Raw genomic sequence first — 46,556 nt, forward strand, 5'->3', positions numbered from 1 at the left:
CCGGCGGTGTCGATCATGCGGTTGGAGAAGCCCCATTCGTTGTCGTACCAGCTGACGACACGGCCCAGCTTGCCTTCCAGCACCGAAGTTTCGAGGCTGTCGACGGTCGAGCTGGCGGGGTAATGGTTGAAGTCCGACGACACCAGCGGCTCGTCCGTATAGGCCAGAACGCCCTTCATCGCGCCTTCCGAAGCCGTCTTCAGCGCCTCGTTGATGGCGTCCTTGGTGATGTCCTTGCCCGGCACGAACACCAGGTCGACCAGCGACACGTTCGGCGTGGGCACGCGCACCGACGATCCGTCCAGTTTGCCGTTGAGTTCGGGCAGCACCAGACCGACGGCGCGAGCCGCGCCGGTGGTGGTCGGGATCATGTTGGTCGCACCCGCGCGGGCACGGCGCATGTCGCTGTGCATCTGGTCCAGCATGCGCTGGTCGTTGGTATAGCTGTGGATCGTGGTCATGAAGCCGCGCTCGATCCCGAACGCGTCGTTCAGCACCTTGGCGACCGGCGCAAGGCAGTTGGTCGTGCAGCTGGCGTTGGACACGACGATGTCGTCGGCGCCCAGCTGATCCTGGTTCACGCCGAACACGATGGTCTTGTCCACGCCCGATGCGGGAGCGGAAATCAGCACGCGCTTGGCGCCTGCCTTCAGATGCGGCTCAGACGCTTCCTTCGACTGGAAGAAGCCGGTGCATTCCAGCACCAGTTCCACGCCCATCGCGGCATGCGGCAGATTGGCGGGATCGCGCTCTGCGGTGACGGCGATCTTCTTGCCGTTGACGGTGATGCTGTCCTCGCCCGCCTCGACCGTGCCGGGGAAACGGCCATGGGTGGAGTCATAGCTGAACAGCAGCGCATTGGCCTTCACGCTTGCCAGATCGTTGATGGCGACCAGTTCGAGGTCGTGGTCGTCGCGTTCCAGGAGGGCCCGTGCCACAAGCCGCCCGATGCGTCCGAAACCGTTGATCGCAACCTTGGTCGCCATAGAAATATGCTCCTGTTATTCAGCCATTATTATCGTGACGGACCGGGTCAGTTCCCGGCCAGCCTTTTCTTGATCCGGGCGGTCACCGCTTCTGCCGTGAAGCCGAAGCGTTCGAAGAGATCCTCCGCAGCGCCCGAAGCGCCGAAACGGTCGAGCCCGATGTTGAGCCCGCGCGCCATCGTGTAGCGTTCCCAGCCCTGCGTGACACCCGCCTCGATGGATACCCGCAATATCTCCGAGGGATTAACCTCGGGCAGCAGGTCCTCCTTATAGGCATCGTCCTGCTGCTCGAACAGGTCGAGGCACGGCATCGAAAGGACATCGGCGCCAATACCGTCGGCCTCCAGCTTGGCCGCCGCTTCCATTGCGAGATGCACTTCGCTGCCCGACGCCATCAGGATGACCTTGCGCTCCGCTTCGGCCGACTTCAGGCGATAGCCGCCGCGCGCCGACTTGTTGGTCAGGCGCGTCCAGCTCTCGTCGCCCTCCCCGCGAAGCTGCGGCAGGTTCTGGCGCGTCAGGGCCAGCACCGAGGGCGTGTCCGACGTTTCCAGCGCCAGCGCCCAGCATTCCGCCGTCTCGATGATGTCGGCAGGGCGGAACACGTTGAGGTTGGGGATCAGGCGCAGGCTCATCACCTGCTCGACCGGCTGGTGCGTCGGTCCGTCCTCGCCAAGACCGATCGAATCGTGGGTCAGCACGAAGATCGAGCGGATCTGCTGCAGCGCGGCCAAACGGATCGCGTTGCGGCAATAGTCGCTGAAAATCAGGAACGTGCCGCCATAGGGAACGACACCGCCATGCAGCGCCATGCCGTTCATCGCGCAGGCCATGCCGAATTCGCGGATGCCGTAATAGACATAGCGCCCGGCGTAATTGTCGGCGGTCAGCGGATCGGTGAACTTGGTCTTGGTGTTGTTCGAACCGGTCAGATCGGCCGAACCGCCGATCAGGCTGGGCAGCTTTTCGGTCAGCGGGCCTAGAGCCATCTCGCTCGCCTTGCGGCTGGCGACGGTCTTGGGTTCCTTGGCAAGGTCGGTGATGAACGTCTCGATCGCCGCGCTGGCAAGATCGCCGACAGGCATCATGTGCTGTTCCCACTCGCCCCGGTTGGGCGCGCTTTCCAGCCGCTTGTTCCATTCGGCATGGGCGGCCTTGCCGCGCTCACCCGTCTTGCGCCAGTCGGCAAGAATGTCGTCGGGCACGGTGAACGGCTCGGCAGTCCAGCCCAGCTCCTTGCGGGCAGCGGCCACTTCGTCCGCCCCCAGCGCCGCGCCGTGCACCGCGCTGGTGCCCTGCTTGTTGGGCGCACCCTTGCCGATGACGGTCTTGCACGCGATCAGCGAGGGACGCGGATCGGCCAGCGCCTCGTCGATCGCTTTGCGGATCGAATCCGCGTCATGCCCGTCGCAGCGCACGGTGTGCCACTTCGCCGCCTGATAGCGGCTGAGCACGTCCTCGCTAGACGACAGGCCGACGGCGCCGTCGATGGTGATGTTGTTGTCGTCCCAGAACACGATCATCCGGCCAAGACCCAGATGCCCGGCAAGGCCGATCGCCTCGTGGTTGACGCCTTCCATCAGGCAGCCGTCGCCCGCGATCACCCAGGTGCGGTGATCGACCAGATCGTCGCCAAATTTCGCATTCAGATGCCGCTCGGCAATTGCCATGCCGACCGCCATCGCAAGGCCCTGGCCCAGCGGACCGGTGGTGGCTTCGATGCCGGGGATCAGGAAGTTCTCCGGGTGTCCCGCGCAAGGGCTGCCCAGCTGGCGGAACCGGCTGATCTCGTCCATCGTCGGATTGGCATAGCCCGACAGGTGCAGCAGCGAATAGATCAGCATCGAGCCATGCCCCGCCGACAGCACGAAACGGTCGCGGTCCATCCAGTCCGGCGCGGAGGGATCGAATTTCAGATATTCGCTCCACAGCACGGTCGCCACATCGGCCATGCCCATCGGCATGCCGGGATGCCCGGAATTGGCGGCCTGCACGGCGTCCATGCTAAGAGCGCGGATGGCATTGGCCATGGAACCGAGGCTGCTTACGGCAATAGTGGTATTGGTGCTCATATGGGTTTCCCGGGCCTTCCCGAACATGGAGCTGAAACACACGTCCTTCGGACGATTCGGCTAGCGCCGCGTGCAATGGGACGCAGGCTCGGTCCCGTCAAGGCCGCCCACCCGTCGGCCCCGCCCGTCGCCCCCATCCACCGCCACCGCGAACCGGCCCGGCGCAAATGTTTTGATCGCTGGGCCCGACCGGACGTTACGCGCGTTCGGCAACCAACTTTACCGCCCCCTTTCGATGATTTAATCTGGGCTCTTATGATGATCACTCACCCTTTCCGGCGCGCCGCCTGCGTAGCCGCCGACCCTATTATGGGCCCCCGCTCGACGGGCATTCGCGCCGATGGTTGAGGATGTTTCGCGCACGCCCGCCACGCCGGAAAAGCTGACGGTTGAAGGCGGGGCCTCCGCCGACACGCTCGATCAGGCCTTTGCCCGGCTCGAAGGCGCCGTGTCGCGGCTGGAACGCGCTGCGACGCTAAGGCCCGCGGGCGACGGCGATGCGGTGATTTTGCGCCGGGAGAATGACGCGCTTCGCGGCAAGGTCGGCGACGCCTTGCGGCAATTGGACAGCGTGCTGGCCGAACTGACGTCCGAGGGCGAGGGCTCGTAGGATGGCCGACAGCAATCTGATGCTGGAAATCGCCGGCCGCCGCTTCGCCGTATCCTGCCGCAAGGGCGAGGAAGCGCATATCACGACGCTTGGCCGCATGATCGACGGCAAGGCGCGCGCCGCCGGCGCGGTCGAGATGTCGGAACCGCGCATGCTGCTGTTCGCGGCGCTGATGCTGGCGGACGAGCTTGATGCGATGCGCCACGCCGCCGATCGCCCGCGTCCGGCCATGGACGACAAGATGCGCGACATGATCACCAATCGCGTCGATTCCCTGACGCAGCGCATCGAAAATATCGCAAGACACCTTGAGGGCGGCGACCACCACGCCTAGATCACACGCGACGGGTTCTGCCCGGCACGAGCCGACAGAACATCCCTGAGGCTATAAATAATCCAAAGGGGGCTGACCCTGTCCTGGCTCGTGGGCCGGGGCAATCGGTCCCCACCTGATGCTTGAGGCGTCAGAGGATTTCAAACGGCAAACGACCCATGGTGGGCCCGTCACAGTTTTTCCGGATCGGGGTTGGAATTGGAAGCCAAGCGCAATCTTCGCAAGAACCTGCGCAAGGCGCGGCTGGATCATGTCTCATCCCTGCCCGAATCGGTGCGGGGCCTGCTGTTCCGGCGCCCGCCCGCGCCGATCGAGGCACTGGTGCCGGAAGGCGCGGTCGTCGGGCTTTATCATCCCACCATCGGCGAAGCGCCCACGGGCGGCTATGCCCGCTTCTTTGCAGAGGCAGGCCACCGGCTGGCCCTGCCCCGTTTCGCCGATGAGAAATCCATCATGGAATTCGCGCAATGGTCGGATCCATGGGGCGACGGGGATCTTGAGGTCGGACCCTTCGGTGCCTTGCAGCCCGATGACGAGGCGGAAGCGCTGGATCCCGACGTGCTTTTCGTCCCGCTGCTGGGCTTTACCGCCAGCGGCGCGCGGCTGGGGCAAGGCGGCGGCCATTACGACCGCTGGCTGGCCGCGAATCCCGATGCCCTGGCGATCGGCCTTGCGTGGGACGTACAGGAATTGCCCGCCCTTCCGGTTGAGGCGCATGACAGGCCGCTCGCCGCCGTAGTGACCCCGCAGCGGATGTTCGGCCCCTTCGGCCTGGTCGGCGCGCGATGAGCAGGCCCGATTGGAAACCGACATGGCGCAAGCCGGTCGGCATCCTGCTGCTGCTGCTGGGCCTGATGATCTACGCGGGCGTGGTCGTCACTCTAATAGAGCCGATCTCGCGCTGGCCGGTGCTGCTGCAGGTGCCGGTCTGGCTGGTTCTGGGGATCGTCTGGCTGCTACCGCTCAGGCGGTTTCTGATCTGGATGGAAACCGGCCGCTGGGGCTGATCCGGCAGCGTCTTTCCTGACGCGCAAAGACCCTCGGGCCAGTCGCAGTGACCGGCCCGAAGTCTTGTATCTCAATGCTTTGAGAAGTTCCCAAGGTGGCGCGAGTGACGGGGCTCGAACCCGCGACCTCCGGCGTGACAGGCCGGCGCTCTAACCAACTGAGCTACACCCGCGTATGCCTTGTAAGGGGCAGTCCGTGGAAGCGTGCGCCCCTTGGGAGCCGCGCAACTAGGGCAGGCTTTCGGCCCTGTCAACGGCTTTCAAAACAGAAAAATGACGAGATCGTGAAACTTCCCGCTTCGCGTCCTTTTACACTGCCACCGGCGCCGCAATATGCGCCTGCGGAGCATAGGCCTCGACCGCAAAATCCTCGATCCGGTAGTCGAAAATCGAATCCGGCTTGCGAAGAATCGTCAGCCTCGGGTCGCCGGCGGGCGTGCGCGACAATTGCTCCTCAACCAGCTCGGCGTGATTCAGGTAGAGATGCACGTCGCCGCCCATCCATACGAACTCGCCCGGCTCCAGCCCGACCTGATGCGCCAGCATCACCTGCAAAAGCGCCGCCGACCACAGGTTGAACGGCAGGCCCAGCGCAATGTCGCAGCTGCGCTGGAACATCAGCCCGTTGAGCCGCCCGTCGGCGACATGGAACTGATAGGTCTTGTGGCAAGGCGGCAGCGCCATCTGGTCCAGTTCGGCCACGTTCCACCCTTCGAGGATGTGGCGGCGGCTGCCCGGATTATGCGCAAGGCTGTCGACCAGCTGCTCGACCTGATTGATCCCCTCACCCTTTCGATAGAGACCGTCGCCCGCGGGCAGATAGACGGGCCAGTCGACCCATTGCTTGCCATAGACGGGCCCCAGCTCGCCCCATTCGGCAGCGAAGGCCGCGTCCTCGGCGATGCGGGCCGAGAATGCGTCCATGTCGATATCGTCGCCGGTCGCGGCGCGGTATTTGGCCAGCGGCCAGTCCGTCCAGATCCCCACCCTATGCTGAACGAGCGAACGGATATTGGTGTCGCCCGTCAGGAACCACAGCAACTCGCGGGTCGCCGTTTTCCAGAAGACGCGCTTGGTCGTGATCAGCGGCATGGCGCCACCCGACAAGTCGAAGCGCATCGTTTCGCCGAACAGAGAACGCGTGCCGACACCGGTACGATCACGACGCTCGCTGCCCGTTTCCCAGACGCGGCGCATCAGGTCGAGATATTGCTGTTCGTAATGGGGTGCTTCGCGCGCGTGCGCGTCGACAATGTCTGCAGAGCTGGCCATGCGCCATCATAACCCGGCAGCGCACATTGCCCATATGCAGGCGCTGCGCGACGGGTGCTTCCCCGGCAAAACCCTGTGGAAAGCCTGTGCGGCGGCATGTGGACGAAAACTTGCGAAATGCCCGCTTGCCAGCCCCGCCTCGCCCGCCTATAGGCGCGCCTCTGCCTCACCGCCCGCATGTCGGGCGCGTCCGGTCGGGGAGTAGCTCAGCCTGGTAGAGCACTGTCTTCGGGAGGCAGGGGCCGGAGGTTCGAATCCTCTCTCCCCGACCAATTTCTCTTCTGCATGATCATGGCCTTTTGGCCTCACCCCTCCTGCACCGTTGGCGGGCAGTCGACGCGGATTGGCCTTCAGGATCGATGACGCGAAATGCGCTCTTGCAGAAGATTTGGCGCCGGCAAACATGGCCGGAGCGCCCTTAATCCCGTGCCCCCGCTCCAACCGCATGGCTGACCCGCAAGAATAATCCCTGTTACTCACGGCAAAATGGCGTGAAACGACATGAAATGTCCGACCGGGAAAAACGTCCTTGTCCAAACTATTGTTTCTGGGCAGAAATAACGCATCGACCGATGTCGATCATTTGAAGGGAGAAACGGGCGCCGAATTTGCGGCCCAGAGAGCGGAGGATTGATATGTCCCGAAACACTATCGGAAGAATAGTCGCGCTACCGGTCATGCTGTCCCTGGTGGCCACCCCCGCCCTGGCAGAAAAAGCCGATCAACTCACCACCCTGACCGGGCTCGAAGCGGCGGGTGTCGAAAGCGCTCTTCAATCCCGCGGTTTCAAATATATCACCAGCGATACCAATACGATGGGCTACACCTATGCCTATTGGTGGGATACCGACGACAAGAACTGCGTGCGGACGGAAACCTATCGCGGCACGGTCGAAACGATCGTCGATGCAAGCGATTCCGATTGCAACCATTCGGGTGGCGGCGGCGACGCGGCCGCGGCGGTTGGCGTAATTGCAGGCGCCGCCATCCTTGGCGCGCTCTTGTCGCACAAATCGCATCATCACGAAGACGACAAGCATTACAGCGATTCAAAGGACGAGCAGCGTTACGAGGACGGCTATAATGACGGGCTGTACAACGCCCCCTATCATAACAAGCACGATTCGGATGCCTATTCGGCCGGTTACACTGCCGGCGTAGATCAGCGTAATGCGAACCTTCGCCATCACAGCGGCCGTGGCGGCTATGTCGATACCGCCGACTTCAAGGATCTGCGCGGCGCACGCGCGGCCGGGGGAATGGACGAGCTGGAACGCCGCGGCTTCCGGCAGGTCGATAATTTCACCTCGGGCAATACGCGCTATTCGATCCAGTACCGCCCGGCCTCGCGCCAGTGCGTGCAAGTGACGATCGCCGATGGACGCCTTGAATCGCTGGACGACATCCAGACGCATCCGCAATGCCGCTGAGCATCGTTTGCCAATTCTGAGGACCGTGGTTCGGGCAGCCTGAGTGAGCATTCAGGCTGTTCGCACCCGTCCGGACCATGCCTTTCCTGAGATTGGCGGAGCATGTTTCGGCTGCTGCGGCCCTCTCTTGTCCACAAGAGCGATGCGCCTATCCCGTTCGGCCAAAAGGCTAATCTGGCTAAGTTCGGGACACCCCGAATTTGAAAGCGAATATTTAAGGGCGATCCGATAACATCCCCGCAACGTGACGAAGTATCCCCATGCGACCGGCACACTGGCCGGTCGGGTGGTGAGGCTTCCGCTCCAAATTCGGATAAGGGGTCTGTTCACAGTGACGGTTCATTCGCGGGTTCAGGTGGATCCGGCCGTGTTGTCGCCGTTCCGGACGATCCGCGAAATTGCGGAGTCCCATGCAGTCGGCCCCGGCCATGACGCGGTTTCCAGCATGGCCTGCTTCGTGTCGCGCCGCCTGGTCAGCCGCGATCCCGATCTGGGCCGCACCGGTCCCGTCTGTCCCTTCGCGCGCCGCGGCGTGGCAAGCGGCGGTATACGCATTGCCAATTGCACGGCTGGCCCCGATGCCGAGGAATGCATTGCGGGCATCATGGATGAGGTGCGCAGCGAATTCATCGCATGGGGCGAGAGTTCCGGCATAGATCCCATGCTGCGCGCTTTCGTCGTCACCTTCTCCGCCCTCGATGGCGAAGCCGACTGTGCCATGATCGAGCGGGTGCAGAAGCGGCTAAAGCCCGAATTCGTCGATTGCGGCCTGATGATCGGGCAGTTCTATCCCGGCTGCGAGGAGGGCGGTATTCGCAATCCTCAATTCCGCCCGCTCGACGCGCCGGTCATCAGCCTTGCGGTGCGCTACATGGCCTTGGCAGACGCGCCCTTCATGCTTGACGATGCGCGGTATCAGGCGGCATTTTCGGCGCGTTACGGCGTAGCAGGCGAACGCGAAATGCAGATTGCCCGTCAATCGCGATCTGCCGCTGCCGCCTAGGATCGTGAACGCCAGAAGCGCATTGCCGATTCCATCGCTTGAAACGACCCCTCCCGTCGACGGGGATCTTCAGCGGCTCGACACGCTGTTCGTAGAGCAGGCGCGCCGCACGCCCGGCGCGGTCGCCATCATGCGCAAGGGCGAAGCGACGACCTACCGGGCGCTGGGCCAGCTTTCGAACCGCTTTGCCAATACGCTGAAGGCCAATGGCCTGCGCCGCGGAAGCCGGGTCGCGATTGCACTGCCCCGGTCGGGGGATCTGGTCGCCGCCATGATCGGCTGCATGAAGGCGGGCTGCGTCTATATCCCGCTGGACATGGCGCAGCCGACGGGCCGCCTAAATTTCATCCTGCAGGACAGCGGGGTCGAGGCCATCGTCGGCCTCGGCCAGAACGGGCTGGAAACGGAATTTACGGGGCTGACGATCGACGCCGCCGATCTGGTCGCGGACGACACGGCGCACGGCGAGCCGTTCCCCCCCAGCGATCCGGCCTATATTCTCTATACCTCGGGTTCCACGGGACAGCCCAAGGGTGTCCTGCTGGGCCATAATGCAAGCCATTACATCACCGGTTCGATCCGTCATTTCCAGCATGGCGAACTGGCACGGGTCGCGGCGGTCACCTCGGTCTCGTTCGACCCCTCGGTGTTCGAGATTTTCGCGCCGCTGGCCTCAGGGGGGACGATCCTTCTGAAAGACAATGCGCTCGAACCCTTCACCGCTGACGAGCAGCCGACGCTACTCCAAGGCGTGCCGACCGCACTCAGGCAACTGGCAAGGGCTGGCGCCATCCCTGACAGCGTCAAGGTCATCAACAGCGGCGGGGAGACGCTGACCCGCGACATCGCCGACGAGATCTTCGCCTCCTGCGCCGCCGGACGCATCTACAACCATTATGGTCCGACAGAGGCATCGATCTGCACGACCATCGCCGCGGTCGATCGCAATTCGCGCGAGTTGCCGGATATCGGCGTACCGGTTGCCGGGGCCAAATTGCTGATCCGCGACCCCGCGACCGCTCGTCCGGTCGCGGAAGGCGAAACCGGCGAGATCTGGATCGGCGGTCCGGTACTGGCTCATGGCTATGTCGGCGACGGGCGGCTCACTGCCGAACGCTTCGTAGAGGATCCCCTGACCGGACTTCGCGCCTATCGCACCGGAGATCTGGGGAGGATCGGACCGGAAGGCCGACTGGCCTTTCTGGGCCGCATCGACGACCAGGTGAAATTGCGCGGACACCGGATCGAGCTTGCCGAACTCGACGACGCGATCGTTTCGATCGACGGCATCGAGGACGGCGGAACCATCGTATCCAATCCGGCTTCGGACCATGCGCGCCTGATCGTGTTCGCATGCGCGCGCAGTCCCGAGTTCGAGAATGATGCCGCCGTACTCGCGCAGTTGCGTAAACGTCTGCCCGCCAGCATGATCCCGCATCGCCTCATCTGGCTGAGCACAATTCCGCGCCTTGCCAGCGGCAAGATCGACCGCGCCGCGCTCGCAAGGATGGCCGATCGCCTTCAGGACACCCCGCCTCCCCGTCCGGCGCAGCAGGACTTGGCCGACTCCGGCCCCGACGGCGCCATCGCGGACACGATCGGCAGGCTTTTCGGCGAGGCGCTGAAGCGGGAGCCATTCGCGCCCGATGAGGATTTCTTTGCCGCCGGCGGGGATTCGCTGATGTGCGTCGATATCGCGCTTCAGCTCGAGGATGTTCTCGACCGGCCCATCGCGGTCAACCTGCTGGCGCATCATTCCAGTCCGCAGGCACTGGCCCGCGCCATCAGCCATCGGCGCAACGGGGATGTCTTCATCACCCGCGACGGCAATCCGGACGGAGAGAAGCTGTTCTTCGCACCCGGCATTCGCGGGACGGACACCGATTACGACAGTCTCAAACCACTGCTGGCGCATCGCAGCCTCATCATGCTCCATGCGCTGCCGCTGGCGGAAGAGATGATCGCGGAGCCGCGGATCGAAACGCTGGTCACAGCGCTGGCTCCCCTGATCGACAAGGAGCAGCCCGAGGGAACGGTCGCTCTGCTCGGCTATTCGTTTGGCGGTATCATGGCCTATGCGCTCGCCGATGCGCTTGAGCAGATGGGACGCAGGACAAGGGTGATCATCATCGACGCGCAGATCACCCATTGCTCCGCCGGCCCGCGGCAATGGGCGCATTGGGCGGGGCAGGAAATGTGGCCCGCCTTTCGCGAACACGGCATGGACCATGCGGCGCGCAGGCTGGCACGCTCGCTGTGCTTCTGGTTCCCAAGGACTTTCGGCCGCTTTCGCCCGAGATATATTCCCGAGTTCATCAGCAACGAAAATCCGCGCTTCGTCGGCAGCCTCGTGAAGGCGGTTACCCGCTATCGCTTTCGCCGCCGCACCGCCCCGACGCTGCTGATCGTGGCAGAGCGGATGCATCCGACCGACCTGCTGAACAATCCCGATCGGCTATCCGGCTGGCGCGGCCTGCTTCGCGGACCCGGCATCTCGATCCGGCATATGGATGTGACCCATTCCGAGCTGGTGCGAAGGCCGGTGGTGAACAGAGTCGCCGCGCTGCTGGAAGGCTGGCTGACCGAGCCGGTCCAGCCTGCGGAATAGGCAGCCAGAAACTCCGCAACCCTAGCCAGTCGTCGCAAAATGGTTTCATTTGCGACCGTAAATTGCCATAAAGGCTGCAGGGGCGCGGTCTGTCGATGGGATTTCTGCAGGCATGCAGCCTTGGCGCGGCCATGAACGCCGCGTCGTCGCAAAAGGTAATATTCCCGGAGAGTTTTCTTGTATAAATCAGCCCTGCTGATCGGAACGGCGCTTTGCGCCGCATCGCTCGGCGCTTGCACCACGACCGCGACGGACAGTTCGATGGCGACCACCGCACCCACTGCAAACGCCATTCCGGAAGGAACCGGCATTTTCGCCCAGCCGTCCACCCTCCCCTTCCATGCGCCTGATTTCAGCCGCATCCAGGACAGCGACTTCAGGCCCGCGATCGAACAGGGCATGGCCATCGAAAAGGCCGAATGGCAGGCGATCGCCGACAATCCCGCAGCGCCGACATTCGACAACACCATCGTCGAACTGCAGCGCACCGGCCGCATGCTGGACCGCGTGATGCGTGTTTTCTCGGTGATGACCGGCACGGTGACCAACGACACGCTGGACGCGATTGACGAGGAAATGTCGCCCAGGCTGGCCGCGCATAGCGACACGCTCTACCTGAACGACGAGATCTTTGCGCGGGTTAAGGCGGTCTATGACAACCGCGCCGCGATGAGCATGACGCCCGAAGACGCGGTGCTGCTCGAAAAGACCTATGAGAACTTCGTCCACGCGGGTGCCGAACTCTCGCCCGAGGCGAAGACGCAGCTGCGCGACATCAACACGCAATTGTCGACGCTGAGCACGCAGTTCTCGCAAATGCTGACGCAGGCGACCAAGGACGAGGCGCTGGTCGTTTCGGACAAGGCCGCCCTTGCCGGCCTGTCGGATGCGCAGATCGCCGCTGCGGCTTCGACCGCTGCCGATCGTGGGCTGGACGGGCAATATGTCATCGCCCTGCAGAACACGACGCAGCAGCCGATGCTGTCCTCGCTCGACAATCGCGATACGCGCAAGGCTTTGTTCGAAAAGAGCTGGAACCGCACTGTCGGCGGCGGGGCGAACGACACGCGCGAGCTCGTGAAGACCATTGCCACCCTGCGCGCGCAAAAGGCTGCTCTGTTCGGCGAACCCGATTTCGCCAGCTACCAGATGTACGACCGCATGGCGGAAACGCCGGAAAATGCGACCCGCTTCATGGAGGGTCTTGCCGGTCCGACTGCACGCGCCCAGTCGCGCGACGCCGCCGCGATCGACGCGATGATCAAGTCCGGAGGCGGCGATTTCACCGTTCAGCCGTGGGACTGGGACTATTACGCGTCCAAAGTGCGGGCGCAGAAGTTCGATCTGGATGACAACGCCACAAAGCCCTATTTCGAAGTCAATCGCGTGCTGGAAGACGGCGTGTTCTTCGCCGCCAACAAGCTTTACGGGCTGACCTTCAAGAAGCGCGACGATATCCCGGTGTGGCACCCGACCGTGTCGGTCTACACCGTCTATGACAATGACGGTTCGGAACTGGCGCTGTTCTATTTCGACCCGTTCCAGCGCGACAACAAGCGCGGGGGCGCATGGATGTCGGGCTTCGTCGGCCAGTCGCACCTGTTCGATGAAAAGCCGGTGATCTACAATGTGCTGAACATCCCGCCGCCGGCGCAAGGCGAACCGGCGCTGGCGAATTTCGACGAGGTGGAGACGATCTTCCACGAATTCGGCCATGCGCTGCACGGCATGTTCGCGGATCAGCGCTATCCGATGCTGTCGGGCACGGCCACGCCGCGCGACTTCGTCGAGTTCCCCAGCCAGGCGAACGAGAAATGGGCGGTCGAGCCGACGGTACTGGCCAATTACGCGCGCCATTATCAGACTGGCGAACCGATGCCTGCCGAACTTCTGCAAAAGGTGCAGGATTCGCAGACCTTCGACCAGGGCTATTCGCTGGGCGAGACGCTGGCCGCGGCCATGCTGGACATGGACTGGCACACGCGCACCGCCAGCGAGGTTCCCGGCGACGTCAACGCGTTCGAGGCCAAGGCGCTCTCGGAAACCGGTCTTCATACCGAACTGGTGCCGCCGCGCTATCGCAGCAGCTATTTCCGCCACATCTGGGCCAGCGGCTATGCGGCAGGCTATTACGCCTATCTGTGGACCGAGATGCTCTCGGCAAACACCGGCGAATGGTACGACGCGAATGGCGGCATGACCCGGGCGAATGGCGACAGGTTCCGCGAAACCGTGCTCTCGCGCGGCGGGACCATCGACTACAACGATGCGTTCAGGGCCCTGACCGGCCGCGAACCGCAGGTAGAGCCGCTGCTGCGCGCCCGCGGACTGCTCGACACCGCGAAATAGGCTTTTCGCCTGTTCGATACCCCGTCGACCGTACCGGCGATCGACGGGGTTTTCGTGCCCGGCTTCGGTCCATTTGCAAGAAAATCAAGTTTATGCCCGCGCCCCCCTTCCCTCGCGCGGCATAGCTGCATATTCGTCCCCTTATGGCGAGCGAACTGCACCTTACCCCCGTCCTGTCCGATGCTTTGGTCATCCTTGGGGCGGCAGGCATCGTCATTCCGGTCTTTGCGCGGTTCCGCGTCACGCCGATCATCGGTTTCATCCTTGTCGGCATGGCGGTGGGGCCTTTCGGGCTTGGCCGCTTGGTGTTCGATTATCCCTGGCTGCAATATGTCACGATAACCGACCCACAAGGGCTCGATCCCTTTGCCGAGTTCGGGATCATCCTGCTGCTGTTCACCATCGGTCTTGAACTGAGCTTCAACCGATTATGGTCGATGCGGCGGCTGGTGTTCGGGCTGGGCGCGCTGGAACTCACCATATCGGCGGCGCTCATCGCCTTTGCCCTGATGGTGATGGGCCAGTACTGGAGCGGCGCGCTGGGTCTCGGCCTTGCGCTTGCCCTGTCCTCGACCGCGCTGGTGCTGCCGATTTCGGGGACCAAGTCGCCCGTCGGCAAGGCGGCCCTGTCGATGCTGCTGTTCGAGGACATCGCCATCGTCCCCATCATCTTCCTGCTTGGCGCGATGGCGCCCTATGCGGCGTCTGACGGAGGGGACGGACTATGGACCACGATCTGGACTGGCGCGCTGACGATCGCGGTGCTGATGATCGCGGGCCGCTTCATGCTGCCCCGCCTGTTCGCACAGGCAGCCCGTACCAAAAGCCCCGAACTCTTTTTGGCCGCCAGCCTGCTGGTCGTCATCATCGCCAGCCTTGCGACGGCGGCGGTGGGGCTGTCCCCTATCGTCGGTGCGCTGATCGCGGGCCTGCTGATCGCCGAGACCGAATATCATACCGAAGTTGAGGGCATCACCGCCCCGTTCAAGGGTCTTGCGCTCGGCATCTTCCTGATCACCGTGGGCATGGGCGTCGATCTCGGCGTGGTTGCCGAGAATATCGCGCCGATCGCCATCGCGGTGGCAGGGGTTCTGCTGGGCAAGGCGCTCGTCACGGGCATATTGCTTCGCATGATGGGCGCGCGGCGCGGAACTGCCGTCGAAACTGGCATATTGATGTCGGCGCCTTCGGAAACCACCCTGATCGTGATGGCCGCCGCCGCCAGCGCACAGCTCATTCAGCCCCAGACGGCGCAATTCTGGCAGATCGTCACTGCCATCGGCCTGACCATTACGCCGATCCTCGCGCTGATCGGCAAGGCGGTCGCCCGCCGCGTCGACGCCGCGCCACCTGTATCCGTGGACGATGGCACGCAGGAACGCGCGATCATCCTGGGCTATGGCCGCGTGGGGCAGCTGGTTGCCGAGATGATGCAGAAACACGGCCGCCCCTTCCTCGCGATCGACGCCGATCCAGAGCTTGTGCATGTCGCGCGGCGCAAGCAGCACCCGCTGCTCTATGCCGATGCACGCGGCCCGGCGATGGACAGGATCGACCTGTCGGGTGCCAATGCCTTCATCCTGACGATGGACGAGCCGGTGCTGGTTGCCCGGCTGGTCCGCAAATTGCGCGAGAGCTATCCGGGCGTGCCAATCGTGTCCCGCGCCCGCGACACCGCACATGCGGCCGAACTCTACCGCGCCGGCGCGACCGAGGCGGTGCCCGAGACGCTCGAAAGCTCTCTGCAATTGAGCGAGGCCGTGCTGGTCAATGTCGGCGTGCCGATGGGTCCCGTCATCGCCTCGATCCACGAGAAGCGCGACGAATTCCGCGACCAGCTCATGCTGGAAGGCGAATTGAGCAAGAGACCCAAGCTGAAGACCTCACCCGCCGAGGGGTAGGTCTTGCGCCCGTGCCTGGCGCGTTCAGGCGACCGTTTCCGCCATGGCCGCCTTGACCGCAGCGATTGCGTCGGCCGCCTTGCTGCCGTCAGGCCCGCCGCCCTGCGCCATGTCGGCACGGCCGCCGCCGCCCTTGCCGCCCAGTGCCGTCACGCCTTCGCGCAGAAGGGCAACCGCGTCGAAGCGATCGGTCAGATCGTCCGTCACGGCCACAGCGATCGCGGCGCGCCCATCGTTGACCGCGACGATCGCCGCAACGCCGGAGCCCATCCGCTTTTTCGCTTCGTCAAGCAGGCTGCGCAATTCCTTGGGATTCATGCCGTCGAGGACCTGGCCCGAGAATTTCGCACCTCCGACATCTTCGTCCGCTGGGGCCGAGGCCGAACCGCCGCCACTGGCACCTGCAAGGGCCAGCGCCTTGCGCGCCTCGGCCAGTTCGCGGTCCAGCTTTCGGCGTTCGTCAACGAGGGCCTGCACGCGGTCCAGCGCTTCGTCGGGCGACGCCTTGATCGCGCCGGCAATGGCCTTGAGCGCATCCTCGCGCGCCACGAGCCACTGCCGGGCCGCTTCGCCCGTCAACGCCTCGATACGGCGCACGCCAGACGACACCGCGCTTTCGGATACGATGCGGAACACGCCAATGTCGCCCAGCGCATTGACGTGGGTGCCGCCGCAAAGCTCGACCGAATAATTGCGCGCATCCTGTCCTGCGCGCCCCATTGAAAGAACGCGGACCTCCTCGCCGTATTTCTCGCCGAACAGCGCCATCGCGCCTGCCTCGATCGCATCGTCGGGGCTCATCAGGCGGGTGGTGACCGGTTCGTTATGCCGGATCTCGGCGTTCACTTCCGCCTCGATCGCCGCGATATCCTCGGGCGTCAGCGCCTTGGGATGCGAGAAGTCGAAGCGCAGCCGTTCTTCGGCCACCAGCGACCCCTTTTGCGTCACATGACCGCCCAAACGGTGGCGCAGCGCGGCATGCAGCAGGTGGGTGGCCGAGTGATTGGCCCTGATCGCGTCGCGCCGTTCGGCATCGACGGTCAGATGCACGGTTTCCCCTACGGCAATCGTGCCGGCTTCGATCTTGCCGTGATGCGCGTGCAGGCGGCCCAGCGGCTTGCCGGTGTCGGTAACCTCGATCTTCAACCCGTCAGGACGCGTTATCGTGCCCGCGTCACCCGACTGACCGCCGCTTTCGCCATAGAATGGGGTCTGGTTAGTCAGGACGATGACCTCCTGACCAGCGTCGGCACTCTGCGTTTCCGCGCCATCGACGATCAGCGCGACAACGGTGCCCTCGCCCGCGGTCGACGTATAGCCGGTGAATTCCGTGACCCCTTCGCGCTCGGCAATGTCGAACCACACCTCGCTGGAGGCCGCATCGCCCGAGCCCTTCCACGCGGCGCGGGCTGCGGCCTTTTGCTGGTCCATCGCGGCATCGAAACCGGCGCGGTCGACGGTGATCTTGCGCGAACGCAGCGCGTCCTCGGTCAGGTCATAGGGGAAGCCATAGGTGTCATAGAGCTTGAACGCGGTTTCGCCCGGAAGTTCGTCGCCTTCGCCCAGATCGGCGGCGGCATCGTCAAGCAGGCGCAGACCCTTCTCCAGCGTCTGGCGGAAGCGGGTTTCCTCACGTTCCAGCACTTCCTCGACCAGCGCCTGCGCACGGGCGAGTTCGGGATAGGCCTGCCCCATCTCGGCCACCAGCGACGGCACCAGACGGTGCATCAGCGGATCGGCGGCGCCCAGCAAATGCGCATGGCGCATGGCGCGGCGCATGATCCGGCGCAGCACATAGCCCCGCCCCTCGTTCGACGGCAGCACGCCATCGGCCAGCAGGAACCCGGTCGAGCGCAAATGGTCCGCGATGACGCGGTGGCTGGCGCGGGCATCGCCCTCGGCCGCGACGCCGGTGAGGCTTTCCGAGGCCGCGATCAGCGCCTTGAACGTGTCGATGTCGTAATTGTCATGCACACCCTGCATCACGGCGGAGATGCGCTCCAGCCCCATGCCGGTATCGATCGAAGGCTTCGGCAGCGGCTGGCGCGTGCCGTCGGCCTGCTGCTCGAACTGCATGAACACCAGGTTCCAGATCTCGATGAAGCGATCGCCGTCTCCCTCGGGCGATCCCGGAGGGCCGCCCCAGATCTTGTCGCCGTGGTCGTAGAAAATCTCGCTGCACGGACCACACGGACCGGTATCGCCCATCGACCAGAAATTGTCGCTGGTCGCGATCCGGATGATCCGCTCTTCCGGCAGGCCCGCGATCTTGCGCCACAGGTCGAACGCCTCGTCATCGGTATGATAGACGGTGGCGGTCAGCTTTTCGGGTGCGAGACCCCATTCCTTGGTCAGCAAGGTCCAGGCGTTCAGGATCGCCTCCTCCTTGAAATAGTCGCCGAACGAGAAATTGCCCAGCATCTCGAAAAAGGTGTGGTGCCGCGCGGTATAGCCGACATTGTCGAGATCGTTATGCTTGCCGCCCGCACGCACGCATTTCTGCGACGAAGTGGCACGCGGAATTTCGCGTTTTTCCAGGCCCGTGAAGACGTTCTTGAAGGGCACCATGCCCGCGTTCACGAACATCAGCGTGGGATCGTTATAGGGAACGAGAGGCGCGGAATGGACCTTCTCGTGCCCCTTCCCGGCGAAATAGCCCAGGAACGAGGAGCGGATATCATTGGTCGACGTCATGCGGGGCAGTTAGGACAGCTACGCCGCTTCGACAAGAAGCCATCTTGCGCAATGCCCGTTCCGTCGCAGCGGAAACGCCGATAACAGGCGATGGCGCAATGAAAAGGGGCGGGAATCGCTTCCCGCCCCCATCAACATACCTGGTGGCTGACGATCACTCTTCGCCGTCGTCGTCATTGCCCGGATTGGTCATCATCTCTTCGGCGACCTTGTCGGTCTTGCCGCGAATCGCCGCCTCCAGCTTTTCGCGCAGTTCAGGGTTTTCCTTGAGGAAGGTCTTCGCGTTTTCACGCCCCTGACCGATGCGGACACTATCATAGCTGAACCATGCGCCGGACTTTTCGACGAGGCCGGCCTTGACGCCAAGGTCCAGGATCTCGCCGATCTTGGAAACGCCCTCGCCGTACATGATGTCGAACTCGACCTGCTTGAACGGCGGCGCCACCTTGTTCTTCACGACCTTCACGCGTGTGGAATTGCCGACGATATCGTCGCGATCCTTGATTTGGCCGGTACGGCGGATGTCGAGGCGGACCGACGCATAGAACTTCAGCGCATTGCCGCCCGTCGTCGTTTCGGGGTTACCGTACATCACGCCGATCTTCATGCGCAGCTGGTTGATGAAGATCACCATGCACTTCGACTTGTTGATCGAGCCGGTAAGCTTGCGCAGCGACTGGCTCATCAGGCGGGCCTGAAGGCCGACGTGGCTGTCGCCCATCTCGCCCTCGATCTCGGCGCGGGGCACCAGCGCCGCCACCGAATCGACCACCAGCACGTCGATGGCGTTGGAACGCACCAGCGTATCGGTAATTTCGAGCGCCTGCTCACCCGTGTCGGGCTGCGAGACGATCAGCTCGTCGATATCGACGCCCAGCTTCTTGGCATAGACCGGATCGAGCGCGTGTTCGGCGTCAACGAACGCCGCCGTTCCGCCCGCCTTCTGCGCCTCGGCAATGACATGCAGCGCAAGCGTGGTCTTGCCCGAGCTTTCCGGGCCATAGATCTCGATAATGCGGCCCTTGGGCAGGCCGCCGATGCCGAGGGCGATATCCAGCCCCAGCGATCCGGTCGAGATCGCCTCCACATTCATAGCCTCACGACTGCCCAGCTTCATGGCCGAGCCCTTGCCGAATGCCCGGTCGATCTGGGCGAGTGCGGCGTCCAGCGCCTTTTGACGATCCACGTCGGGTACCCCGTTCACGAGTTTCAGATTTGCTGCCATTTCACGGCCCCCTGCTGCCTAGTTCGTTGCCCCCAAAGGTCAACTGCATGGACAGTGATGTATCGCATTTGTTCTCACAGAACAAGTGGGGAACAAAGAAATTTCCTACAACCCATTGTCGCGCGTTTCCGCGGGTTTTGCGGTTGCCGCCTGCTCTCCCAAGATAGCCCCAACTTTCTTTCCTATCTGCGCGACGGAAAAGGGTTTCGGCAGGAAATGCATGCCAGCAAAGTCGATCTCGCGCCGCAGCTGCTCCTCGGCATAGCCGGACATGAAGAGCACCGGCAGGCCGGGCTTCAGCTTGCGGATCTCTCGCGCCATGGCAGGACCGTCGAGCGTGGGCATCACCACGTCCGAGATCACGAGGTCAAACTCGCCCCCATCGCGCACGATCTGCAGGCCTTCCTCGCCGTCACTGGCGGTCTGGACCTTGTAACCCTGCCGCGTCAGCGCGCGTTCCGCGACCGCACGCACGGTGTCCTCGTCCTCCACCAGCAGGATCGTTCCCGTTCCGCCGAAAACGGCGCGCGGTTCCGCTTCGTCAGGCCGGCGAGGCGATTCGCTCCCTGCGACCGGAATATGCACCGGAAGATAGACTGAAAAGCGCGCGCCCTGGCCCGGCTCGCTCTCTGCAAAGATAAAGCCGCCCGACTGCTTGACGATGCCATAGACGGTCGACAGGCCGAGGCCCGTGCCCTTGCCCATTTCCTTGGTCGTGAAGAACGGCTCGAAGATCTTGCCGAGCGACTCGGCGGGAATGCCTGTGCCCGTATCCTCCACCACCAGCGCGGTGTAATTGCCGGGCGGCAGCACCTCGTTCTTCATCGCGCGGACGTCACGCGGGCCGACGCGGCGGGTCGAAATCGTGAGGATCCCGCCGTCTCCATCGCCCTTGGACATCATCGCATCGCGCGCATTGACCGCAAGGTTGATGATGACCTGCTCAAGTTGCTGAGGATCGGCTCGCACCGCGCCAAGGGCCCGGTCGTGATCGACGCGCAGCTCGATCTTCTCGCCGATCAGCCGTTTCAGCAGGTTCGAGACCTCGCTGACGACGTCGGGCAGTTGCAGCACTTGAGGGCGCAGCGTCTGCTGGCGCGAAAAGGCCAGCAATTGCCGCGTCAGCGAGGCCGCGCGATTGGAATTCGCCTTGATCTGCTGAATGTCGTCGTAATCGCTGTCGCCCGGCGCATGGCGGAGCAGCATCAGGTCGCAATAGCCGATGATTGCGGTCAGCACATTGTTGAAGTCATGCGCCACGCCGCCTGCCAATTGCCCGACGGCCTGCATCTTGGTCGCCTGAGCGACCTGCCTTTTCAGGCGCGTTTCCTCGGTCGTGTCCTTCAAGCTGAGCAGCACCGCCGCATCGCCAAGACCGCGCACGCCCGCCAGGCTGAGCGTGACCGGCTCTTCCGAGTTGGCTTCCAGTCGCACAGGCATGGCGCCTGCCGAGGAGGTTCCGGCCGCATGGCGGCGGATGGCATCGGCAAAGGCGCCCTTGTCCTCACGCACCACCAGATCGCTGGGGAAAGGGGGAATCTCGCCCTGCTCCTCAAGCCCTGCGGCGCGGCGAAAGGCCTTGTTGGCAAACAGGAAGCGGCCGTCGCGATCGGTCATCGCCAGCCCCAGCGGAAGCAACGCCAGCAGTGCCTCGATCTCGGGCAATGCCGCCGAATCGTTGGCACGCAGCCCGCCATCGAGGATCAGGAACAGCGAAGGCGCGCTGTCGTCCATCGGCAGATCGGGATCGGCGATCGGGAAATGGAGCAGGCGCAGATCCTCGCCGCTCGTCCCCTCGCGCGCATAGAAAATGCGGTCATATTCGTCGGCGGTCAGGAATTCGACGAATTCGCGTCCCGCCAACTCGGACTCGCTATTGCCGGTCGCACGGCGCAGGAAGTCCTTGTTGGCACCCAAGATTTCGCCGTCATCATTGACCGCTGCCGCCTGGATGCCGGCGCGGGACAGCGCGCGGCCCAGCTTGTCGCCCAATTGCCGCACGACACGCGCACCCAGATCCACCATCTCGACCGGAGCGAGGTCCCAGACCAGATAGTCCTGTCCGCGCCCTGCCCGCCTGATCGCGGCGTTCCAGCGGCCGCTAGTGCCGACCAGCGATTCGACGCGGACCGAACCGGCACGCCACGCCTCGCGCGCGCCTTCGCGCAGGCGGTCCGTCGATTTTTCGTCGAGCGCCAATTCGGGCGGCGCGCTATCAAAGCCGAACCATTCGCCGTATCGCGTATTCGCGCAGACGACGCGCCCTGCCCCGTCGGTGATGACGGTCGCCATATTGTCCCGCTCGATCGCAGAAACGGTGACCGACCAGTCGGGCGGGGCGAGGCTTTCGTCCGCCGGCACGGCGCTGCGCATGGCGACGCGCCGCAGCGCAAGCGCGATGACGGCGGCGCCGCCCGCATAGGCGGCGGTCAGCAGCCAGATACCCGACAGCAATTGGATGAGAAACGCGCTGGCCGCCAGCGCCACGGCGACGGGCAGCCAATCGGGCCATGTCGACAGCCCGCCCGGTCCGGTGACGGTAGTGCCCTTCAGCTTTCCGACCCCATTGCCGCAACTTCGCGGCGGCGGCGGATCATGCGGAAACGCTTGCGACCGATCCACCAGCGCCAGCCCCACGAGGAGACCAGATAGCCGACCGCCGCCGATACCAGCGCCAGCACCATGAAACCGAATACCGTCACACCGGCAAGCTGGAACAATTCGCGCAGCCAGTCCAGCCTGCCGCCTTCGATTTCCCTGACGGCGGAATGGCCTGTCGCCACGTCGATCTTCAGGATGAAGCTTCCCAGCCGGTTCGCGGCCAGCGCCCAGAAGGGAAAGGTGAAGGGGTTGGTGACGAAGGTGACCAGCGCGGCAACCGGCACGTTGGCCCGGGTCGGCAGCGCAAGGAATGCGGCGAGAAAGATCTGCCCCAACGGCACTATAAAGCCGGCAAAAAGCCCCAGCGCGACACCGCGCGGCACCGATCGGCGCGTAAAACGCCACAATTCGGGCGACAGGAAGCGATGCGCAATGGGCGCCAGCCAGCGATTGCTGGCCAGCCCTTCGCGGGTGGGCATGTTTTTGCGCGTCCAGCGCATGATCCGGTTCTTCACCGAGGAACCCATCCAACCTTCCTGGCCGCATCGTCCGGCTCCGATTCGACTCCGGAGCGGCGGCGGTTTGCCATCTGCCTTTGGGCCTTCCCTAGGGCAAATCGGTTACACAAGTCATGAACGGACCACCGGAAATTCGACGGACCCGCCAAATTAATGGCCCAACCGTTGGACGGCCGGACCGCTGCCCGCGGCCTAGCCTTTTTCGCGCATCAGCCGCGCCTTGTCCCGCTGCCAGTCGCGGTCCTTGATGGTCGCGCGCTTGTCATGCGTCTGCTTGCCCTTCGCCAGCGCAAGCTCGACCTTGGCGCGGCCCTTGCCGTTGAAATAGACCGACATCGGAATGAGCGTCATGCCCTTGCGTTCCACCGCGCCGAGCAGTTTCTCGATCTCGCGCTGGTGGAGGAGCAGCTTGCGGGGGCGCTTCGGCTCGTGGTTGTGACGGTTGCCGTGGCTGAACTCGGGGATATTGGCGTTAACCAGCCACGCCTCCCCGTCGCGCACTTCGGCATAGCTTTCCTTGATCGACCCTTCGCCAAAGCGAAGCGACTTCACTTCGGTCCCGGTCAGGGCGATCCCGGCCTCGAAAGTGTCCTCGATGAAATAGTCGAAGCGGGCGCGCCGGTTGTCGGCGACGGTCTTCACCTTTTCGAACGTGGAGGGTTTGGGACGGGCCATGCCGCCCATCTAGTGACGCCGGGGCCGCAGGGAAAGGGCATCTTTCGCAAAATTCACCGCTTCGCGCGGCGCGGCGAACAAGGCTTTCAACCTATTGCAAGAAATGATTGTTTAATGCCATGAGCGGCACAGGGTTCCGGGGGTCGTTTCATGGGTTTGTCGTCATTGCGTATGCCGCTGTCGTTTATCGGCGCGGTGTTCCTGCTCGCCATCAATCCGGCTTCGCGGGCCGCTGCCGAAACGGCGGTCGTGCCGCCGCCGCTCGATGCCTATGGCGCCCTGCCCGATTTCGAGGATGCGGCGATTTCGCCATCGGGCGAGCGGATCGCCGCGCTGATGACCAGCAACGGGCAGCGCTATGTCATGGCACTGAATTCCGAGCTTGAGACCATTTCGATGCTGCGGGTCGACGACGCCAAGATCCGCTCGGTCGGCTGGGCCGGAGACGATCGCATGGTCGTCAACATGACCAGCACGGAAAAGCTGCCCTTTGGGTTCACCACCAACCGGGCCGAACTGGCGAGCACCGTCGTGGTCGCCGTGGACGACAAGGCCGAGCTTCCCAAGCCGCAGGCGGTCTTCGCCAACGACCAGAGCATGGGGAACTATGTCGTCGGCCATTACGGCACGCGTTTCGCGGATGGCCAGTGGCAGCTTTATGTCGGCGGCGTGACCTTCCGCAGAAACACGATCGGGTCACGCCTCGGCTATGAATTCGATCATGGCAGGCCTGGTCTGTTCGCGGTGAATGCCAGCGATCTCTCGGCCACGAAAGTCGATGGATCGGCCAGCGAAGGCTCGTACCGCGACTGGATCGTCGATGCGTCGGGCAATCTGGCCGTGCGGCTCAACTTGATGGTCTCGACCGGCAAATGGCAGATCATGAACACGCAGGGCGGCGTGCTTGCGTCGGGTGTGTCGCCCTATGGCGATGTCGCGCTGATTTCGCTCGGCCATGAGGGCCGGACCGTGATCTACGCACTGGAGGAAGACGGACGCGAACGCTGGATGGAAGTGCCCCTCGACGGATCCGCGCCCGCCGCGGAAATCCTTGAGGACGAGCCTGTCGAACGGCTCTATTTCGATCACCGGACCGGCTATCTAATCGGCTATCTGCGCGCGGGAGAGGATCCGCAGCCGGTGTTCTATGACAGCGATCACCAGGCGACGGCATCGAAAGTGCGCGCCGCCTTTGCCGGGGTCCGCCCGCATATGGTGGACTGGACCTCCGACATGAAAAAGGTGCTGGTCCGCACCAATGGCGGAAAGGACAGCGGGACCTGGTTCCTGGTCGATATCGATTCCATGAGCGCGAAGGCCGTCGGCTATGAACGCGTGGCGATCCCGCCGATCAATGTCGGTCTCGCCAGCCGCTTTGCCTATACCGCGCGCGACGGGCTGGCGATGGACGGCATCCTGACCCTGCCGCCCGGAAGCGAGGGCAAGAACTTGCCGCTGGTGGTGCTGCCGCATGGCGGCCCACATTCCCATGACACGGCCGGTTTCGATTGGTGGTCGCAGGCCTTTGTCTCACGCGGATATGCGGTGTTCCAGCCCAATTTTCGCGGATCGACCGGGCGCGGCCTCGCCTTCAAACGCGCCAGCGACGGCGAATGGGGCGGCAAGATGCAGACCGACATCACCGACGGGGTCGACGCGCTGGCCGAAAAGGGCATCGTCGATCCGGCCCGCGCCTGCATCGTCGGGGGCAGCTATGGCGGCTATGCGGCGCTGGCCGGTGTGACGATCGAACAGGGCCGCTATCGCTGCGCGGTGGCGGTCGCGCCGGTCGCGGACATTGCGATGATGGTCAATTCCGAGAGCTATCAGTCAGGGCGAAACCCGATGCTGGAACGGTCGCTGGAACAGGAACTGGGGCCAAGCTCGCGCTATGCCGCAATTTCGCCGGCGCGGCTGGCGTCCCGCGCGGATGCCCCGGTGCTGCTGATCCACGGGCGCGACGACACGGTGGTCGAGATCGCGCAGAGCCGCAAGATGGCGGACGCGCTGAAAGACGCCGGCAAGCCGCACAGGCTGGTCGTTCTGGACGGTGAGGACCACTGGCTGTCGCGTGCGGAGACGCGCAAGCGCATGCTGGCCGAAAGCGTCGCCTTTGTGATCGAGCATAATCCGCCGGAATGATCCGGCGGATTATGTGCGGCCAGTGATCTGGTCGCGGCCGGTAATGGCGTCAGGCGATCAGGCGTTTTCCAGCAGGCCCGCGTGCACCAGCGCCTCGTCCACCGCCTTGCGCGCCGCCTCGCTGCAGGCTGTCAGCGGCAGGCGCACCGAATCGTTCATCCAGTCGTGCACGCGGCTGAGCGCATATTTGACCGGCGCGGGCGAGGAATCCTCGAACATCGCGTAGTGCAGCGGATAGAGCCGGTCGTTGATCCGGCGGGCGAGCGCGAAATCATTGTCGACGCAGGCCTGCTGAAACTCGGCGCAGAGTTTCGGCGCGACATTCGCGGTGACGGAAATGCAGCCCGCCGCCCCGGCCGCATTGGCAGGAAGCGACAATTCGTCGTCGCCCGACAGCTGGCAGAAATCGCGCCCGATGCCCATGCGGTGATCGACCACGCGCGAAAGATCGCCGCTGGCGTCCTTGATCCCCACGATCCGGTCGGGGAACAGATTGACGAGGTCGCACACCGTTTCGGGTTCGATATCGGTCACGGTCCGGCCGGGCACGTTGTAAAGCACGATCGGAAGGTCGGAATTCTTCGCCAGATGCGAGAAATGCGCGATCAGTCCCGCCTGGCTGGGCCGGTTGTAATAGGGCGCGACGACCAGTGCCGCATCCGCGCCGTACCGAGCGGCATGCTCCATGTGCATAAGTGCTGTCGCGGTGTCGTTCGACCCGCAACCCGCTATAACCGGAACGCGACCCGCCGCCTGTTCCACGCAGATCTGGACCACGCGGTGATGCTCGTCGACAGAGAGGGTGGACGCCTCGCCCGTGGTGCCGCAGGGGACCAGCGCGGACGATCCGCTCTCGATCTGCCAGTCGATCAAGCGGCGAAAGGCGGCCTCGTCGACCGCGCCGTCCGCGAAGGGGGTGACCAGTGCCGGAATCGAACCCGAGAACATTATTGGAATCGCTCCTGAAAACAACATCTTGGTGGCGTATATTCGCGCCGTCTAGCGGGATCGAATTGCCGATCCCGCCGTTCATTCGCTGATAAGGAGGGACCCCCTACTATGTCCAGCATGGACACCCAACGCAATTTTCGACTTTTTGCCAGACTGCGCGCGGGCGCCGCGCCGCTTGCTATCCTGGCACTTTCCTCTTCGCCAGCGCTAGCGCAGGATGCGATGGCGCAGCAAGCCTCCCCCTTGCAGCAGCCTGCCGCGCAGCAGCCTGCCTCGCAGAGTTTCGGCGACATACAGTGGAACCCGGGCGACTGGGAACGGGCCCGCGCACAGCAGATGGCGGTGCGCCCCGGACCGATGGCCTATGCCGTCACGCGCTGGCAGCAATTGCAGGCACAGCCCAACCCAAGCTTTACCGAGGTTTCCGGCTTTATCGCGCAATATCCGGGCCTTCCCAATCAGGAATCGCTTCAGGAAAAGGCCGAGGGCCGGCTGGACAGCGAATATGTCGATGCCGCCCGGCTGGTCGCGTTTTTCGACAGCCATCCGCCGCTGACCGGGCAGGGTCAGGCGCAATATGCGCTGGCGCTGCGTTCGCAGGGCCGTCCGCAGGCGATCGACGCCGCACGCCGTGCATGGCGCGCGGGCGCGATGTCGCCCACTGCCGAGGCTTCGCTGGCCGCGATGTTCGGCGGGGCGTTCACCGTGGCGGACCATGTTGCGCGCATGGACGAATTGCTGTGGCAGAACGAGGGTGAGGCTGCCGCCCGCCAGATGCGCTATATCACCGGGGCGGAACGTCCGCTGATGATGGCACGCCTTGCCGCGGCGCAGGGCAGCGATCCCGCCGCGCTGGGCCTTCAGGTGCCTGCGTCTGCCGCGGGCGATCCGGGCTGGATCTATAACCGCGCACGGCAATTGCGCAGTTCGGGCCAGCAGGCCGCCGCGCGCAGCTTCATCGTGAATTCGCCCGCCCTTTCCAGCCTGCCAGGCGATCCGCTGCTATTCGTGCGCGAGATGCGGTACCAGGCAAATTCCGCGGTTGAGAGCGGCGATATCGGCAGCGCGGTCCGCATCGCGCAGCGCGCCGATGCGGCGTTCGGTCCGGGAACCGACGTGTCGAAACTCTCCGGCCCGATCCGCGACGAATACGAAAAGCTGTTCTACAATGTCGGCGAAGCCGCCATGCGGCGCGGCGACAACGCCAGCGCGGCGCGCATGTTCGCGATCTATGGCGCCTCGCAGATGACGGCTCCGGCTCGCACGAAGGGCTTCTATTTCGCGGGCGTTGCCGGGCAAAAGGCGGGCATGGGCGATTTCGCGCGTACCGAGTTCGAGAAGGCCGCCGCCTATCCCGACCAGTTCTATGGCCAGATGGCGCATGAGCGGCTGGGCCGTCCGCTTGCCGTGCCCGCCGGCAGGCTGGGCAATCCCACTGCGGAAGAGCGCGCCGAGTTCAATCGCAGGCCGCTGGTGCAGGCAGCCCGCGAAGTTGGCCGTTCGGGCGACTGGCGCACGGGCGTCGCATTCTTCAAGGAACTGGGCCGTCAGGCCGAAACGCCCAGCGAATATGCCCTGATCGCCGAGCTTGCCCGCGAGACCGGGCGGCGTGACCTGGCCGTGATCGCGGGCCGCGAGGCCTCGACCAAGCAGATCTATGCGTTCTCTCCCTATGGCTTTCCGCGGATCGACGTGCCCGCGGGCGGCGACTGGACGATGGTCCATGCCATCTCGCGGCAGGAAAGCCAGTTCGCGACCGACGCGGTCAGCCACGCGGGGGCGCGCGGATTGATGCAGCTGATGCCCGGCACCGCGCGGGAGCAGGCGGGGAAGATGTATCTGAGCTATAATCCCGGCTCGCTGATCGCGGATCCGCAGTACAATATCCGGCTGGGCGCGGGTTATTTCGCGCGGATGATGGATGTGTTCGGCGGTTCCTATCCGCTGGCCATTGCGGCCTATAATGCGGGTCCTGGCAATGTCGGCAAATGGCTGCGCGCCAATGGCGATCCGCGGCGCGGCGAAATCGGCTGGGTCGAATGGATCGAGGCGATTCCGTTCAGCGAAACGCGCCGCTATGTCGCGCGCGTGCTGGAGAATGCGGCCTATTACGACGCGCTCTATCCCGAGGCGGGCAAGAAAAGCGGGGCCTATCCGCTGAGCTATTACATGCGCAAGCAGCCCGGTAGCTGACCGAATTCAAACCTATCGAAAACATGTGCGGGCCGGGTGACATCGTCATCCGGCCCGCGCTAGTCATGGCGCATGAAAGCCACCGGGAATCCCATTACGCCGCACGGTTTTGCCGCGATGCGCGCACGATATGACGCGCTTTTGGGCAAGGACCGGCCCGAGATCGTCGAGATCATCAGCTGGGCGGCCGGAAACGGCGACCGCAGCGAAAACGGCGACTATATCTATGGCCGCAGGAAGCTGCGCGAGATCGACCGCGAACTGGCTCGGCTCGCCCGGCGGATGAAGGCGGCGCGGGTCGTCGATCCGGCGCAGCAGCCGGATCGCAGCCGCGTCTATTTCGGCGCCACGGTCACCATCGCCGACGAGGATGACGAGCACCGCACCGTCACCATCGTCGGCGACGATGAGGCCGATGCGGGCGCGAACCGGATCGGATGGGGCAGCCCCCTCGCCCGCGCCTTGCGGGGCGCGTCCATCGGCGATCTGAGAACGGTGCGGCTGCCCGCTGGCGACAAGGAATGGGAAGTGGTCGGCATCGCCTATGATTAGGCCCCTCACCGCCCTTGTCTTGCTGGCGTGCGCCGTGCCCGCGCTGGCGGCTCCGCAGGCGATTTCGGTGCATTCGGGATGGGGTGCGTTTCGCGACGGCAAGCGCTGCTATGCCATTGCCGAAGCGGAACCGTCTCTGGCGAGGGGTGAGCTTGAGCCTTTCGCGTCGGTCTCGCTCGCCCCCGATGCGCCCGCCTTGCAATTGCGCCTGTCGCGCGTGATCCGCACGGGGAGCGCGGTGACGCTGCAGGTCGGCAATCGCCGCTTTCGGCTGTCGGGCGAAGGCGCGACGGCCACCAGCCGGGATGTCGGCAACGGCGGAAGCCGCGCGGTAATCGCCGCGCTGCGCGAGGCCGACACGATGGTGGTTCACGCCCGCGACCGGCGCTCGCGATATTTCCGCGACATCTATGACCTGTCGGGTGCGCCTACCGCTATCGACGCCGCGCTGATCGGCTGCGCGCTTTGAGCGACACGGCCTGACACGCGAAAGGGCGAGGCCGGTTGTCCGGCCCCGCCCCTCACGTTCATCGGGCTATGCTTTAGAAGCGGTAGCCGACCGAACCGACGATCTGGTGACGATCGGTGTCGATGTTGAAGCGGTCGCTTTCGATGTCGTTGCCGTAATCGAACTCCGCCTCGCTGTAGTTCGAATAGCGATATTCGAACTTGGCAAAGCTGTTCGGCGTCATCGCATATTCAAGGCCGGCACCCAGACGCCAACCATCGGTGTCGATGTTGTCCTTGAGCTCGGATTCGCCGTCGCGCGCCAGCAGGTTGTAGCGGGCATTGGTGTAGCCGCCCTTCACATAGGCCAGCAGGTCGGGCTGAACCTTGTAACCGGCGCGCGCGCCGATGTAGAGGTCGCGGCCCGTGTCGACGCGGCCAAGGCCAAAGCCTTCGAAGTCGTTGCCGTCGCTATATTCGGTCTTGGCGGTCGAGTCGGTGTATTCACCTTCAAGCCCGATCACCGCATTGCCGAAATCATAGTCATAACCGATGCCGACACCGTAGAGCAGGCCGTCGATGCTCTGGTCGTCCTGGTCGTTGATGTCATTGTCGGAATCGGAACCGGCCTTCGAAATGTCATAGCCGATGATCGCCTCGACGCGCGGACCCGAAAAATCGTAGTCGTTCATCTGCGCATGGGCGGGCATGGCGACGATGGCGGCAGCAGTACCGGCGGCGGCCATGGAAATCAGCTTCTTCATAAGTACTCCAATCTTTTCCCTCATTACCCCTTTGCGGGGCCATGGACCGGGGAAATGCTCGGACACAATGTTGCGTTTCATGAACACAAGACAACAATGCAGCTTGCCGCAAATTACGGTCAACTCGTCGCCATCAGGTGCGGATTTTGCGACAAACACCATGTGATACATATAGATACGGAACAAATTCCGCAGATGCGAATTCGCGCACGCCCGAAGATATAGAAGGTATCCGGCAGGCTGGCGCTTTGGGCGCTTGTCCCCTATATGGCGGGCATCATGACAGCAGTGCCGACCAACATGCCCATCTCGGGCCACATCGACCCCGTGCCCGTCCCGCGCCCGATTACCGAGCGGGAGGACGGCCGCCTCGACTTGCTCGGCCTGCCGAAGAAGCAGATCGCTTCGCTGTTCGAGGATGCGGGCCTCGACAAGAAGGAGGCCAAGCTGCGCGCCAAGCAGGTGTATCACTGGATCTATCACCGCGGCGTGTCCGATTTCGAGGCGATGACCGACATCGCCAAGACCATGCGCCCGTGGCTGACCGAACGTTTCGTCATTGCGCGGCCCGAAGTGATCGAGGCGCAGCATTCCAGCGACGGCACGCTCAAATGGCTGCTGCGCACCGCCGACAACCATGATTACGAGATGGTGTTCATCCCCGACGAGACGCGCGGTACGCTCTGCGTGTCGAGCCAGGTGGGCTGCACGCTGAATTGCCGGTTCTGCCATACCGGCACGATGCGGCTGGTGCGCAACCTGACGCCGGGCGAAATCGTCGGACAGGTCATGCTGGCCCGCGATGCGCTGGGCGAATGGCCCAAGGGCCGGATGGACAATCTGGGGGACGAGAGCGAGAGCGACTATTCCGCCGACGGGCGCCTGCTGACCAATATCGTCATGATGGGCATGGGCGAGCCGCTGTATAATTTCGACAATGTGCGCGATGCGCTAGGCATCGTCATGGACGGCGAAGGGCTGGCCCTGTCGAAGCGGCGCATCACCCTGTCGACCAGCGGCGTCGTGCCGATGATGGACCGCTGCGGCGAGGAGATCGGCGTGAATCTCGCCGTCTCGCTCCACGCGGTGACCAAGGACGTGCGCGACGAGATCGTGCCGATCAACAGGAAATACGGCATCGAAGAATTGCTGCAGGCCTGCGCCGATTATCCCGGCGCATCGAACGCGCGGCGCATCACCTTCGAATATGTGATGCTGAAGGACAAGAACGACAGCGACGAGGACGCGCACGAGCTTGTCCGCCTGCTGAAGAAATACCGCCTTCCGGCCAAGGTGAACCTGATCCCGTTCAATCCGTGGCCCGGCGCACCCTATGAATGTTCGACGCCCGAACGCATTCGCAGCTTTTCGAACATCGTGTTCGAAGCGGGGATCAGCGCGCCCGTCCGCACGCCGCGCGGGCGCGACATCGATGCCGCCTGCGGCCAGCTGAAGACGGCCGCGGAAAAGAAGAGTCGGGCCGAGCTGGACCGCATCGCCGCCGAAAAACAGGCGGCGCTGGGTTGAGCATCGCTTTCAGGCGCGCCACCGCCGCCGATCTGCCCGCCATCGTCTCGCTATTGGCCGAGGACATGCTGGGCCGTAGCCGGGAAACCGCGGGCGGCACGCTGGACCCGCGCTATGAAGCGGCGTTTCAGGCGGTGGATTCGGACCCGCGCCAGATGCTGGTGGTGGCCGATCTGGATGGCGCGGTCGTGGGCACGATGCAGATCACCCTTCTTCCCGGCATCGGCCGCATGGGCGCGCTGCGGGGCCAGATCGAATCGGTGCATATCGCCGAACATCTGCGCGGCAGCGGACACGGCGCGGCGATGATCCGCTGGGCGATAGAGCATTGCCGCCAGCAGGGCTGCACGCTGGTCCAGCTGACCAGCGACAATCGCCGGAAAGACGCGCATCGTTTTTACGAAAGGCTGGGTTTCGAAGCCAGCCATACCGGCTTCAAGATGACGATCTAGCCGTCCTCGCGCAGGTCGTATTCGCTGCGCGCCTGCGCCACCGCTTCCCGGTTCGCCACCGCCCAGTCGCCCAGCAGAGCCACGGGGCCGCGCAGCGACTGGCCCAGCGGCGTCAAAGCATAGTCGACGCGGGGCGGCACGCTGGGAGTGACCGTGCGGTCCACCAGCCCGTCGCGCTCCAGCCCGCGCAAGGTGCGGGTCAGCATGCGCTGCGAAATGCCGTCGATCTCGCGCCGCAGCTGGTTGAAGCGCATCGATCCATAGCCCAGCTGCATCACCACCTGCATCGACCATTTGTCGCCGACCCGCGACAAAACCTCGGTCACGGCGGGGCATGCGGCGGGCGAATGGCCCGGCACGATGTCGCCCGCATCGCCATGGGGAACACGCGTGTGACTAGCGTACGATTGTGTGCCTTCTTGCGGATGGGGGCGGGTGATCTCCATATGCCGGTGGTTATCGTTTGATACCGGAGTTGTCACATGAAAATACTGAAAGTCGATTCGAGCACCAATGGCGGAGATTCGGTCAGCCGCGAGCTGACCGACATGATCGTCGAGAAGCTGAAATCCGACAATCCCGACGCGGACATCGTGACCCGCGATCTGGGCACCGAGCCGCTGGCCCATCTGAACCCCATCACCACCGGCGCGATCCGCATGGGAGAGGATGACTGGACCGACGACATGAAGGCCGCCGCCCCTGCCGAAAAGGCCATCCTCGAGGAATTCCTGTCGGCCGATGTCGTGGTGATCGGCGCGCCGATGTATAATTTCACGATCCCCTCCGCGCTGAAGTCGTGGATCGACCGGCTGGGCGTTCCGCGCGTGACCTTCCGCTATTCGGAAAACGGGCCCGAGGGGCTTGCGGGCGGCAGGAAGATCATCGTTGCATCGGCGCGCGGCGGTAATTACGGCGACGACAGCCCGATGGATTTCCAGGAGAGCCTGCTCGAGACCTTCTTCAACTTCATCGGCATCGACGACATCACCGTGATCCGCGCGGAAGGCGTCGGCATGCCCGAAGGCCGGAAAAAGGCGATGGCTTCGGCCAAGGAGCAGATCGCCGCTCTCTGACCCCTCATCGCATCGTGGCAGCGCTGCGCCGGTTCGGTATGGTTATCAACGGGTTAACTTCATCCCGTCGCTCGATGATAACCATTCGTCGGGCACAACGCAGCCTGTCAGGGTCGTTCATCAAAGGTTTGGCTTTCCTGAAGCATGATGCATGCAAAGGCCGCCAGCCAGCGGCGAACGAGTTGGATGAAGGGACAAGACTATGAGAATGGCACTGATGGGAACCGTTCTGGCTGCTGCGATGGCGATTCCCGCCGCACCCGCCGCCGCCGATCCGCCGCCGTGGGCACCCGCGCATGGCAAGCGCGCCAAGGAGCGGCATGATTATCACCCGCGCCAGATGCGTTCGGGCGATCGGTACTGGCGCGGCGACGACGGTTACTATCGCTGCAAGCGCGATGACGGCACCACGGGCCTGATCATCGGTGCAGCCGGCGGCGCATTGCTGGGCCGCGAGATTGACGGCGGGCGCGACCGGACGACCGGAACGGTGCTGGGCGCCGCGGCGGGTGCCCTGATCGGCAGGGCGATCGACCGGGGCGACGCCCGCTGCCGCTGAGGATCGAATGACGGGGCCGGAAAGCATATGTCTTTCCGGCCCCTTTTCTTTGCGCGCCATTCATGGCTAGGTGCCCGGCATGACAAAGCCCGCCGTCCTTATCACCGGAGCCGCCAAGAGGCTGGGCGCGAAGATGGCGCGGACATTCTCCGACGCCGGATGGCATGTGGTCATCCACTACCGCGGATCTGCCGATGCGGCGCATGCGCTGGCGGATTCGCTGCCCGATGCCGAAACGGCGCAGGCCGATCTGTCGGATGCGGAGGAGGCCGCGGCGCTGATCGACACGCTTGCAGGCCGCCTGACGGATTGGCGCGCGCTGGTGAACAGCGCGTCGCTGTTCGAATATGAAGATGCGCATTCGATAGAGGGTCCGATCTTCGAGCGCGCCATGCGCACCAATGCGGCGGGGCCGGTCTTGCTGGCACAGCGTTTCCTGCAAAAGGCGCAGGCTTTGGTAGGGCGGCGCGTGGTCAATGTGCTCGACCAAAAATTGTGGAATCCCAATCCCGATTTTTTCTCCTATTCCATGTCAAAGGCCGCCTTGCAGATGGCCACGCGCATGCTGGCGGTTGAACATGCCGGCAGCGCCGACCGCATTTACGGCCTCGCCCCCGGTGCCATGCTGCCCAGCCACGACCAGCAGGCCGAGGAGCATCAGGCCAGCGGGCGCATGAACCTGCTCGAACGGCTGACGCAGCCCGAGGAGCTGGCCGAGGCCGCCGTGTTCCTGTGCGAGGGCCATCTTGCCAGCGGCGAAATGCTTTGCGTCGATTCGGGACAGCACCTGATGACGCAGCCGCGCGACGTGCTTTTCATGGCGCGCGAGGAGTCGCAGGGCTGAGACGCTTTGGCGTCGCAGGGCTGAGACGCTTTGGCAAAACCGGCCCTGCGCACTTGATCGCGGATGATCAAACCATAATCTGCACGAAAACCGGCCATCTACGTCATGGCGCCAAGTTCAGGAGAATTCGCCCATGATCGGTGCCAAGCGCGTTCTGGAAGCGGTGCTGTCGAAGGCGGTGAAGCGCGGGCGCCTGACCGTCGCCTATGCCGACGGCTCGACCAGCTCGTTCGGCACGCCCGACGGCATCATGCCCGAGGTCGGGATCCGCTTTACCGACAAGAAGGTGCCGCGCGACATCGTGATGGACATGCGCCTTGGCGCGGCAGAGGCGTTCATGGACGGGCGGCTGATCGTGGAAAGCGGCGGCGGGATCATGGAAATGGTCGAGCTGCTGCAGGGCAACAACCATTGGGATGCGGGCCAGCGCATCTCCCCTCCCCGCTTTCGCCGGCGCATGGCCGACCGGCTGAAATTCATCGCCACCCAGTTCAACAAGGCGACCAGTTCCAAGGCCAATGTCGCCCATCACTACGACATCGGGAACGACCTCTATCGCCTGATGCTGGATGCGCCGCACATGCAGTACAGCTGCGCCTACTGGCCGCGCGAGGGCATGACGCTGGAGGACGCGCAGACCGAGAAGCTGGCCCATATCGCCGCCAAGCTGGACCTGAAGCCGGGACAGCGGGTGCTGGACATCGGCTGCGGCTGGGGCGGCATGGCGATCTTTCTGGCGCGCCATGCCGATGTGAAGGTTCTGGGCATCACGCTGAGCGAGGAGCAGCTCGCCCTCGCCCGGCAGCGTGCCGAGGCCGCCGGGGTCGCCGACCGCGTGACGTTCCGGCTGGTCGATTACCGCGACCTTGCCTCGGAAGGCGCGCAATTCGATCGGATCGTGTCGGTCGGCATGTTCGAGCATGTCGGACAGCCGCAGTTCGAAACCTATTTCCGCTGCTGCGCGCGGCTGATGAAGGAGGACGGCGTCGCGCTGATCCACACCATCGGCCGCATGGGCAAGCCCGGCACGACCGATGCGTTCACCCGCAAATATATCTTCCCCGGCGGCTATATCCCCGCCCTGTCCGAAACCGTCGCGGCAAGCGAGAAGGTTCGCCTGATCGCCTCCGACGTCGAGACATTACGCCTGCATTACGCGCTGACCCTGCGCGAATGGTATCGGCGCTGCCTCGACCACAAGGACGAGATCGTCGCCATGTACGACGAGCGGTTCTTTCGCATGTGGACGTTCTACCTGTCAGGCGCGACCGCGGCGTTCGAGAGCGGCGGCATGTGCAATTTCCAGATCCAGTACGTGCGCAGCCGCCACGCGCTGCCGATGCACCGCGATTACATGGCCGGGGCGGAAGAGGCGATCATGTCGTCGCAGAACGCACCCGCTCGCCCCAAGGCGCTCTCGAACGCCTGAGCGCACAAGCGCGACGCCTTCGGGTCTTGCCCGCCGTTTCGCTCTGTCCTAGGGGCGCGCTGCAACGCGCGTTCGCGCATTTCCTGATCAGAAAGCCCTGCCATGACCGACAAGTCCGACATCAAGAAGGTCGTCCTCGCCTATTCGGGCGGTCTCGATACCTCCGTGATCCTGAAATGGCTGCAGGTGACCTATGATTGCGAGGTGGTGACCTTCACCGCCGATCTGGGCCAGGGCGAAGAGCTTGAGCCCGCGCGGCACAAGGCCAAGCTGATGGGCCTGCCGGACGAGAACATCTATATCGACGATCTGCGCGAGGAATTCGTGCGCGATTTCGTCTTCCCGATGATGCGCGCCAATGCCCGCTATGAAGGCGATTATCTGCTGGGTACCAGCATTGCGCGCCCGCTGATTTCCAAGCGCCTGATCGAGATCGCGCATGAAACCGGCGCCGACGCCATCGCGCATGGCGCGACCGGCAAGGGCAACGATCAGGTGCGGTTCGAACTGTCCGCCTACGCGCTCGACCCCGATATCCGCGTGATCGCGCCATGGCGCGAATGGGACCTGACCAGCCGCACGGCGCTGATCGCATGGGCCGAATCGCATCAGATTCCGGTGCCGAAGGACAAGCGCGGCGAAAGCCCGTTCTCGGTCGATGCGAACCTCCTCCACACCTCGTCCGAGGGCAAGGTGCTGGAAGATCCGTGGGAAGAGACGCCCGACTATGTCTATTCGCGCACCGTCGATCCCGAAGATGCGCCCGATACGCCCGAATATGTCGAGATCGGGTTCGAGAAGGGCGACGGCGTTTCGCTGAACGGCGAAGCGATGAGCCCCGCGACGCTGCTGACCGCACTCAACGAGCTGGGCCGCAAGCACGGCATCGGGCGGCTGGACCTAGTCGAGAACCGCTTTGTCGGCATGAAGTCGCGCGGCATGTACGAGACGCCGGGCGGCACGATCTATGCCGCCGCCCACCGCGGAATCGAGCAGATCACGCTGGACCGCGGCGCAGCCCATCTGAAGGATGAGCTGATGCCGAAATATGCGGAGCTGATCTACAACGGCTTCTGGTTCGCGCCCGAGCGCGAGATGCTGCAGGCCGCCATCGACCTGTCGCAGCAGAAGGTGACCGGCACAGTGCGTCTGAAGCTCTACAAGGGCGGCGTGCATCTGGTGGGCCGCAAGAGTCCGCTGAGCCTTTATTCGGAGAAGCACGTGACGTTCGAGGACGACGCAGGCGCCTATGACCAGAAGGACGCGGCCGGCTTCATTCACCTCAATGCGCTGCGGCTGAAGCTGCTGGCCAAGCAGGGCGGATAATATTTTCGCTGAGGTCGGCGGGCGAAAAAGTGTCGGAATTCGGCAGTTTGTCCCCGGCCAGCCGGACAAAACTCGCGACACATAGTCAGTTTTCCACCCTTGTCCACCGCCAAATTGCATTTCTGTGGATAAGTTTGTTGTGCGACTCAGCGATGCGGCGCATTCTTTGAAGGTCGAAAGGGAAGGTTGCTTTCCGGATCATGCCGAAAGGCACTGAAAAGGAAGGATTTACCGAAACGATCGGCCCATCGTTCGAATGCCGGTGAGACGGAACAGGCACCCCTTCCGTACGCATCCCTGCGATGCTTCGGAGACAGCCTGACCGGATCGCCAAACCGCAGTCGAACGATGGAAAGGCCGGGTGTCGGTCGTCGCGGACAAGTCGGATGATCTTCGGATCGACGATGCGGATGAAGCGGCGGCAGAAAGCCGGTCACGGTATGAGGCCGCGCTTGCGACCCGATCTCGAACGGCTTTGCCCAAGATGATCGAACTGGAAGGCGAAGTCATACCGGATGCCGGCGCGAGCACCGAGCGACAGAGGCAATGCGATCTTCGGATCGAATGCCGAAACCGCCGGGCGCCAAGCCTTCTACTCATGCTTGCATGACGTGGAAGCCACGGGCCGGTGAGAGTGGGGCCGGTAGCGATACCGGCCCCATTTGCATTGGTTTTCAGCATCTACGCAGCCATGTTTCCAACAGCCGGAGTGTCTATTCACACGGCGGCAATATCGTGATTCGCGCCAACTCGGTTAGAACGCGATCGTGCCGGGTAAATGTTCGTTAAGGTAAAAACGCAGGTTCAATTGTGGCCGAAAGGCGGCCGGCCGAGCCCACAGCCCGATTTAAGCTGCTATGATCAGGGACATGAAGACGCTTGCAAAACGACGTCTGCGCCCGATGCGCACCATGGCCCTTTTCGGCATCGCCTCGATGGCGGCCGTCCCCGTTTCGGTCGCCCGTGCGGGCACCGAGGAACCGGCGCTCATGGAAGCCACTATCGGCCTCGCCACAGATAACGCCGCGGGTGTGGATTTGATCCCGCAGCCTGAAAATATGGAAAGCGCGATCCAGCCCGGTGCCGGCAGCGACCTTGCCGAGCCCGAAACTCTTGAGCATCTGGGTGAAGGCGTGGCCAGCTGGTACGGCCCGAAATTCGCCGGTCGCCGCACGGCCAATGGTGAAACTTTCAACCCTACCGAGCTGACGGCGGCGCACCGCACCCTGCCCTTTGGCAGCCTCGTGCGCGTGACCTCCAGCCGCACCGGCAAATCTGTCGTTGTCCGCATCAACGATCGCGGCCCGTTTCACGGCAACCGCGTGATCGACCTGTCCGAAGCAGCAGCCAGCGAAATCGGGCTGAAGGCCCGCGGCAGCGGCACGGTCGAAATGGCGCTTCTCGACGGCTGAGGCCTATTCGGCGGGGGTTGCGCTTTCAGCGGCTTCCTTGTTTTCCGATGCATCCGCCTCCGCATTTGCCGAGGCTTCCTCTACATCTTCGGGCGTCACCGCATTGGCGGGGGCCTCTATACGGCCCGGCGTCTGCAGCGGCACGGCGCCGCTTTGCGTCATGCACCAGCGGACCTGCTCCATCGCGCGGTCGCGGTTTTCACTGTCGAGGTCGGTCAGGGTAAAGCCCTGCTGCGCCAGCCGCCCCGTCGTGCAATCGCACAGGCGCTTCAGCTGCGCCTCGCCGTTCGCCAGCGCCGCCAGCTTCACATCGCAGCGCTCAAGCGCCTGCGTCCGTTCGGGCGTTTCCAGCCCCGGTTCCGGCTCACCGCAGGCCGCCAGCACCGCGAGTGCCGCGAAAGGCACGATCCGGATCGTCAGTCTGCCGAGGTCAAATTCCAACTCATATTCTCCCGCCGTATCCCGGTCTTACTGTTTCGCATGACGCGCCCGCTTGCAAGCATGGCGCGCCCCGCTACCCCCCGCGCAAAAGCTGAACCCCATAGTCGCGTTCGAACAGATAGAGCGCGATCCGGGCCGCTTCCCCGCGCGCGCCTTCCAGATTGGCGCCCGCCCGGTCGATCAGCAGGCGGGCATCGTCATGCGCGGCCTCCAGCAGTTCGGTGATCTGCTCGGGTGTCGCCACGCGAAAGGCGGTTTCGCCCGACTGGCGCGTGCCGAGGATCTCGCCCCCGCCGCGCAGGCGAAGGTCCTCCTCGGCCAGCCGGAACCCGTCCTGCGTCTCGCGCATCAGCGCAAGCCGCTCGCGCCCCGTTTCGGACAGCGTCTGCCCGCGCAGCAGCAGGCACACCGATTCCGCCGCCCCGCGCCCGACGCGTCCGCGAAGCTGATGCAGTTGCGCGAGGCCGAAGCGCTCCGCCTGCTCGATCACCATCAGCGAGGCATTGGGCACGTTCACGCCAACCTCGATCACCGTCGTCGCGACCAGCACCGCGACCTCTCCGCTGGCGAAGCGGACCATGTTCGCGTCCTTGATCTCGGGCCGCAATTGCCCGTGGACCAGCGTCACATTGCCCTCGCCCAGCACGGCCTTCAGCGCGTCGAAGCGCTCCTCCGCGGCGGCCAGGTCTTCGCGCTCGTTCTCATGCACCATCGGGCAGACCCAATAGGCCTGCCTGCCCGACTGGACGTGGCGGACAAGCCCCGCGACCACGTCGTCCATGCGCTCGGTCGGCACCACGCGCGTATCGATCGGCTTGCGGCCCGGCGGCAATTCGTCGAGCTGGCTCACCTCCATCTCGCCATGCTGGGCGAGCAGCAGCGTGCGCGGGATCGGCGTGGCGGTCATCGCAAGGCAATGCGCCGTCCCCCGCGCCTTTTGCTGCAGCATCAGACGCTGGCCGACGCCGAAGCGGTGCTGCTCGTCGATCACGACAAGGCCAAGGTCGCGGTAGCTCACGCTCTCCTGAAAGATCGCGTGGGTGCCGACGACGATATTCACCGACCCGTCGAGCAGCCCCATCAGGATGGATTCGCGCGCCCTGCCCTTGTCGCGGCCGGTCAGCAGCGCGATCTCGATCCCGGTCCCGCGCGCCATTTCCTGTAAGGTGGCATGATGCTGGCGCGCGAGGATTTCGGTCGGTGCCAGCAGCGCGGCCTGCTTGCCGCATTCGATGGCGTTCAGCATGGCGAGCAGCGCCACCACCGTCTTGCCGCTGCCGACATCGCCCTGCAGCAGGCGCAGCATCGGGTGCGGCTGCGCCATGTCGCCCTCGATCTCGCGGATCGAGCGTTGCTGCGCGCCCGTCAGCGCAAAGGGCAGCGTCAGCCGGTCGCGCACATGGCCGTCGCCCTGCATCGGAATGCCCTTGCGGCGGCGATTGTCGGCTCGCACCAGCATCAGCGCGAGCGCGCTGGCGAACAGCTCGTCATAGGCCAGACGGTCGCGCGCTTCCTTGTGCCGCGCGCGGTGGACCAGATGCAGCGCATCGCGCCATGACGGCCAGCCGCGCCGATCCATCACGCTCGGCTCGATCCACTCGGGCAGTTCGGGGAGCAGGTCGAGCGCCTGTTCGACCAGAGGTTGCAGACGCCCCCCGGTCAGCCCGTCGGACAGCGGATAGACCGGCTCGCAGGTCTGGCCCAGCGCGGTGCCGCCGTCCTCGGCCACATGGTCGGGGTGCACCATCTGCAGCGTGTCGCCATATTGCTCCAGCTTGCCCGCGACCCAGCGCGCCTCGTTCAAGGGCAGCAGTTTTTTCGCCGAAAAAGACGCGCGTCCGAAATAGGTCAGCGCGATTTGCGCGCCTTCGGCATCCGTCGCCATCACGCGGAACGGCCCGCGCCCCGATCCGCTGGCCCGGTACTGGTCGGCGGTCAGCTTCACGATGATATGTTCGCCGATCCCGGCTTCGGCCAGCGCGCCGACCCGTCGCCGTTCGATAAAGCGGTCGGGCAGATGATAGGCGAAATCCTTGACCCGCGTCAGGCCCAGCCGGTCCAGCGGCTTTTCCAGCTTTGCGCCCACGCCTTTCAGGCTGTCGGCGGCGGCGAACAGGGGATTGAGCACTTCGGGACGCATGATGATGGCTATAGCGCCGCATTCCCCCGCTTGCACCGCATCGCGGACAGGTATACCCGACCGACATGAGCGACGCTGCGAAACCCGAACAGGACGGCCCCAGCCCGGACAGGCTGAACAGGGCAAAGTTCCGCGCATGGCACCGCGGCACGCGCGAGGCCGATTTCATGATCGGCGGCTATTTCGACCAGCGCCATGCCGAATGGGTCGAACAGGAACTCACCTGGTTCGAGGCGCTGCTGGACGAGGATGACGTCGACATCATGGCCTGGGCGCTGGGCGTCCAGCCCCCTCCCCAGAGGTTCGAGGGGCCGATGATGGATGCGCTCCAGCGGCTCGACTACATCTATATCCATAAGTAGGTCGGGGGTTGCAGGGCGGCCATTCCGTCGCCAGATAGCCCCGACATGACCGATCTTTCACGCCTGATCGCCGCGGAACAGCCGCTGGTGCTGTCTTCGCTTGCGCGCGGTGCATTGCCGCTCGTGCTGTCCGACCTTGCACGGGCGTGCCGCGGCACGGGAAATGCCGCGCGCGCGGTCTTCGTCGCGCCGGACGAGCAGGCGATGATCGCAATCGCCGATGCCGCGCCGTTCTTCGCGCCCGAACTGGAGGTGATCGAGTTTCCGGCGTGGGACTGCCTGCCCTATGACCGGTCCAGCCCTGCGCTGTCGGTCAGCGCACGGCGGCTGGCGGCACTGCAGGCGTTGCAGGGAAAACCTGACGGCCCGCAACTGCTTGTCACGACGGTCAATGCGCTGCTGCAACGTGTGCTGACCCCGTTCCGCATTCGCGAGGCGACTCGCATGCTGAAGCCCGGCATCGAGATCGGGCACGAGAGCCTGACTGCCCTGCTGCAGCGGCAGGGCTATGCGCGCAGCGACACCGCCATCGATGCGGGCGAATTCGCGGTGCGCGGGTCGATCTTCGACATCGTGCCGTCGGGCCTGAAGACGAAGAACGAGGCGGGAGAGACGATCCAGGCCGGGCTGCGGCTCGACTTCTTCGGCGACGAGCTGGAGAGCATGCGGCTCTATGACCCGACGACCCAGCGCACCACCGGCGTGGCGGAGGAACATTTGTTGCTGCCCGCCAGCGAGGCCCTGCTGACCGAGGACACGATCAAGCGTTTCCGGGGCCGCTACCGCGAAATGTTCGGGGCCAATGCCACCGGCGATCCGCTGTATCAGGCGGTCAGCGAGGGGCGGCGTCTGGCGGGCATGGAGCACTGGCTTCCGCTGTTCGAGGAGAAGCTGTCCACCCTGTTCGACCATCTGGGCAAGGACGACTGCGTCATCATCGACGGCGGCGCGATCCGCGCTGGCGAGGAACGGCTGGCCGAGATCCGCGACTATCGGCAGGCGCGGCAACAGGCGGCGGGGCAGAAGGCGGGCAGCTATCGCCCGCTGGCCACCGATGCGCTCTATCTGGCGGAGGACGAGTTCAGCGCGGCATTGACCGGTTGGCCCGTGCATCGCAGCTCTATCTTTGCCGAGCCGGAGAGCGAGCGCTCGCTGGATTTCGGATTTGCCTCGGCCCGCGACTTCGCGCCTGAAAGGTCGCGGTCGGAGAATGTCTACGAAGCGGCGTCGAAGCATTTGGAAAAGCAGGCAAAGGACGGAAAGCGCGTGGTGCTGGCCTGCTACTCCCCCGGCTCGCGCGGGCGCATCGCGCCGCAGCTGGGCGAAGCGGGCAAGCGGGAGCCCGCCGTTGCAAAGAGCTGGCAGGAGGCGCTGGGCCTTGCCGCCAAGGGCAAGCCCGTGGCCGTGGTGCTGCCGCTGGAAAGCGGGTTCGTCAGCGACGAGATCGAGCTGCTGACCGAACGCGACCTACTGGGCGACCGGCTGGTCCGCCGCAAGAAGCGGCGCAAGGACGCCGATGCGTTCCTGGCCGAATTGCAGGCGCTCGCACCCGGCGATCTGATCGTCCACATGGATCATGGCATCGGGCGCTATCTCGGCCTTGAATCGATCCCTGTGGGGAAGAGCCCGCACGATTGCGTCGCGCTGGAATATCACGGCGGCGACAAGCTCTATGTCCCGGTCGAAAACCTCGACGTGCTGTCGCGCTATGGCAGCGAGAACGAGAATGCCGCGCTAGACCGGCTGGGCGGCGAGGCCTGGCAGAAGCGCAAGAGTCGGCTGAAGGAGCGCATCCGCGAGATCGCGCATGAACTGCTGGCGACCGCCGCGAAACGCGCGCTGCAAAAGGCGCCGGTGATCGAGCCGGAAGCCGACTACAATGCCTTCGTCGACCGCTTCCCGTGGGACGAGACCGACGATCAGGAGCGCGCCATCGGCGACGTGATGACCGATCTGGCCGATGGCCGCGCGATGGACCGGCTGGTCTGCGGCGACGTCGGCTTCGGCAAGACCGAGGTGGCGCTGCGCGCCGCGTTTCTTGCCGCGATGGCGGGGCAGCAGGTGGTGATGATCGCGCCGACCACCCTGCTCGCGCGGCAGCACTACAGTAATTTCACCGAGCGTTTCGCGGGCTTTCCCATCAAGATCGGCCGCCTCTCGCGCCTGGTCCCGTCCAAGGAAGCGTCCGAGACGCGCGACGGGCTGGAAGACGGCACCGTCGACATCGTCATCGGCACCCATGCGATCCTGTCCAAGAGCGTCAAGTTCAAGCGCCTCGGCCTCGTCATCGTGGACGAGGAACAGCGCTTTGGCGTGACGCACAAGGAAAAGCTGAAGGCCCTGCGCGCCAATGTCCACGTGCTGACGCTGACCGCCACGCCGATCCCGCGCACGTTGCAGATGGCGATGTCGGGTCTGCGCGAACTGTCGGTCATCCAGACCCCGCCTGTCGACCGGCTGGCGGTGCGCACCTATGTGATGGAATGGGATGACATGGTGGTGCGCGAGGCCTTGCTGCGCGAACATCACCGCGGCGGGCAGAGCTTCATCGTCGTGCCGCGCATTTCCGACATGGGCGAGATCGAGGAATGGCTGCGCGAGAACGTGCCCGAGGTGCGCTATGTCGCCGCCCACGGCCAGATGCCCGCGACCGAGCTGGAAGAGCGCATGAGCGCCTTTTACGAAAAGAAATACGAAGTGCTGCTGTCGACCACCGTGGTCGAGAGTGGGCTGGACATCCCTTCGGCCAATACGATCATCATCCACCGCGCCGATCGGTTCGGCCTTGCACAGCTTTACCAGCTTCGCGGGCGCGTCGGCCGGGCGAAGCTGCGCGCCTATGCGCTGCTGACGCATGATGCGGGCACGCAATTGTCCGAGGTCGCGGAAAAGCGGCTGAAGGTGCTGGGCGATCTCGATTCGCTGGGCGCCGGTTTCCAGCTGGCCAGCCACGACCTCGACATTCGCGGCGCGGGCAATCTGCTGGGCGACGAGCAGTCGGGCCATATCCGCGAGGTCGGCTTCGAACTCTATCAATCGATGCTGGAAGACGCGATTCTGGCGGCCAAGGCGGGCGATCTGGGCGTGGTCGAGGACCGCAGCAGCCTGAGCCCGCAGATTACCGTCGATGCGCCGATCATGATCCCCGAGGATTACGTCCCCGATCTGGCCGTGCGCATGGCGCTCTATCGCCGCCTGAACGACGCGGACGACAAGGAATCGATCGAGGGTATCGCGGCCGAGATGATCGACCGGTTCGGTCCGCTCCCTTCGCCGACCGAGAACCTGGTCAAGCTGATCGAGATCAAGGCGCAGGCGCTGGCCGCCAATATCGCCAAGATCGATGTCGGCCCGCGCGGCGCGCTGATCCATTTCCACAAGGACGAGTTCCCCGATCCGATGGGCCTGATCGGCTATGTCGAACGGCTGAAGGGAACCGCGCGCCTGCGGCCCGACAACAAGCTGGTGATCGAACGCCCGTGGAACGATCCGAAGGCGCGGCTCAACGGCCTGTTCCAGCTGACCAAGGGACTGTCGGGCATCGTGCGGCGCGCCGCCAAGCCTGCGAAGAAGACCGAACCCGCCTGATGCAACGCCCGGCGGTCATTGCTTTCGCGCCATCCCGCCCATAGGGTCGCGCCGAATTGCGACGAGAGGGCTGAATGGCAGAATACAGGCGACTGGCGCTGGCCGTCTCTGACACCGACAAGGCGCAGCGGGCGGCCCAGCGCCTGCGCGGTGAGCATGACTGGGTGCCGCTGGAGGAAGCCGACGCCGTGGTCGTGCTGGGCGGCGACGGCTTCATGCTGCAGACGCTGCACCACATGCTTGAGACCAAGCGGATCATCCCCGCCTATGGCATGAACCTGGGCACGGTCGGCTTTCTGATGAACAAGCTGCCCAGCGTGAATGCGCCTATCGCCGAACGGGTCGCGGCGGCGCGCGCGCAGACCGTTTCGCCGCTGGACATGACCGCCGTCACGCAAAGCGGCGAGACGATCACCGGGCACGCTATAAACGAGGTCTCTCTGCTGAGGGAAACGCGCCAGACCGCCAAATTGCAGATCAGCGTGGGCGGCAAGATCCGCATTCCCGAACTGGCCTGCGACGGCGTGCTGGTGGCGACGCCTGCCGGGTCCACCGCGTATAATTTTTCCGCCAATGGCCCGATCCTGCCACTATCCTGCGGGCTGCTGGCGCTGACCCCGATCAGCGCGTTCCGCCCCCGGCGCTGGCGCGGGGCGATCCTGCCCGATTTCCTGCCCATCTCGATCAAGGCGCTGAATGCGTCGAAGCGTCCCGTCTCTGCCGTTGCCGATCAGAAGGAGATCCGCAACGTCGCCAGCATCGATGTGAAGATCGCGCATGAGTGCGACCTGACCCTGCTGTTCGACCGCGGCCACAGCCTGGACGAGCGGATCGTGGGCGAGCAGTTCATGATCTGAGCCGGATGCGTTTCGGGTGTTTTTTCCGCAATCTGGCCGTCTTGCGGAAAAAGATGAAAATCGCGGCTTGCCAAACCCAATGCGCCTTCATATAGGCACGGCCCTGCCCCCCTCAATACCGCTTGGGGGGCTGCTCCCCGATAGCTCAGCGGTAGAGTAGGTGACTGTTAATCACTTGGTCGTTGGTTCGAATCCAACTCGGGGAGCCA

The 46,556-nt window shown here is 64.2% G+C and carries 38 protein-coding genes and 3 tRNA genes; 27 read left to right on the forward strand and 14 right to left on the reverse strand.

Annotated elements, in window-relative coordinates:
• Both gap and tkt read right to left on the reverse strand, forming a co-directional pair.
• Positions 1-986, reverse strand: a 986-nt coding sequence (gene gap, locus AC4FIJ_RS13105) for a type I glyceraldehyde-3-phosphate dehydrogenase (RefSeq protein WP_490337161.1), incomplete at its 3' end; no start/stop codon positions are given.
• A gap of 47 nt (positions 987-1,033) precedes the next feature.
• Positions 1,034-3,058, reverse strand: a complete 2,025-nt coding sequence (tkt, locus tag AC4FIJ_RS13110; protein WP_490337162.1) for a transketolase — start codon at positions 3,056-3,058, stop codon at positions 1,034-1,036.
• Between the two features lie 340 nt (positions 3,059-3,398).
• Between tkt and AC4FIJ_RS13115 the strand changes: the two genes are divergently transcribed.
• The 4 genes from AC4FIJ_RS13115 (at position 3,399) to AC4FIJ_RS13130 (ending at position 5,009) form a co-directional block, all read left to right on the forward strand.
• Entirely contained in the window at positions 3,399-3,668 is a 270-nt protein-coding gene (locus AC4FIJ_RS13115) for a hypothetical protein (protein WP_490337163.1), read from the forward strand.
• A gap of 1 nt (position 3,669) precedes the next feature.
• Entirely contained in the window at positions 3,670-4,002 is a 333-nt protein-coding gene (locus AC4FIJ_RS13120) for a cell division protein ZapA (protein ID WP_490337164.1), read from the forward strand.
• Between the two features lie 198 nt (positions 4,003-4,200).
• On the forward strand, positions 4,201-4,791 hold the full coding sequence (locus tag AC4FIJ_RS13125; protein WP_490337193.1) for a 5-formyltetrahydrofolate cyclo-ligase: 591 nt from the start codon (positions 4,201-4,203) through the stop codon (positions 4,789-4,791).
• The gene (locus tag AC4FIJ_RS13130) at positions 4,788-5,009 is read left to right on the forward strand and encodes a DUF2842 domain-containing protein (protein WP_490337165.1); all 222 of its coding nucleotides are present in this window, start codon (positions 4,788-4,790) and stop codon (positions 5,007-5,009) included. The genes AC4FIJ_RS13125 and AC4FIJ_RS13130 overlap by 4 nt, the downstream gene beginning before the upstream one ends.
• Positions 5,010-5,105: 96 nt before the next feature.
• On the opposite strand, the gene AC4FIJ_RS13135 is transcribed toward AC4FIJ_RS13130, so the two are convergent.
• Positions 5,106-5,182, reverse strand: a tRNA-Asp gene (locus AC4FIJ_RS13135).
• A 136-nt stretch (positions 5,183-5,318) separates the two neighbouring features.
• Complete coding sequence (gene thyA, locus AC4FIJ_RS13140) at positions 5,319-6,281, reverse strand: thymidylate synthase (protein WP_490337166.1); 963 nt, start codon at positions 6,279-6,281, stop codon at positions 5,319-5,321.
• Positions 6,282-6,476: 195 nt separating this feature from the next.
• On the opposite strand from thyA, the gene AC4FIJ_RS13145 reads away from it, so the two are divergent.
• From AC4FIJ_RS13145 to AC4FIJ_RS13170, 6 genes are all read left to right on the forward strand, one after another.
• Positions 6,477-6,553: transfer RNA gene (locus AC4FIJ_RS13145), tRNA-Pro, on the forward strand.
• A 417-nt stretch (positions 6,554-6,970) separates the two neighbouring features.
• On the forward strand, positions 6,971-7,711 hold the full coding sequence (locus AC4FIJ_RS13150; RefSeq protein WP_490337167.1) for a hypothetical protein: 741 nt from the start codon (positions 6,971-6,973) through the stop codon (positions 7,709-7,711).
• Positions 7,712-8,042: 331 nt separating this feature from the next.
• The gene (locus AC4FIJ_RS13155; RefSeq protein ID WP_490337168.1) at positions 8,043-8,714 is read left to right on the forward strand and encodes a DUF6875 domain-containing protein; all 672 of its coding nucleotides are present in this window, start codon (positions 8,043-8,045) and stop codon (positions 8,712-8,714) included.
• Positions 8,680-11,322 (forward strand): amino acid adenylation domain-containing protein, encoded by a 2,643-nt coding sequence (locus tag AC4FIJ_RS13160; RefSeq protein WP_490337169.1) that lies wholly within the window; start codon positions 8,680-8,682, stop codon positions 11,320-11,322. Before AC4FIJ_RS13155 ends, AC4FIJ_RS13160 begins: the two co-directional genes overlap by 35 nt.
• A gap of 177 nt (positions 11,323-11,499) precedes the next feature.
• Entirely contained in the window at positions 11,500-13,671 is a 2,172-nt protein-coding gene (locus tag AC4FIJ_RS13165) for a M3 family metallopeptidase (RefSeq protein ID WP_490337170.1), read from the forward strand.
• A 143-nt stretch (positions 13,672-13,814) separates the two neighbouring features.
• A complete protein-coding gene (locus tag AC4FIJ_RS13170; RefSeq protein ID WP_490337171.1) occupies positions 13,815-15,572 on the forward strand; it encodes a cation:proton antiporter domain-containing protein in 1,758 nt (585 codons plus the stop codon).
• Between the two features lie 24 nt (positions 15,573-15,596).
• Here AC4FIJ_RS13170 and alaS read toward each other — a convergent pair whose 3' ends face one another.
• From alaS to smpB, 5 genes are all read right to left on the reverse strand, one after another.
• Positions 15,597-18,266, reverse strand: coding sequence for an alanine--tRNA ligase (gene alaS, locus AC4FIJ_RS13175; protein WP_490337172.1), 2,670 nt, complete (start codon positions 18,264-18,266; stop codon positions 15,597-15,599).
• Positions 18,267-18,420: 154 nt separating this feature from the next.
• On the reverse strand, positions 18,421-19,491 hold the full coding sequence (gene recA, locus AC4FIJ_RS13180) for a recombinase RecA (protein WP_490337173.1): 1,071 nt from the start codon (positions 19,489-19,491) through the stop codon (positions 18,421-18,423).
• 105 nt (positions 19,492-19,596) lie between these two features.
• Positions 19,597-22,044 (reverse strand): response regulator, encoded by a 2,448-nt coding sequence (locus AC4FIJ_RS13185; RefSeq protein WP_490337194.1) that lies wholly within the window; start codon positions 22,042-22,044, stop codon positions 19,597-19,599.
• The gene (locus tag AC4FIJ_RS13190) at positions 22,041-22,619 is read right to left on the reverse strand and encodes a DUF2062 domain-containing protein (protein WP_490337174.1); all 579 of its coding nucleotides are present in this window, start codon (positions 22,617-22,619) and stop codon (positions 22,041-22,043) included. Before AC4FIJ_RS13190 ends, AC4FIJ_RS13185 begins: the two co-directional genes overlap by 4 nt.
• Positions 22,620-22,802: 183 nt before the next feature.
• Complete coding sequence (smpB, locus tag AC4FIJ_RS13195) at positions 22,803-23,285, reverse strand: SsrA-binding protein SmpB (protein ID WP_490337175.1); 483 nt, start codon at positions 23,283-23,285, stop codon at positions 22,803-22,805.
• Positions 23,286-23,435: 150 nt separating this feature from the next.
• Between smpB and AC4FIJ_RS13200 the strand changes: the two genes are divergently transcribed.
• Positions 23,436-25,427 carry an alpha/beta hydrolase family protein gene (locus AC4FIJ_RS13200; RefSeq protein WP_490337176.1) on the forward strand — a complete coding sequence of 664 codons (1,992 nt, stop codon included), beginning with the start codon at positions 23,436-23,438 and terminating at the stop codon, positions 25,425-25,427.
• A 57-nt stretch (positions 25,428-25,484) separates the two neighbouring features.
• Here AC4FIJ_RS13200 and dapA read toward each other — a convergent pair whose 3' ends face one another.
• Positions 25,485-26,375, reverse strand: a complete 891-nt coding sequence (gene dapA / locus AC4FIJ_RS13205; RefSeq protein ID WP_490337177.1) for a 4-hydroxy-tetrahydrodipicolinate synthase — start codon at positions 26,373-26,375, stop codon at positions 25,485-25,487.
• A gap of 225 nt (positions 26,376-26,600) precedes the next feature.
• On the opposite strand from dapA, the gene AC4FIJ_RS13210 reads away from it, so the two are divergent.
• From AC4FIJ_RS13210 to AC4FIJ_RS13220, 3 genes are all read left to right on the forward strand, one after another.
• Positions 26,601-28,571, forward strand: a complete 1,971-nt coding sequence (locus AC4FIJ_RS13210) for a lytic transglycosylase domain-containing protein (RefSeq protein ID WP_490337178.1) — start codon at positions 26,601-26,603, stop codon at positions 28,569-28,571.
• A 72-nt stretch (positions 28,572-28,643) separates the two neighbouring features.
• Positions 28,644-29,123: a transcription elongation factor GreB gene (greB, locus tag AC4FIJ_RS13215; RefSeq protein ID WP_490337179.1), complete on the forward strand. Its 480-nt coding sequence runs from the start codon at positions 28,644-28,646 to the stop codon at positions 29,121-29,123.
• Positions 29,116-29,592 (forward strand): hypothetical protein, encoded by a 477-nt coding sequence (locus AC4FIJ_RS13220; RefSeq protein ID WP_490337180.1) that lies wholly within the window; start codon positions 29,116-29,118, stop codon positions 29,590-29,592. Before greB ends, AC4FIJ_RS13220 begins: the two co-directional genes overlap by 8 nt.
• A gap of 73 nt (positions 29,593-29,665) precedes the next feature.
• Here AC4FIJ_RS13220 and AC4FIJ_RS13225 read toward each other — a convergent pair whose 3' ends face one another.
• Positions 29,666-30,334, reverse strand: a complete 669-nt coding sequence (locus tag AC4FIJ_RS13225) for an outer membrane protein (RefSeq protein WP_490337181.1) — start codon at positions 30,332-30,334, stop codon at positions 29,666-29,668.
• A gap of 279 nt (positions 30,335-30,613) precedes the next feature.
• Here AC4FIJ_RS13225 and rlmN point away from each other — a divergent pair, with 279 nt between their 5' ends.
• Positions 30,614-31,861 carry a dual-specificity RNA methyltransferase RlmN gene (gene rlmN / locus AC4FIJ_RS13230; protein WP_490337182.1) on the forward strand — a complete coding sequence of 416 codons (1,248 nt, stop codon included), beginning with the start codon at positions 30,614-30,616 and terminating at the stop codon, positions 31,859-31,861.
• Positions 31,858-32,313, forward strand: a complete 456-nt coding sequence (locus AC4FIJ_RS13235; protein WP_490337183.1) for a GNAT family N-acetyltransferase — start codon at positions 31,858-31,860, stop codon at positions 32,311-32,313. The genes rlmN and AC4FIJ_RS13235 overlap by 4 nt, the downstream gene beginning before the upstream one ends.
• On the opposite strand, the gene AC4FIJ_RS13240 is transcribed toward AC4FIJ_RS13235, so the two are convergent.
• Positions 32,310-32,759: a winged helix-turn-helix transcriptional regulator gene (locus AC4FIJ_RS13240; RefSeq protein WP_490337184.1), complete on the reverse strand. Its 450-nt coding sequence runs from the start codon at positions 32,757-32,759 to the stop codon at positions 32,310-32,312. The two genes, AC4FIJ_RS13235 and AC4FIJ_RS13240, sit on opposite strands and share 4 nt — an antisense overlap.
• 36 nt (positions 32,760-32,795) lie before the next feature.
• Here AC4FIJ_RS13240 and AC4FIJ_RS13245 point away from each other — a divergent pair, with 36 nt between their 5' ends.
• From AC4FIJ_RS13245 to AC4FIJ_RS13275, 7 genes are all read left to right on the forward strand, one after another.
• On the forward strand, positions 32,796-33,389 hold the full coding sequence (locus AC4FIJ_RS13245) for an FMN-dependent NADH-azoreductase (protein WP_490337185.1): 594 nt from the start codon (positions 32,796-32,798) through the stop codon (positions 33,387-33,389).
• A 202-nt stretch (positions 33,390-33,591) separates the two neighbouring features.
• Positions 33,592-33,948, forward strand: a complete 357-nt coding sequence (locus tag AC4FIJ_RS13250; protein ID WP_490337186.1) for a glycine zipper 2TM domain-containing protein — start codon at positions 33,592-33,594, stop codon at positions 33,946-33,948.
• Between the two features lie 79 nt (positions 33,949-34,027).
• Positions 34,028-34,792 carry an SDR family oxidoreductase gene (locus AC4FIJ_RS13255; RefSeq protein ID WP_490337187.1) on the forward strand — a complete coding sequence of 255 codons (765 nt, stop codon included), beginning with the start codon at positions 34,028-34,030 and terminating at the stop codon, positions 34,790-34,792.
• A gap of 133 nt (positions 34,793-34,925) precedes the next feature.
• Positions 34,926-36,221, forward strand: coding sequence for a class I SAM-dependent methyltransferase (locus tag AC4FIJ_RS13260; protein ID WP_490337188.1), 1,296 nt, complete (start codon positions 34,926-34,928; stop codon positions 36,219-36,221).
• Positions 36,222-36,323: 102 nt separating this feature from the next.
• Entirely contained in the window at positions 36,324-37,547 is a 1,224-nt protein-coding gene (locus tag AC4FIJ_RS13265; RefSeq protein WP_490337189.1) for an argininosuccinate synthase, read from the forward strand.
• 361 nt (positions 37,548-37,908) lie between these two features.
• Complete coding sequence (locus tag AC4FIJ_RS13270) at positions 37,909-38,157, forward strand: hypothetical protein (RefSeq protein ID WP_490337190.1); 249 nt, start codon at positions 37,909-37,911, stop codon at positions 38,155-38,157.
• Positions 38,158-38,416: 259 nt separating this feature from the next.
• On the forward strand, positions 38,417-38,959 hold the full coding sequence (locus tag AC4FIJ_RS13275; protein WP_446277782.1) for a septal ring lytic transglycosylase RlpA family protein: 543 nt from the start codon (positions 38,417-38,419) through the stop codon (positions 38,957-38,959).
• Positions 38,960-38,962: 3 nt separating this feature from the next.
• Here AC4FIJ_RS13275 and AC4FIJ_RS13280 read toward each other — a convergent pair whose 3' ends face one another.
• Positions 38,963-39,400 carry a hypothetical protein gene (locus tag AC4FIJ_RS13280; RefSeq protein ID WP_446277781.1) on the reverse strand — a complete coding sequence of 146 codons (438 nt, stop codon included), beginning with the start codon at positions 39,398-39,400 and terminating at the stop codon, positions 38,963-38,965.
• 73 nt (positions 39,401-39,473) lie between these two features.
• Positions 39,474-41,540: an ATP-dependent DNA helicase RecG gene (gene recG, locus AC4FIJ_RS13285; protein WP_446277780.1), complete on the reverse strand. Its 2,067-nt coding sequence runs from the start codon at positions 41,538-41,540 to the stop codon at positions 39,474-39,476.
• A gap of 65 nt (positions 41,541-41,605) precedes the next feature.
• Here recG and AC4FIJ_RS13290 point away from each other — a divergent pair, with 65 nt between their 5' ends.
• From AC4FIJ_RS13290 to AC4FIJ_RS13305, 4 genes are all read left to right on the forward strand, one after another.
• Positions 41,606-41,902: an FAD assembly factor SdhE gene (locus AC4FIJ_RS13290; RefSeq protein WP_446277779.1), complete on the forward strand. Its 297-nt coding sequence runs from the start codon at positions 41,606-41,608 to the stop codon at positions 41,900-41,902.
• A 45-nt stretch (positions 41,903-41,947) separates the two neighbouring features.
• Positions 41,948-45,490, forward strand: coding sequence for a transcription-repair coupling factor (gene mfd / locus AC4FIJ_RS13295; protein WP_490337191.1), 3,543 nt, complete (start codon positions 41,948-41,950; stop codon positions 45,488-45,490).
• A 74-nt stretch (positions 45,491-45,564) separates the two neighbouring features.
• Positions 45,565-46,347, forward strand: a complete 783-nt coding sequence (locus tag AC4FIJ_RS13300; protein ID WP_490337192.1) for an NAD kinase — start codon at positions 45,565-45,567, stop codon at positions 46,345-46,347.
• 134 nt (positions 46,348-46,481) lie between these two features.
• A tRNA-Asn gene (locus AC4FIJ_RS13305) sits at positions 46,482-46,556 on the forward strand.

This window comes from Croceicoccus sp., assembly GCF_983967925.1.

What these genes read in the sequence shown, in the direction of transcription:
- AC4FIJ_RS13245 (WP_490337185.1), top strand. Translation starts at nt 32,796, where the DNA reads ATGAAAATACTGAAAGTCGATTCGAGCACCAATGGCGGAGATTCGGTC.
- dapA (WP_490337177.1), bottom strand. Translation starts at nt 26,375, where the DNA reads ATGTTCTCGGGTTCGATTCCGGCACTGGTCACCCCCTTCGCGGACGGC.
- alaS (WP_490337172.1), bottom strand. Translation starts at nt 18,266, where the DNA reads ATGACGTCGACCAATGATATCCGCTCCTCGTTCCTGGGCTATTTCGCC.
- AC4FIJ_RS13255 (WP_490337187.1), top strand. Translation starts at nt 34,028, where the DNA reads ATGACAAAGCCCGCCGTCCTTATCACCGGAGCCGCCAAGAGGCTGGGC.
- AC4FIJ_RS13265 (WP_490337189.1), top strand. Translation starts at nt 36,324, where the DNA reads ATGACCGACAAGTCCGACATCAAGAAGGTCGTCCTCGCCTATTCGGGC.
- AC4FIJ_RS13260 (WP_490337188.1), top strand. Translation starts at nt 34,926, where the DNA reads ATGATCGGTGCCAAGCGCGTTCTGGAAGCGGTGCTGTCGAAGGCGGTG.
- thyA (WP_490337166.1), bottom strand. Translation starts at nt 6,281, where the DNA reads ATGGCCAGCTCTGCAGACATTGTCGACGCGCACGCGCGCGAAGCACCC.
- AC4FIJ_RS13190 (WP_490337174.1), bottom strand. Translation starts at nt 22,619, where the DNA reads ATGGGTTCCTCGGTGAAGAACCGGATCATGCGCTGGACGCGCAAAAAC.
- AC4FIJ_RS13200 (WP_490337176.1), top strand. Translation starts at nt 23,436, where the DNA reads ATGGGTTTGTCGTCATTGCGTATGCCGCTGTCGTTTATCGGCGCGGTG.
- AC4FIJ_RS13210 (WP_490337178.1), top strand. Translation starts at nt 26,601, where the DNA reads ATGGCGCAGCAAGCCTCCCCCTTGCAGCAGCCTGCCGCGCAGCAGCCT.
- AC4FIJ_RS13130 (WP_490337165.1), top strand. Translation starts at nt 4,788, where the DNA reads ATGAGCAGGCCCGATTGGAAACCGACATGGCGCAAGCCGGTCGGCATC.
- AC4FIJ_RS13120 (WP_490337164.1), top strand. Translation starts at nt 3,670, where the DNA reads ATGGCCGACAGCAATCTGATGCTGGAAATCGCCGGCCGCCGCTTCGCC.
- AC4FIJ_RS13300 (WP_490337192.1), top strand. Translation starts at nt 45,565, where the DNA reads ATGGCAGAATACAGGCGACTGGCGCTGGCCGTCTCTGACACCGACAAG.
- AC4FIJ_RS13275 (WP_446277782.1), top strand. Translation starts at nt 38,417, where the DNA reads ATGAAGACGCTTGCAAAACGACGTCTGCGCCCGATGCGCACCATGGCC.
- recG (WP_446277780.1), bottom strand. Translation starts at nt 41,540, where the DNA reads ATGCGTCCCGAAGTGCTCAATCCCCTGTTCGCCGCCGCCGACAGCCTG.
- rlmN (WP_490337182.1), top strand. Translation starts at nt 30,614, where the DNA reads ATGACAGCAGTGCCGACCAACATGCCCATCTCGGGCCACATCGACCCC.
- AC4FIJ_RS13220 (WP_490337180.1), top strand. Translation starts at nt 29,116, where the DNA reads ATGATTAGGCCCCTCACCGCCCTTGTCTTGCTGGCGTGCGCCGTGCCC.
- tkt (WP_490337162.1), bottom strand. Translation starts at nt 3,058, where the DNA reads ATGAGCACCAATACCACTATTGCCGTAAGCAGCCTCGGTTCCATGGCC.
- mfd (WP_490337191.1), top strand. Translation starts at nt 41,948, where the DNA reads ATGACCGATCTTTCACGCCTGATCGCCGCGGAACAGCCGCTGGTGCTG.
- AC4FIJ_RS13115 (WP_490337163.1), top strand. Translation starts at nt 3,399, where the DNA reads ATGGTTGAGGATGTTTCGCGCACGCCCGCCACGCCGGAAAAGCTGACG.
- AC4FIJ_RS13240 (WP_490337184.1), bottom strand. Translation starts at nt 32,759, where the DNA reads ATGGAGATCACCCGCCCCCATCCGCAAGAAGGCACACAATCGTACGCT.
- smpB (WP_490337175.1), bottom strand. Translation starts at nt 23,285, where the DNA reads ATGGCCCGTCCCAAACCCTCCACGTTCGAAAAGGTGAAGACCGTCGCC.
- AC4FIJ_RS13250 (WP_490337186.1), top strand. Translation starts at nt 33,592, where the DNA reads ATGAGAATGGCACTGATGGGAACCGTTCTGGCTGCTGCGATGGCGATT.
- recA (WP_490337173.1), bottom strand. Translation starts at nt 19,491, where the DNA reads ATGGCAGCAAATCTGAAACTCGTGAACGGGGTACCCGACGTGGATCGT.
- AC4FIJ_RS13225 (WP_490337181.1), bottom strand. Translation starts at nt 30,334, where the DNA reads ATGAAGAAGCTGATTTCCATGGCCGCCGCCGGTACTGCTGCCGCCATC.
- AC4FIJ_RS13290 (WP_446277779.1), top strand. Translation starts at nt 41,606, where the DNA reads ATGAGCGACGCTGCGAAACCCGAACAGGACGGCCCCAGCCCGGACAGG.
- greB (WP_490337179.1), top strand. Translation starts at nt 28,644, where the DNA reads ATGAAAGCCACCGGGAATCCCATTACGCCGCACGGTTTTGCCGCGATG.
- AC4FIJ_RS13170 (WP_490337171.1), top strand. Translation starts at nt 13,815, where the DNA reads ATGGCGAGCGAACTGCACCTTACCCCCGTCCTGTCCGATGCTTTGGTC.